Source organism: Streptomyces sp. NPDC091371, assembly GCF_040684275.1.
Taxonomy (GTDB): Bacteria; Actinomycetota; Actinomycetes; order Streptomycetales; family Streptomycetaceae; genus Streptomyces.
Genome location: NZ_JBFBFP010000016.1, coordinates 112480 through 155754, shown reverse-complemented (window position 1 = coordinate 155754; position 43275 = coordinate 112480). Strand labels below are relative to the sequence as shown.

43 protein-coding genes, 3 tRNA genes and 1 pseudogene (1 of these 47 only partly in view) are annotated in these 43275 nt (G+C 72.4%); 32 read left to right on the top strand and 15 right to left on the bottom strand.

What is annotated here, in order from left to right:
* Together AB0O21_RS19815 and AB0O21_RS19810 are read right to left on the bottom strand one after the other, a co-directional pair.
* Positions 1 to 370: aminopeptidase P N-terminal domain-containing protein (locus AB0O21_RS19815; protein WP_365172427.1), on the bottom strand; the 370-nt coding region annotated here is incomplete at its 3' end.
* Positions 371 to 528: 158 nt separating this feature from the next.
* Positions 529 to 2091 (bottom strand): PP2C family protein-serine/threonine phosphatase, encoded by a 1563-nt coding sequence (locus AB0O21_RS19810; protein ID WP_365172426.1) that lies wholly within the window; start codon positions 2089 to 2091, stop codon positions 529 to 531.
* A 386-nt stretch (positions 2092 to 2477) separates the two neighbouring features.
* Between AB0O21_RS19810 and AB0O21_RS19805 the strand changes: the two genes are divergently transcribed.
* Positions 2478 to 3179: a bifunctional DNA primase/polymerase gene (locus AB0O21_RS19805; protein WP_365172425.1), complete on the top strand. Its 702-nt coding sequence runs from the start codon at positions 2478 to 2480 to the stop codon at positions 3177 to 3179.
* A 450-nt stretch (positions 3180 to 3629) separates the two neighbouring features.
* Entirely contained in the window at positions 3630 to 3932 is a 303-nt protein-coding gene (locus AB0O21_RS19800; protein WP_365172424.1) for a hypothetical protein, read from the top strand.
* Positions 3933 to 4124: 192 nt separating this feature from the next.
* Here AB0O21_RS19800 and AB0O21_RS19795 read toward each other — a convergent pair whose 3' ends face one another.
* The 3 genes and pseudogenes from AB0O21_RS19795 to AB0O21_RS19785 all read right to left on the bottom strand — a co-directional run bounded on the left by AB0O21_RS19795 (position 4125) and on the right by AB0O21_RS19785 (position 6803).
* Positions 4125 to 5099 (bottom strand): DUF5926 family protein, encoded by a 975-nt coding sequence (locus AB0O21_RS19795; RefSeq protein WP_365172423.1) that lies wholly within the window; start codon positions 5097 to 5099, stop codon positions 4125 to 4127.
* Between the two features lie 216 nt (positions 5100 to 5315).
* Positions 5316 to 5917 (bottom strand): annotated as a pseudogene (locus AB0O21_RS19790) (ATP-binding protein).
* An 85-nt stretch (positions 5918 to 6002) separates the two neighbouring features.
* Positions 6003 to 6803, bottom strand: a complete 801-nt coding sequence (locus AB0O21_RS19785; RefSeq protein ID WP_365172422.1) for a glycerophosphodiester phosphodiesterase — start codon at positions 6801 to 6803, stop codon at positions 6003 to 6005.
* A 238-nt stretch (positions 6804 to 7041) separates the two neighbouring features.
* Between AB0O21_RS19785 and AB0O21_RS19780 the strand changes: the two genes are divergently transcribed.
* From AB0O21_RS19780 to AB0O21_RS19755, 6 genes are all read left to right on the top strand, one after another.
* On the top strand, positions 7042 to 8637 hold the full coding sequence (locus AB0O21_RS19780) for a trypsin-like peptidase domain-containing protein (RefSeq protein WP_365172421.1): 1596 nt from the start codon (positions 7042 to 7044) through the stop codon (positions 8635 to 8637).
* Between the two features lie 89 nt (positions 8638 to 8726).
* Positions 8727 to 9632 (top strand): LysR family transcriptional regulator, encoded by a 906-nt coding sequence (locus AB0O21_RS19775; RefSeq protein ID WP_365172420.1) that lies wholly within the window; start codon positions 8727 to 8729, stop codon positions 9630 to 9632.
* 102 nt (positions 9633 to 9734) lie between these two features.
* Positions 9735 to 10283 (top strand): cysteine dioxygenase family protein, encoded by a 549-nt coding sequence (locus AB0O21_RS19770; RefSeq protein WP_365172419.1) that lies wholly within the window; start codon positions 9735 to 9737, stop codon positions 10281 to 10283.
* On the top strand, positions 10283 to 11329 hold the full coding sequence (locus AB0O21_RS19765; protein ID WP_365172418.1) for a putative sulfate exporter family transporter: 1047 nt from the start codon (positions 10283 to 10285) through the stop codon (positions 11327 to 11329). Before AB0O21_RS19770 ends, AB0O21_RS19765 begins: the two co-directional genes overlap by 1 nt.
* Before the next feature lie 197 nt (positions 11330 to 11526).
* Positions 11527 to 12477 carry a peptidase gene (locus AB0O21_RS19760; RefSeq protein WP_365172417.1) on the top strand — a complete coding sequence of 317 codons (951 nt, stop codon included), beginning with the start codon at positions 11527 to 11529 and terminating at the stop codon, positions 12475 to 12477.
* 147 nt (positions 12478 to 12624) lie between these two features.
* Positions 12625 to 12709 (top strand) — tRNA-Ser (locus AB0O21_RS19755).
* Between the two features lie 52 nt (positions 12710 to 12761).
* On the opposite strand, the gene AB0O21_RS19750 is transcribed toward AB0O21_RS19755, so the two are convergent.
* Positions 12762 to 12950, bottom strand: coding sequence for a hypothetical protein (locus AB0O21_RS19750; protein ID WP_365172416.1), 189 nt, complete (start codon positions 12948 to 12950; stop codon positions 12762 to 12764).
* Positions 12951 to 13139: 189 nt separating this feature from the next.
* Between AB0O21_RS19750 and AB0O21_RS19745 the strand changes: the two genes are divergently transcribed.
* The 10 genes from AB0O21_RS19745 (at position 13140) to AB0O21_RS19700 (ending at position 21959) form a co-directional block, all read left to right on the top strand.
* On the top strand, positions 13140 to 13544 hold the full coding sequence (locus tag AB0O21_RS19745; RefSeq protein ID WP_365172415.1) for a DUF6344 domain-containing protein: 405 nt from the start codon (positions 13140 to 13142) through the stop codon (positions 13542 to 13544).
* Between the two features lie 394 nt (positions 13545 to 13938).
* Positions 13939 to 14250, top strand: a complete 312-nt coding sequence (locus AB0O21_RS19740) for a hypothetical protein (protein WP_365172414.1) — start codon at positions 13939 to 13941, stop codon at positions 14248 to 14250.
* A gap of 182 nt (positions 14251 to 14432) precedes the next feature.
* Entirely contained in the window at positions 14433 to 15584 is a 1152-nt protein-coding gene (locus AB0O21_RS19735) for an acyl-CoA dehydrogenase family protein (protein ID WP_365172413.1), read from the top strand.
* A complete protein-coding gene (locus AB0O21_RS19730; protein ID WP_365172412.1) occupies positions 15581 to 16510 on the top strand; it encodes a bifunctional MaoC family dehydratase N-terminal/OB-fold nucleic acid binding domain-containing protein in 930 nt (309 codons plus the stop codon). Before AB0O21_RS19735 ends, AB0O21_RS19730 begins: the two co-directional genes overlap by 4 nt.
* Positions 16510 to 17535, top strand: a complete 1026-nt coding sequence (locus AB0O21_RS19725; RefSeq protein WP_365172411.1) for an acyl-CoA dehydrogenase family protein — start codon at positions 16510 to 16512, stop codon at positions 17533 to 17535. Before AB0O21_RS19730 ends, AB0O21_RS19725 begins: the two co-directional genes overlap by 1 nt.
* 18 nt (positions 17536 to 17553) lie before the next feature.
* Positions 17554 to 17937, top strand: coding sequence for a MaoC family dehydratase (locus AB0O21_RS19720; RefSeq protein ID WP_365172435.1), 384 nt, complete (start codon positions 17554 to 17556; stop codon positions 17935 to 17937).
* A complete protein-coding gene (locus AB0O21_RS19715; RefSeq protein ID WP_365172410.1) occupies positions 17934 to 19100 on the top strand; it encodes a lipid-transfer protein in 1167 nt (388 codons plus the stop codon). The genes AB0O21_RS19720 and AB0O21_RS19715 overlap by 4 nt, the downstream gene beginning before the upstream one ends.
* Before the next feature lie 148 nt (positions 19101 to 19248).
* Positions 19249 to 19782, top strand: coding sequence for a SigE family RNA polymerase sigma factor (locus tag AB0O21_RS19710; RefSeq protein ID WP_365172409.1), 534 nt, complete (start codon positions 19249 to 19251; stop codon positions 19780 to 19782).
* A gap of 107 nt (positions 19783 to 19889) precedes the next feature.
* Positions 19890 to 20234 (top strand): VOC family protein, encoded by a 345-nt coding sequence (locus AB0O21_RS19705; RefSeq protein WP_365172408.1) that lies wholly within the window; start codon positions 19890 to 19892, stop codon positions 20232 to 20234.
* 75 nt (positions 20235 to 20309) lie between these two features.
* Positions 20310 to 21959 (top strand): long-chain fatty acid--CoA ligase, encoded by a 1650-nt coding sequence (locus AB0O21_RS19700; RefSeq protein WP_365172407.1) that lies wholly within the window; start codon positions 20310 to 20312, stop codon positions 21957 to 21959.
* 6 nt (positions 21960 to 21965) lie between these two features.
* Here AB0O21_RS19700 and AB0O21_RS19695 read toward each other — a convergent pair whose 3' ends face one another.
* The 3 genes from AB0O21_RS19695 to AB0O21_RS19685 form a co-directional block, all read right to left on the bottom strand.
* Positions 21966 to 22541, bottom strand: coding sequence for an antibiotic biosynthesis monooxygenase (locus tag AB0O21_RS19695; protein ID WP_365172406.1), 576 nt, complete (start codon positions 22539 to 22541; stop codon positions 21966 to 21968).
* Between the two features lie 13 nt (positions 22542 to 22554).
* Positions 22555 to 25935, bottom strand: coding sequence for a PAS domain-containing protein (locus AB0O21_RS19690; protein WP_365172405.1), 3381 nt, complete (start codon positions 25933 to 25935; stop codon positions 22555 to 22557).
* Positions 25936 to 26054: 119 nt separating this feature from the next.
* Complete coding sequence (locus tag AB0O21_RS19685; RefSeq protein WP_365172404.1) at positions 26055 to 26480, bottom strand: SSI family serine proteinase inhibitor; 426 nt, start codon at positions 26478 to 26480, stop codon at positions 26055 to 26057.
* A gap of 224 nt (positions 26481 to 26704) precedes the next feature.
* On the opposite strand from AB0O21_RS19685, the gene AB0O21_RS19680 reads away from it, so the two are divergent.
* The 4 genes from AB0O21_RS19680 to AB0O21_RS19665 all read left to right on the top strand — a co-directional run bounded on the left by AB0O21_RS19680 (position 26705) and on the right by AB0O21_RS19665 (position 28233).
* A tRNA-Ser gene (locus AB0O21_RS19680) sits at positions 26705 to 26795 on the top strand.
* Between the two features lie 235 nt (positions 26796 to 27030).
* Positions 27031 to 27103, top strand: a tRNA-Arg gene (locus AB0O21_RS19675).
* Between the two features lie 83 nt (positions 27104 to 27186).
* On the top strand, positions 27187 to 27759 hold the full coding sequence (locus tag AB0O21_RS19670) for a hypothetical protein (protein WP_365172403.1): 573 nt from the start codon (positions 27187 to 27189) through the stop codon (positions 27757 to 27759).
* Positions 27760 to 27867: 108 nt separating this feature from the next.
* Positions 27868 to 28233: a PH domain-containing protein gene (locus AB0O21_RS19665; protein ID WP_365172402.1), complete on the top strand. Its 366-nt coding sequence runs from the start codon at positions 27868 to 27870 to the stop codon at positions 28231 to 28233.
* 7 nt (positions 28234 to 28240) lie between these two features.
* Here AB0O21_RS19665 and AB0O21_RS19660 read toward each other — a convergent pair whose 3' ends face one another.
* Entirely contained in the window at positions 28241 to 29152 is a 912-nt protein-coding gene (locus tag AB0O21_RS19660) for an SMP-30/gluconolactonase/LRE family protein (protein ID WP_365172401.1), read from the bottom strand.
* A gap of 109 nt (positions 29153 to 29261) precedes the next feature.
* Here AB0O21_RS19660 and AB0O21_RS19655 point away from each other — a divergent pair, with 109 nt between their 5' ends.
* The 9 genes from AB0O21_RS19655 to AB0O21_RS19615 all read left to right on the top strand — a co-directional run bounded on the left by AB0O21_RS19655 (position 29262) and on the right by AB0O21_RS19615 (position 38532).
* Positions 29262 to 29696, top strand: coding sequence for an Lrp/AsnC family transcriptional regulator (locus AB0O21_RS19655; RefSeq protein WP_365172400.1), 435 nt, complete (start codon positions 29262 to 29264; stop codon positions 29694 to 29696).
* Positions 29693 to 30571 (top strand): DUF2797 domain-containing protein, encoded by an 879-nt coding sequence (locus AB0O21_RS19650; protein ID WP_365172399.1) that lies wholly within the window; start codon positions 29693 to 29695, stop codon positions 30569 to 30571. The genes AB0O21_RS19655 and AB0O21_RS19650 overlap by 4 nt, the downstream gene beginning before the upstream one ends.
* Positions 30572 to 30677: 106 nt before the next feature.
* Positions 30678 to 31016 carry an antibiotic biosynthesis monooxygenase gene (locus AB0O21_RS19645; RefSeq protein WP_365172398.1) on the top strand — a complete coding sequence of 113 codons (339 nt, stop codon included), beginning with the start codon at positions 30678 to 30680 and terminating at the stop codon, positions 31014 to 31016.
* Complete coding sequence (locus AB0O21_RS19640) at positions 31000 to 31881, top strand: amidohydrolase family protein (protein WP_365172397.1); 882 nt, start codon at positions 31000 to 31002, stop codon at positions 31879 to 31881. Before AB0O21_RS19645 ends, AB0O21_RS19640 begins: the two co-directional genes overlap by 17 nt.
* 67 nt (positions 31882 to 31948) lie before the next feature.
* Entirely contained in the window at positions 31949 to 32716 is a 768-nt protein-coding gene (locus AB0O21_RS19635; RefSeq protein WP_365172396.1) for a response regulator transcription factor, read from the top strand.
* On the top strand, positions 32716 to 34254 hold the full coding sequence (locus AB0O21_RS19630; RefSeq protein WP_365172395.1) for a HAMP domain-containing sensor histidine kinase: 1539 nt from the start codon (positions 32716 to 32718) through the stop codon (positions 34252 to 34254). Before AB0O21_RS19635 ends, AB0O21_RS19630 begins: the two co-directional genes overlap by 1 nt.
* A 25-nt stretch (positions 34255 to 34279) precedes the next feature.
* Positions 34280 to 35548, top strand: coding sequence for a bifunctional glycosyltransferase family 2/GtrA family protein (locus tag AB0O21_RS19625; protein WP_365172394.1), 1269 nt, complete (start codon positions 34280 to 34282; stop codon positions 35546 to 35548).
* Entirely contained in the window at positions 35545 to 37770 is a 2226-nt protein-coding gene (locus AB0O21_RS19620; RefSeq protein WP_365172393.1) for a glycosyltransferase family 39 protein, read from the top strand. Before AB0O21_RS19625 ends, AB0O21_RS19620 begins: the two co-directional genes overlap by 4 nt.
* A 168-nt stretch (positions 37771 to 37938) precedes the next feature.
* Positions 37939 to 38532: a TetR/AcrR family transcriptional regulator C-terminal domain-containing protein gene (locus AB0O21_RS19615; protein WP_365172392.1), complete on the top strand. Its 594-nt coding sequence runs from the start codon at positions 37939 to 37941 to the stop codon at positions 38530 to 38532.
* Between the two features lie 10 nt (positions 38533 to 38542).
* On the opposite strand, the gene AB0O21_RS19610 is transcribed toward AB0O21_RS19615, so the two are convergent.
* Positions 38543 to 40156: an MDR family MFS transporter gene (locus AB0O21_RS19610; RefSeq protein ID WP_365172391.1), complete on the bottom strand. Its 1614-nt coding sequence runs from the start codon at positions 40154 to 40156 to the stop codon at positions 38543 to 38545.
* Positions 40157 to 40170: 14 nt separating this feature from the next.
* Positions 40171 to 40590 carry a MarR family transcriptional regulator gene (locus AB0O21_RS19605; protein WP_365172390.1) on the bottom strand — a complete coding sequence of 140 codons (420 nt, stop codon included), beginning with the start codon at positions 40588 to 40590 and terminating at the stop codon, positions 40171 to 40173.
* A gap of 126 nt (positions 40591 to 40716) precedes the next feature.
* On the opposite strand from AB0O21_RS19605, the gene AB0O21_RS19600 reads away from it, so the two are divergent.
* Entirely contained in the window at positions 40717 to 40992 is a 276-nt protein-coding gene (locus AB0O21_RS19600) for a hypothetical protein (protein WP_365172389.1), read from the top strand.
* A gap of 5 nt (positions 40993 to 40997) precedes the next feature.
* On the opposite strand, the gene AB0O21_RS19595 is transcribed toward AB0O21_RS19600, so the two are convergent.
* The 3 genes from AB0O21_RS19595 to AB0O21_RS19585 form a co-directional block, all read right to left on the bottom strand.
* Positions 40998 to 41747: a hypothetical protein gene (locus tag AB0O21_RS19595; RefSeq protein ID WP_365172388.1), complete on the bottom strand. Its 750-nt coding sequence runs from the start codon at positions 41745 to 41747 to the stop codon at positions 40998 to 41000.
* A gap of 50 nt (positions 41748 to 41797) precedes the next feature.
* Positions 41798 to 42640 (bottom strand): RNA polymerase sigma factor SigF, encoded by an 843-nt coding sequence (locus tag AB0O21_RS19590; protein WP_365172387.1) that lies wholly within the window; start codon positions 42638 to 42640, stop codon positions 41798 to 41800.
* A gap of 230 nt (positions 42641 to 42870) precedes the next feature.
* On the bottom strand, positions 42871 to 43275 hold the 3' portion of the coding sequence (locus AB0O21_RS19585; RefSeq protein WP_365172434.1) for an RNA polymerase sigma factor SigF. It continues 399 nt past the right edge of the window; only the last 405 of its 804 coding nucleotides appear in the window; its start codon lies off the right edge, out of view — the gene reads right to left on this strand; it ends in the stop codon at positions 42871 to 42873.

The following is a 43275-nucleotide window of genomic DNA, read 5'->3' as shown; positions in this document are numbered from 1 at the left end:
CGGTGTGCCCGGTCTCCCCGGTGGGCTCCAGGACCAGGACGCCGTTCTCGGTCTGGTCGCCGGTGAGGTACGCGTACTCGGTCGAGGCGCGGAAGGGGTACTCGGTGTCGTTCGAGCGCATCTTCAGGCGGCCCGCGGGGACGACGAGGCGCTCGCCGGGGAAGCGGGCGGACAGCGCGGCGCGGCGGGCGGCGGTGTGCGCGGCCTGGGCGATGGGCTCCAGCCCGTGCAGTTCGGTGTCGGCCCAGCCGGTGCGCATGCTTTCGGCAAGTTCGTCGCTGACGCCCGGGTACAGACCGTTCTTGCGCTGCTTGTGCGTCTTCTTGGGCTGCTCTTCTTCCGGGGTCTCCGGGGTGAGCTCGTCAGCCACGTCTTCTCCTCAGCTACGACAGACACGGACCTGGGTGTGGACCTCGTCCATCGTATGTGTGAGCGGAAGGCCCCCGGAGGCCGTGTGCCATATCGCACAAAAAGCGACAATCGCCGCAATGGCCACAACAGGGGGCATTCGCTACGTCGTGCGCTGAGTCACTCGAACCGGGCGGCGAGCAGGACGACGTCCTCGGGGGCGTCCTCCGGCTCCCCTTCGGGCAGCACGGTCCGCAGGATGTGGTCGCAGATCGCCCCCGGATCCTCCCGGGCGCTGCGGGGTACCCCGGCGGCCGCCGCGTGCAGCCGCGCGTAGGCCCGGTCCATGGGGTCTCCGGTGCGGCGCAGCAGCCCGTCCGTGTACAGCAGCACCGTTTCTCCGGCGGCGGGCTCGATGTCCACGCTCGGCGCCTCCCAGCAGGACAGCATCCCCAGGGGCGCGGAGAGCGAGGTCTCCACGTACTCGGTGCGGCGCTCGCCGATGAGGAGCGGCGGGGCGTGTCCGGCCCCGGCCAGGATGATCTTGGTCCGCTGTCCTTCGCCGCCGGGACCCCCCGCGGGTTCGCAGTACGCGAAGAGCGCGGTGGCCGAGCGCGCGGGCTCCGTCAGCCGCAGCAGCAGTTCCAGGTCGGAGAGGACCGCGACGGGGTCCTCGCCCTCCATGACGGCATACGCGCGCAGCGAGGCGCGCAGCCGGCCCATGGCGGCGACGGCGCTCGGCCCGGAGCCGGTGACGGAGCCGACGGCCAGACCCAGCGCGCCTTCGGGCAGCGGCAGGGCGTCGTACCAGTCGCCTCCGCCGAGCGGCCCGGTGTGGTGGCGGGCCGCGAGCTGGACGCCGGGGATCCGCGGCAGCCGGCTGGGCAGCAGCTCCTCGGCGACGGTGGCCAGGCGGGAGCGGGAGCGCTGGACCTCCAGCATCCTGGCCAGGTGCTCGGCGGCGTGCCGTACGTAGAGCCCGGCGAGGTCGCGCTGGCGGTCGTTCGGCTCGGCCTGCTCGTCGTAGAGCCAGACGGCCGCGCCGAGCCGGCCGGTGGCCTCCGCGGTCAGCGGCAGGGCGTAGCTGGCGGCGTAGCCGAGGCGGGCGGCGACCTCGCGGTGGCGGGGGTCGACGGGGGCGGCGAAACCGCCGGTGCCGGCGGGAGCGTCCGGTTCGGGGAGAACCTCGGAGCCGCCGTGCGCGTCGGGCAGCCCGTCGAGGATGCGCCCGTACGACGTCGCGCTGCGCGGCACGGTCTCGATGTGGCCGAGGTCGGCGTGGCCGAGCCCGAGGCCGATCGTGGTGGTCGGGCCGAGACCGTCGGAGGGCTCCAGGACGACCAGTCCGCGGCGGGCGCCGACGAGGGAGGCTCCGGCGCGCAGGAACTCGTGGAGCGAGGCGTCGAGGCTGCTGGTGCGGGCGAGGCGCTCGGTGAGCTCGTGGAGGGTGGTGAGGTCCGAGACCATGCCCGCGAGCCGGTCCTGGATGAGGCTGCCCGGACCGGCCGCAGGCGCCTGGGTGGCCTGGGCGGGGGTGGTCCGCGCGGGTGTGGGCGCCGCAGTGTGCGGTGAGGCGGTAACTGCTGGATCGATTCCAGCCACTTTCGGCAGATGCGGAGCGCTCATGGCGTCCGCCTTTCCACCTGGTGCGATTCGCCATATAGCATCGCAAACCCCCAGATCGTGCTGCGTCGCCATCAAGGAATCCACATCTACACGCACACACGGATGCATGTCCAGCATTGCCCAGGTGGGAATCCTGGTGTCCGTGAGGCGGCAACTCACTGTCGGGCCAAGGCTAGAACTTGGCCGGAAAAAGCTGGAAGCAGGCGGTTTTTACGATCGACTGGACGGACCCGGCAGGGGGTCCGGGTACGTAACCGGTAGCGCCCGGGGCCAGTTGGAACCGCTCGGCGCGGGTCGCCGTCCTTAGCGGCGGCAGCCGGTCTCGGTGCCGGCGCGGGTCGCGCTCCAGGCCCGCCGGACGTTTGATGGACCCGTAAGACGACTGCACGAACCGTGTGAACCTGCTTCTGGTGGACAGTGACGCGAAACGTGTACGTGTGGTGAGACACCGGTTACGTGGTGTGATGTGGCCCTCGGCGTTCAACGGAAAGGAACGAGCGCTCATGCGCGAGATCCTCGGAAGGCGTCTCCAGCGGCTCCGCGACCGCTTTCAATCCCTGCGCCCCACCCAGGAACGGACCGGCGCCCCGCCGGACCTCCTCGACGCGGCGCTCACCTGCGCCACCGTCCGGCAGTGGCCCGTCCTGCCCGGCGTCGGCCGGTCCGCCGCGGACGGCTCGCGCTGCGCCTGCCCCGACCCCGACTGCGTCGTGCCCGGCGCGCACCCCTTCGACCCCGGGCTGCTCGCGGCCACCACCGACCCGCGGATGGTGGCCTGGTGGTGGACGCGGCGGCCCGCCGCTCCGGTCCTCCTGGCCACCGGGGGGACCGCCCCGTGTGCGGTGAGCCTGCCGGCCGGCGCGGCGGCGCGTGCGCTCGTACGGCTGGACGCGGGGGGCCTGCGGCTGGGGCCGGTCGTGGCCACGCAGACCCGGTGGTCGCTGCTGGTGGCGCCGTATTCACTCGAGCGGCTCGGCGAACTCCTCTACGCCAAGGACCACGTGCCCTCCTCGCTGCGCTTCCACGGCGAGGGCGGCTACTTGCTGCTGCCGCCGTCGGCCGCGTCCAGCGGCGGTCAGGTGCGCTGGGAACGGGAGCCGGGCCCGGACGGAGCGGTCTGGCTGCCCGAAGTCGAGGCGGTCGTGGACGCGCTGGTCGAGGCAAGCAGCGGAGCACCCGGCGGCGGCAGCCGGCTCGCCTACTGATCACTCGTACGGGTGCCAGCGGGACCGGTTTCCAAGGGAATTGGGCGCGGGGATCTCCGGGCCCCATTCCCGCGTCGCTATCTTCGGCGAATGAATCTCCGCCTGATCGGTATCGGCGCCGGTGTGTTGATCATCTTGTCCCTCCCGCTCGCGGGAGCGATCGCCGGGCCGGATTTTGCCGGTCAGGATGACGGAAAGGGCAGCGGCCTGTTCTCGACCCTGGGACTTTCCGACTCCTCGAACGGGTCCCAAGAGGCTCAGGGTTCTGATGGGTCCCGCGGGTCTCGTGGGTCTCGCGGGTTTGAAGGGTCTGAAGGGTCTCCCGGACCAGCCGGATCTCCTACGGGATCTCCGGCCCCGGCGGCCGGGGCCCCCGGGCAGCCCCCCGGCCCGGCCGTCGCACCGCGTACGGATGCGCGGTGCGGCCCCGAACTGTCCTCGCCGCACGGGGTGGAGGCGCAGACCTGCGTCCTGGTGGGCGAGGGCCGGACGTGGGGCCGCAGTTACTACAGGAACACCAGCGGTCGCGCGTTGGACGCCGTGCTGACCGTGATGGGACCGGCGGGCCGCACCGTTCAGATCCGCTGCGAGGTCGGCGCCGACGACGAACCGGGGCTGTGCGAGACGCCGAGGGAGGCCTCGGCGGGGGCTCCGGAGAACTACTCGGCCATTGCGGAATTTGCAGTTCCGGATGACGAAGGAGAGCTGCTGCTGCGGTCCGGGAGCAACTCACCGGCACCGGGTGACGGTTGAGTACCGCCTGAAATGGAAGGGCCCGGTCGCTGGCGACGGGGGATGCACCAGCGACCGGGCTACAAGAACGGTAACAAGAGATCGCCTGTTCGCAAATTCGATCTCCGATATTCAGACACCGATTTGCAGACGATTAGCGGGAGTTGTGACTCCTGTCACCGGGTCCGCGCGGGGCGCGGACCCGGTGGTGCGTCAGCTGAGGGTCACCTGGCGGTTGGTGAGCCCGCCGCGCGCCCGGCGCTCCTCCGTGGTCAGCGGGGCGTCCGTGGCCAGGGCCCCGGCCAGCCGCTCCGCGAACTCCGCCGCGGGCTTCTCCACGTCCTCGGCCGTGACTCCGGTGGGCAGGTCCCAGACCGGGACCATCAGGCCGTGCGCACGGAAGGACCCGACGAGCTTCGTGCCCTCGCCGAGCGAGGAGGCACCGGCCGCGTGCAGTCGCGCGAGGGCGTCGAGCAGCTTCTCCTCGGGGTGCGGCATGACCCAGCGCAGGTGGTTCTTGTCCGGGGTCTCGCACCAGTAGGAGGCGTCCACACCGGTCAGCTTGACGGTGGGAATGGCGGCCGCGTTGGCGCGCTCCAGCGAGGCCGCGATCTCCGGGGAGGCGCTCTGGGCGCTCTCCGATTCCGGAATCCAGAATTCGAAGCCGGTGTGGACAACCGGCTCGAAACCGCCGTCGGCGTCCAGGAGATCCTGAAGTCGCGGACCTTCGGCCGGAACCCGGCGCGCGGGCACCGGAGTCCCCGGTTCCGCCACGAGGGCGCGCTCCAGCGTGTCGGCCAGGTCGCGGCCGAGGTCGCCGCTGGAGGAGTCGTTCTGCAGGCCGAGCAGGACGGAGCCGTCCTCGCGGCGCAGGGCCGGCCAGGCCATGGGCAGTACGGTCACCAGCGTGACGGAGGGAACTCCCTCGGGCAGGCCGCCCTTGAGGGTGAGCGGAACGGTGGCCGCGGGCACGAGCTCGCGCAGCGCCACCCAGTCGCACTCGCCCGGCAGGCCCTCGAACGGGCGCCGCACGTGCTCGGTGACGGCGTGCGCGGCGGCTGCGCCGTGGCAGGCCTTGTAGCGGCGCCCGGATCCGCAGGGGCAGGGCTCGCGGGCGCCCACCACGGGGATTTCGCCGTTGTTGAGCTGCGGCTTTGCAGTCTTGGCTGCGGGGCGCTTCTTGGCCATCGTGGGTGTCTCCCGGTTGCGGCGGTACGGCGTCGTGTCTGGGCGCGAGCCTAGCCGTTCGTACCGCCGGAACCGGTGGGGTGCGGCCGGGAGCACGGTCGGCGTGCGCTCCCGGACGGCCGCTTTTCTCTTCTTCCCGCGTGGTCCAGTTGTCGTTGAGCGGTGTTCTGTTGTTCGTCTGTTCGGCACGTCTGATGCCGTGTGTCGCCCTCGCCCTCAGGGATCGAGATCGTCGAAGGCGGTGCTGAAGTCGATCGCCGGGGGCGCAACGCGCGTAGCGAAATCCTCGTGCCGGGGCCCACAGGCAACGATCACCCACACGGTGACCTCACCCGCCGCTCCGTCCCGGACACCCCAGTCCTGTGCCAAGGCGCTGATGATGTTCAGCCCCCGGCCGCCGCGCGCGGTGACCGAGGGCGTGGCCGGAACAGGGCGAGTGGGCCCGCCCCCGTCCGTGACCTCGACCGTCAGTCGCCCCGCATTGTCGAAGCGCCATGCGGCGCGTATCTCCCCGTCCCCGACTTCCCGTGCGCCCAGCGGCCTGCCGTGTCGGCAAGCGTTGCTCAGCAGTTCGGAAAGGATCAGTACGGCATCGTCCACGACCGATTCGGACACCCCGCTGATACGCAATTGCTCGCGCATCCGGTGTCTCGCCTCGCCCACACCCGCAGGACCATGGCGTACATCCATGCACGACGACGTGGGCACTTCTTGTGCCACCACCAACGCCACCCCCGGAACCTCCTTAGCCCCACGCATGGTCTGGATGCCCCAATGGCCTGGACCGGAAACCGCCGGAGCGGAGCCCTCTGACGCATTCGTGCCGCACCAATGCGGAGCGGATGCGCCGGTGCACACCCTGTTACGGGCGAGGTGGGCGTGGCGGGTGGGCAAATGGGGACGTCAGCGGCCCAGTTGGGACAGAACCTGACGGGGTCTGTTCGTGATGATCGCTTCTACACCCAGATCAGCGCAGAGCTGAACGTCTTCCGGATCGTTCACGGTCCATACGTGTACGGAGTGCCCCGCGTTCTGCAGCTTGCGGACGAAGCCGGGGTGGTTGCGCACGATCCGCATCCCCGGACCGGCGATGCCGACGCCGGCGGGCAGCCGCCCGTCCCGCATGCGGGGCGAGATGAACTGCATCAGGTACACGGTCGGGATCGTCGGGGCGGCCGCCCGCACCCGGTGCAGCGAGCGCGCCGAGAAGCTCATGACGCGGACCGGATGCGGCCCCTCGACGGGCGGGGCGTCCAGGCCGAAGCGCTTGAGCAGGAACAGGAGGCGCTCCTCGACCTGTCCGGCCCAGCGGGTCGGGTGCTTCGTCTCGATGGCGAGCGGGACGGGCCGGCCGGCGTCGGAGACCAGTTCCAGGAGCCGCTCCAGGGTGAGGACGGAGGTGCGCTCGGGGTCCGCGTCCCAGTCGGGGGACTCCTCGCGGTCCTTCCACGAGCCGAAGTCGAGGGCCGCGAGGTCGGCGAGCTCCAGGGCGGAGACCGCGCCGCGGCCGTTGGACGTGCGGTTGACCCGGCGGTCGTGCACCAGGACCAGATGGCCGTCGGCGGTCAGTCGGACGTCGCATTCGAGAGCGTCCGCGCCGTCCTCGATCGCCTTGCGGTAGGCGGCGAGGGTGTGCTCGGGGGCGTCCTCCGATGCACCGCGGTGGGCGACGACCTGGATGGGGTGCGGCGTTGCGTGGGTCACCGGGTCATGGTGCCACCGACGGGGTCCCCGACGTCGAGGCCGAGTCCTGCGGATGCGCCCGAAATGCCGGATATAAAGAATGGGGGCAGACGCACAGGTCCGGCTTACAGTGCTCTGACGGGTGATGGGAAAGGCTTTGCCCAGGAACTTGTGTGGCGAGTCGAACGTTCAGTCGGACCGACTGTCAGAGACATTCGCCAGAGATTTCTGAAGCCGTGTGTGACGAGGAGAGAGCGCTGTGAGCACCGAGAACGAGGGCACCGCGGCCCCGACGCCCCCCGCGGCCCCGTCCGCACCCCCTGCTCAGGCCTCCGAGACGCAGGCGGCCGCTCCCGCGCCTGCGCCGCAGCCGGCCGACGCACCCCCGGCACCCCCGGCACCCCCGGCCCCTGCTCCCGAGACCTCTGCCGCGCCGGCGGCACCGGCGGCCCCCGCGCCCGCGCCCGCCGCCGAGCCGGTCACCCAGCAGCTCCCGCCCACCCCGGCGCCGGGCACCGAGCACACCCAGCAGCTCCCGCCCACCCCGGCGCCCGCCGCTCCGGCGCACCCCGCCCCGGCCTACGGCCAGGCCCCCGCTCCGGCCGCCCACGGCGGCGAGGGCTGGCCGCCCCCGCCGCCCGCCGTACCCGCGTACGGCGCGGCCGGCGGCCAGGGAGGCCACGGCGGCGGTGTCTGGGGCGCCCCCCTGACCGCCGACGGCATGCCGCCCGCCAAGCCGAAGGGCAAGGGCGGCCTGGTCGCGGGCGTGCTCGTCGCGGCCCTCCTCGCCGGCGGCATCGGCGGCGGCGTCGGCTACTGGGCCGCCGAGCGCAGCAACAACGGCACGGGCTCGACCACGATCAGCGCCGGCAACACCCCCAAGGACCTCAAGCGCGACGCCGGCTCGATCGCGGGCCTGGCCTCCGCCGCGCTGCCCAGCGTCGTCACCATCGAGGCCTCGGCCGGGGACGGCGAGGGCGGGACCGGCACCGGCTTCGTCTACGACCAGCAGGGCCACATCCTCACGAACAACCACGTGGTGGCCTCCGCGGCCAACGGCGGCAAGCTCTCCGCGACCTTCTCCGACGGCAAGAAGTACGAGGCCGAGGTGGTGGGCCGGGCCCAGGGCTACGACGTCGCCGTCCTGAAGCTGAAGAACCCGCCGGCCGGCCTCAAGCCGCTGCCGCTCGGCGACTCCGAGAAGGTCGCCGTCGGCGACCCGACCATCGCCATCGGCGCCCCGTTCGGCCTGTCCAACACGGTCACCACCGGCATCGTCAGCGCCAAGAACCGCCCCGTCGCCTCCGGTGACGGCTCCGGCGGCAAGAACTCGTACATGAGCGCCCTCCAGACGGACGCCTCGATCAACCCGGGCAACTCCGGCGGCCCGCTGCTCGACGGGCGCGGCGCCGTCATCGGCATCAACTCCGCCATCCAGTCGGCCGGCAACGGCGGCTTCGGCGGCGGCCAGGCCGGTTCCATCGGCCTCGGCTTCGCCATCCCGATCAACCAGGCGAAGAACGTCGCCGAGTCCCTGATCAAGACGGGCAAGCCGGTCTACCCGGTGATCTCGGTCTCCGTGGACCTCCAGTCCAAGGCCGAGGGCGCCAAGATCTCCGAGCAGGGTGCCGCCGCCAACGACCTGGTGGACCCGAACGGCCCGGCCGGCAAGGCGGGCCTCAAGCCCGGTGACATCATCACGGAGTTCGGCGGCAAGCCGGTCGACAGCGGCCCGACCCTGATCAGCCTGATCTGGACGTACAAGCCCGGTGACACGGTGAAGCTCACCTACCTGCGCGGCGGCAAGCCGACCACGGTGGACATCACCCTGGGCTCGAGGATCGGCGACAAGTAGGACACCGGCCGCGGCAGTGGCCTGATGGTGAGGGGCCGTAGGCGCGATACCACCTACGGCCCCTCCCAACGTCCGCTTATGCTTCGCTGGTGTTCGATTCTCGGCACATACGGACGTTCCACGAGGTGGTCGCCTCCGGGTCCTACTCGGCGGCCGCCCGCGCGCTGGGCTACACCCAGCCCGCCATCACCCAGCAGATGAAGGCGCTCGAACGCGCCGTCGGAACCCCGCTGTTCACCCGCGTGGGCCGGAAGATGCAGCTCACCGAGGCCGGGGAGTCCCTCGCCCGGCACGCCGAGGCCATCCTCGGCAGCCTCTCCGCCGCCGAGGCCCAGCTGAAGGCGTACGCGCGGCTGCGCACCGGGCGGGTGCGGCTCTGCGGCTTCCCCAGTGCCAACGTCACCCTCGTCCCGGAGGCCCTGAGCGGCCTGGCCAAGGAGCATCCCGGCGTACAGGTGGAGCTGCTGGAGGGGGAGCCCCCGGAATCCCTGCGCCGGCTGGAGCGCGGGGAGTGCGACATCACCCTGGCCTTCACGTATCCCGGGCTGCACGAGGAGATCCCGGAGGAGGTCACCGAGGTCAGGCTGCTGGAGGACCAGCTGACCGTGCTGCTCCCGACCGGACACCCGCTGGCCCGGCGCAGGGCCGTGCACCTGGCCGATCTCGCCGAGGAGCGGTGGATCGCAGGCTGCCCGCGCTGCCGGGCGAACCTGCTGCACGAGTGCGCGGAGCTGGGCTTCGTGCCCGACATCCGCTTCGCCACCGACGACAACCTGGTGGTGCAGAGCCTGGTCGCCCAGGGCCTGGGCGTGGCCATGATGCCCGCGCTGGTCCTGCCGTCCCTCTCGCTCAGCAAGGTCTGCGGCCGGGCCCTGGAGCCCGCCGCGCGCCGCCACATCTCGGCCTACGTGTACCGCGACCACCTGCGCGTCCCCGCGACGGCCGTGGTCCTCGACGTGCTCAGGCGGGTGGCGGCGAACCGGGTCGGCTGCTGACGGGCCGACGCCGGCAACGACACCCAACCCATAAGCAGTACTTGGGATTTCGGGTCGGAACTGTCGTTGGACGTGATGGATCGGCGGCAGGACGCTGCGGCTATGACCACCACCACGCCGGCCCGCACCACCACGAGGATGGCCGCCCTCGTAGTTGAGATCCGCACGGTCGTGGAGCGGGGGCTGGCCCCGGACCTGACCGCGTACCTGGTCGGCGAGCGGGTCGCCCCGCACCTGGGTGCACCCGACCTCCTGACGCCCGCGCAGTGCGAGGGCGATCCGGAGCGGTACCGGCAGCACATCCTGCACGCCGAGTCCGACGGCAGCTTCTCGGTGGTGGCGCTGGTGTGGCTGCCCGGCCAGGAGACGTGCATCCACGACCACGTCTCGTGGTGCGTGGCCGGCGTGCACCAGGGCGAGGAGAGCGAACGCCGCTTCCGGCTGGCCCCCGGCGCGGGTCCGGCCCGGCTGGTCCCCACCGAGGACGTGGTCAACGCGCAGGGCGAGGTCTGCGGGTTCGCCCCGCCCGGCGACATCCACAAGGTGCGCAACTCCTGCCACACGAAGGCGATATCCCTGCACGTGTACGGCGCCGACGTATCCCGGCTGGGCACCAGCATCCGCCGCGTCTACACGCTCCCGGTCGACTGATGGCCCTCCTCCACCGCCCGCAGGGCGTCGCGGTCCGGCATGTTTCACGTGAAACATCCACCTCCTGGCCCGGGTTGGCGATGGCCGCGGCCGGGGCGCTGGCGGCATGGTGCGTGCACCGCGTCCTGCCCGCCGTGCCCATGCTGACCGCGTCCGTGGTGCTGGGCATCGCGGTGGCGCACCTCCCCGGCCTGCGGACCTTCGCCCGCGGAACCGCCCGCCCGGGTCTCTCCCTGGCCGGCCGGCGGCTGATGCGGATCGGCATCGTCCTGCTGGGGCTCGGCCTGGGGCTGGACCAGGTGCTGCGGCTGGGCTGGGGAACCGTGGCGATGGTGGCCGCAGTGGTCGCGGCCACCTTCCTCGGCACCCTCTGGCTCGGCCGGCGTCTCGGACTGCCCGGTGACCAGCCGCTGTTGATCGCCACCGGATACTCGATCTGCGGGGCCTCGGCGATCGGCGCGGTGAGCGAGGTGTCGGGGAGCGACGAGGAGGACGTGGCGGCCTCGGTGGCCCTGGTCACCCTCTGCGGAACCCTCGCCATCGCGGTACTCCCGCTCCTCCAGGGCCCGTTGGGGCTCTCCGACCCAGCCTTCGGGCGATGGGTCGGCGCGAGCGTCCACGACGTCGGCCAGGTGGTGGCCACGGCGCAGACCGCGGGCCCGGGTGCGCTCGGCGAGGCCGTGCTGGTCAAGCTCATGCGGGTGGCGCTGCTGGCGCCGCTGGTGGCGGCCGTGGCCTTCTCCGTACGGGCCCGGCGGCGCGGGGTGCGCACGGCCTCGGGGCGCCGGCCGGCGCCGGTGCCGCTGTTCGTGGCCGGCTTCCTGGCGGCGGCCGCGCTGCGCGCGACGGGCGCGCTGCCCGACGTAGCACTGGACTGGGCGCACACCGCGCAGGAAGCGCTGCTCGCGGCGGCCCTGTTCGGTCTGGGGAGCGCCGTGCACCTGCCGACGCTGGCCCGGACCGGCGGGCGGGCCGCGGTGCTGGGGCTCGGGGCGTGGGTGGTGGTCGCGGGGGTCTCGTACGCGGGCGTGCTGCTCACGGTCTGACGGTCGCCCGGCAACGGGAGGGAGTTGGCCATTTCTGGCCGGAACCGACCGAACGTTCCGACTGCCCGCTGACATTGCGACCCGCCCGTGCCACTCTCCTCCCGGCAACTCGAACAACCGATCCGCACCGACCGATCTTCACCCCCACCCTGCCCCGGCGGCCACCCCGCTCTCGGGCACGGCAGAAGGAGTCATGCGTGAATCGTCATCGAACGGCCTTGTCCGCCCTGCTCTCGGCGGGCGCCCTGCTCGCGGGCGTCCTGACGGCGGCCACCCCCTCGATCGCCGCGGACACCCCCACGTCCTTCCGACAGCAGCACGCCCAGGGCTTCTGGACTGCCGAACGGATGCGCGCCGCCACCCCGCTCGACGTCACGGCTCTCCCCGGCGCGGCCCGCACCCCGGTCGCCGCTTCGGCCGCGCCCACGAGCATCGCCCCGACGGCCGCCTCCGCCTCCCCCACGGCGTTCCCGCAGGCGGGCGGCGCGTGGACGGGCGGCGGCGCGGTCGTGAAGACCTCCGGCCGGGTCTTCTTCACCATGGGGGACCGGACCGCCTCCTGCTCCGGTGACTCGATCACCAGCGCCAACGGCAGCACGGTCATCACGGCCGGCCACTGCGTGAAGTACCAGGGCGCCTGGCACACCAACTGGGTCTTCGTCCCCGCGTACAACAACGGCAGCGCGCCCTACGGCCAGTGGTCGGCCACCAAGACCTTCGCCACCGACCAGTGGGCCGCGAGCGAGGACATGAACATGGACGTCGGGTTCGCGGTCGTCGCCCCGCTGAACGGCCAGAAGCTCAGCCAGGTCGTCGGCGCCCAGGGCATCCTCTTCAACGGCGGCTACAACAAGAAGATGTACTCCTTCGGCTTCCCCGCCGCCTCCCCGTACGACGGCACCAAGCTGGTCTACTGCAGCGGCAACAGCGGCAAGGACTTCCTGCTCACCAAGGACCACAGCCTGGCCTGCAACATGACCGGCGGCTCCAGCGGCGGCCCCTGGTTCCAGGACTTCAACGAGGCCACGGGCCTGGGCACCCAGGTCTCGGTGAACAGCTTCGGCTACACCTTCCTGCCGAACCGCATGTACGGCCCGTACTTCGGCAACGAGGCGAAGGCGGCCTACGACAAGGCCCAGACCGCCTGACGGCCTGGGTGGGGTACCGGAGCGGCATCCCGGTACCCCACGCGCCTTCCCGTGCCCCCCTCCTGCCGCACCCCCCACCAGAGCCCCCGCACACCCGCGCCAGCCGGTACTCTGGACCCCGCTCCGCCGTTGACCGGCGGGGCGGAGGGTGGGTTGCCCGAGCGGCCTAAGGGAACGGTCTTGAAAACCGTCGTGGCGCGAGTCACCGTGGGTTCAAATCCCACACCCACCGCAGACGAACGGCCCCTGACCAGGAGACACGGTCAGGGGCCGTTCGGTGGTGGTCAGCGCTTCTGCGCCCTGTACCGCTTGAGAAGAGCGGTGATCTTCGCGGGGTCGGCGGAGCCGTTCAGTTCGACCAGCAGATCATCGGGGCAGAGCTCGTAGTGATCGCCCCACCATCGCCGCCCCTTGTTGTCCCAGATGCGGTATCCCCCGGGTACACCTCTCGCCACGTATCGCCTTCTGCTCATGCTGCTCCCCCTCGTGCCGCGATGGCCTTCCGTTCCGAGGATGTCCCGTTCCCAAGCGGCGATTGGACCTTACGGGTGGTGTTTGTCGGAAGATCGGCGCGGGTCGTGGGGGCCGTGCGGTTGCGTCCGCATCATGACGAATGTATGCAGATCCGCCCGTCGGAACATCGCGAAATGAGGGACCCCGTCATGGCTCAGCGCAGCGTCATCACGTCGATCTGGACCTCCGTCCTCGCCGCCCTGGTGGCTCTCCTCGCCTCCCTCGGGCTCGTCGGCAAGGCCGCCCCGGCCCTCTCCGCCGCTGCCGCTCCCGCCGCCCCGGCCACCGCGGCCGGCGCCGTGCGCCGGGTGGGTGTCCAGGCCCGGCGGAGCTGGCGGGCGATGATGCGGGGCGGTTCCCTCCCGCCGACCATCAAGCAGCGGATCCGCGCCGAGGCGCACGGCAAGTCCCCGTCCGTCCGCCGGTCCACTACTGCCGCTGCCATGGGTGCCGCTTTTGCTGTCGCACGCGCTGCCGCGTTCGCACCCGCTGCCGTACCCGCTGCCGCACCTGTCGCCCCCGCCGCCCGGGACGGGCTCGCGCTCGCGGCGTAGCGCGGTACCGCGCAGTCGCCCCGGCGGACGCCGGGGGCGCGCAGGGGGCGTGAAACTTGATATCGCAGGGCCGCAGGCCCGGGAGACGGTGGGGTTCCCGGACGGCGCGGCCCTTTTTGGCATGTCCGGACTCGGGTTTTTGGCTGAACGGTTCAGCGCTTGCGCGGCAAGGGTTTCAGCGGGTTCCAGGGTGCTGACCTGGGGCGTACGGGGCGCGAATTTGGTTTATCCGGGGTTGGTCATGCTTGCGGGGGAATCGCAGACTCCGGGGTGGTTCGCCGGGGATTCGGTGGGCAACTCTGGTCTCGCGACGTCGTCACCACACGGAACGACCGAGGCGGTCGGCCAACTGCCTTGGGGTAAAGCCCACTTCGGTTTTCTGGAGGATTCACACATGGCAAGCATCCGTACCGCCCGCGTCATCGCCGCCGTCGCCGCCCTCCCCCTCGCCGTCGCCCTCTTCGGCGGGGTGGCCTCGGCCGACAACGGCTCCTTCGCGAACGACGGATCGAATGCGAGCGTCGCCAGCATCATCGGCAGCGGCGTGGCCGGCGACAACAACGGCAACTCCTCCACCTCGCAGCAGGTGGCCACCGGCGCCGGAGCGTCCAACCAGAACAACACCGCGCAGGTCAACGGCTCGGCCTTCACCGCGATCCACCAGTCCAACTCGAACGTCGAGGTCAACTTCTACCCCTGGTGGTAGCCGCGGCCTGAGCCGCTGCGAATCCTGAGGGCGCCCGTGCGACCGGACCGGCTGGGGTCCGGTAGCGCGGGCGCCCTCGCGCGTGCCGCCGCCCGCGAGCTCCCCTCCCGACCTTGACACCGACGGTGGATCTGACGGACAGTCAGATCCACTCGATGTTGTGATGCCGGGAGGCCAGCGCCGTGCACCTCGCCCCGACCGAAGGCCAGTTGCGGCTCCGCGCCGAACTGCGGGAGTACTTCCAGGACCTGCTGCCGGACGGGGTCCCGGACGACCCGGCCCGCCAGCGCGCACTGCTGCGCCGCATCGGCGCCGACGACCTGCTCGGCCTCGGCTGGCCCGTCGAGTACGGAGGCCAGGGCCGCGGCCCCGACGAACAGTTCGTCTTCTTCGACGAGGCCTACCGGGCCGGCGCCCCCGTGTCCATGGTCACGCTCAACACCGTCGGCCCGACCCTGATGAAGTACGGGACCCAGGAGCAGAAGGACTACTTCCTGCCCCGGATCCTCAAGGGCGAGATCGTCTTCGCCATCGGCTACTCCGAGCCGGAAGCCGGCACCGACCTCGCCTCGCTGCGCACCAAGGCCGTCCGCGACGGCGACGACTGGGTGATCGACGGGCAGAAGATCTTCACCTCCAACGCCCAGAACGCGGACTGGATCTGGCTCGCCTGCCGCACCGATCCCGAGGCCCCCAAACACAAGGGCATCTCGATCATCCTCGTGCCCACCGACGACCCCGGCTTCTCCTGGACCCCCATCGAGACCGTCGGCGGGCTCACCACCACCTCGACGTACTACGACTCCATCCGCGTGCCCGCCGGCAACCTCGTCGGCCCCGAGCACGGCGGCTGGGGCCTGATCACCAACCAGCTCAACCACGAGCGCGTGGCCCTCGCCGCCATCGGCATGCAGGCCGAGGACTTCTACGAGAGCGCGCTCGGCCACGCCCGCACCCCCGACCCGGTCACCGGCGAGAGGCCCGCCGACCAGCCCTGGGTGCAGTCCCGGCTCGCCGAGGCACACGCACGACTGGCCGCCGTACGCCTCCTGAACTGGCGGCTCGTCCAGGACGTCGGAGCGGGCACCCTGGCCCCCGGCGACGCCAGCGGCGTGAAGTTCCTCGGCACCGAGTCCACCGTCGAGGTGTACCGGATGTGCCAGGAAGTGGTGGGCGAGGAAGCGCTCGTACGGGGCCCCGGGGCCTTCGCCGGCGGCGAGCTGGAGCGGATGAACCGGGCCGCGCAGATCAACACCTTCGGCGGCGGGGTCAGCGAGGTCCAGCGGGAGATCGTCGCCATGATGCGGCTCGGCATGAAGGGGAGGAAGCGATGACGGCGCAGGCGGACGGCACGGACGGGGAGGCAGCCCGGTTCCACACGCTGCTGGCGGCCTTCGAAGGGCAGCCGGCCGCCACCGCGGGCCGGGGCAAGGACCCGGTCAACGAGCCGATGATCCGCCACTGGTGCGAGGCGATGGGCGATGCCAACCCGGCCTACACCGGCCCGGACGCCATCGCTCCGCCCACCATGCTCCAGGCCTGGACGATGGGCGGGCTCTCCGGCCACGCGGACCGCTCCTCCTCCTACGACGACCTCTTCGCCCTCCTCGACGGCGCCGGCTTCACCTCCGTCGTCGCCACCGACTGCGAGCAGGAGTACCTGCGGCCGCTGCGCCCCGGAGACACCATCGGTTTCGACGCCGTCATCGAGTCCGTGTCCCCGCGCAAGACGACCAAGCTGGGCACCGGCCACTTCGTGACCACCCGCATGGACGTCCGCGCCGACGGGGAGCTCGCGGGCACCCACCGGTTCCGGATCCTCAAGTACGCGCCCGCCGCCAGGCCGGCGAAGAAGGCCCCGGCGCAGCGCCCCCGACCGGTGGTCAACCGCGACAACCAGGGGTTCTGGGACGGGGTCCGCGAGCACCGGCTCCTCATCCAGCGCTGCACCTCCTGCGCGGCCCTCCGCTTCCCCTGGCTGCCCGGCTGCAACGCCTGCGCGAGCCCGGACTGGGACACCGTGGAGGCCTCCGGCTCCGGCACGGTCTTCTCGTACGTCGTCATGCACCACCCGCCCTTCCCGGCCTTCGACCCTCCCTACGCGGTCGCGCTCGTCGAGCTCGCCGAGGGCGTCCGGATGATCAGCAACATCACCGGCGTCCCGTACGACAAGGTGCGCATCGGCATGCCCGTCCAGCTGGAGTTCCTGCGCGTCGACGACGGCCTCGAACTCCCCGTCTTCCGCGGGAGTGAAGGCTGATGGACTTCCACCCCACCGAGGAGCAGGCCGCCGCGGCCGGCCTCGCCGCCCGGATATTCGGCGACCTCGCCACCCACGAACGCCTCGGAGCCGCCGGCACCGGCAGCGACGCCGAGCTCTGGAAGGCCCTTACCGCGGCCGGAATGACCGCCGCCGTCGAGGAGATCGGCCTGCTCGGGCTGGTCCTGCTCCTGGAGGAGCAGGGCCGCACCACCGCGCAGGTCCCGTACGCCGCCACCTGCGCGTACGGGATCCTCCCGGTGGCCGCGCACGGCAGCGCCGAACAGCGCGCCCGCCTGCTGCCCGCCCTCGGCACCGGCGAGGCGGTCGCCACCGGGGCCTTCCCGGCGCGCGGCCGGATCACCGCCGAGGCCGGCCGGCTCACCGGAACCGCCCCCGCCGTGCCCTGGCTGCGCGACGCCACCCACGTCCTGGTCCCCGACGCGGACCGGGCCCTGTGGCTCGTACGGACCGACGCGCCCGGCGTGCGCACCTCCCCGGTGGAGACCACCGCCCCCTGGGCCGCGGGCCGGCTGACGCTGACCGGCGCCGAGGGCGAACGACTCGGGGACGAGGGCGCCTACGAAGCCACGCTCGCCGCCGCCCGGACCGCCTTCGCCGGACTCCAGGCGGGCGTCTGCGCGGGCTCGCTCGCCAGGGCGGTGGAGTACACCTCCACCCGCGAGCAGTTCGGCCGGCCGCTCTCCACGAACCAGGCGGTCCTGCTGCGCGCGGCCGACGCCTACATGGACACCGAGGCGATCCGGGTCACCGCGTACGAGGCGGCCTGGCGCATCGACCAGGGCCTGCCGGTGCGCGAACACGCGCTGACGGCGGCCTGGTGGGCCTCGGAGGCGGGCAAGCGCGTCGTGCACGCGGGCCAGCACCTGCACGGCGGCATGGGCGCCGACCTGGACCACCCCGTCCACCGGCACTTCCTCTGGGGGCGCCAGCTGGACGCGTACCTGGGCTGCGGCAGCGAGCTGCTGGCCGAACTGGGCGCCGTGCTGGCGCAGGAGGGCTGAGCCATGGGAACCGTCGCCATGAGAGTCGGCGAGGAACTGCCGCCGCTGGAGGTCCCGGTCACCCGCACCCTGATCGTCTCGGGGGCGATCGCCTCCCGCGACTACCAGGACGTGCACCACGACGCGGCGCTCGCCCGGGAGAAGGGGTCTCCGGACATCTTCATGAACATCCTGACCACGAACGGCCTGGTCGGGCGGTACGTCACAGACCACCTCGGGCCGCACGCCGTCCTGCGCAAGGTGGCCATCCGCCTCGGCGCCCCGAACTACCCGGGCGACACGATGACCCTCACCGGCACCGTCACCGCCGTCTCGGAGAACACCGTCGAGATCCGCGTCTTCGGTGCCAACGGCATCGGGCAGCACGTGTCGGGGACCGTCATCGCGGAGGTGCCGGCATGAGCGTCCGCACCCGCGACGGGCTCGGCGGCCGGGCCGCCATCGCCGGCATCGGCGCGACCGAGTTCTCCAAGGACTCCGGGCGCAGCGAGCTCAAGCTCGCCGTCGAGGCCGTGCACACCGCCCTCGAGGACGCCGGGCTCACCCCCGCCGACGTCGACGGCATGGTCACCTTCACCATGGACACCAGCCCCGAGATCACCGTCGCGCAGGCGGCCGGCATCGGGGAGCTGTCCTTCTTCTCCCGCATCCACTACGGCGGCGGTGCGGCCTGCGCCACCGTGCAGCAGGCCGCCCTCGCCGTCGCCACCGGGGTCGCGGAGGTCGTGGTCTGCTACCGCGCCTTCAACGAGCGCTCCGGACGCCGCTTCGGCTCCGGCGTCCAGCAGCGCGAGCCCTCGGCGGAGGGCGCGGCGCTCGGCTGGTCCCTGCCCTGGGGACTGCTGACCCCCGCCTCCTGGGTGGCCATGACCGCGCAGCGCTACCTGCACGCCTACAACCTCACCCCCGAGGCCTTCGGGCACGTCGCGGTCACCGACCGCCGGCACGCCGCGAACAACCCCGCCGCGTATTTCCACGGCAAGCCCATCACCCTCGCCGACCACGCCGCGTCCCGCTGGATCGTGGAGCCGCTGCGGCTGCTGGACTGCTGCCAGGAGACCGACGGCGGCCAGGCCATCGTCGTCACCACACCCGAGCGGGCCCGGGACCTGCGGCACGCGCCCGCCGTGATCACCGCGGCCGCGCAGGGCGCGGGGCGCCGCCAGGAGGGCATGACCTCCTTCTACCGGGACGACCTCACCGGGCTGCCGGAGATGGACGTGGTCGCGCGCCAGCTGTGGCGCACCAGCGGGCTGCGGCCCTCGGACATCGACGTCGGCATCCTCTACGACCACTTCACCCCCTTCGTACTGATGCAGCTGGAGGAGTTCGGCTTCTGCGGGCCGGGCGAGGCCGCCGACTTCGTGGCCGCGGACGCGCTGCCGATCAACACCCACGGGGGCCAGCTCGGGGAGGCGTACCTGCACGGCATGAACGGCATCGCCGAGGCCGTCCGCCAGCTGCGCGGCACCTCCGTCAACCAGGTCGCGGGGGCGGAGCACGTACTCGTCACGGCCGGGACCGGGGTGCCGACCTCCGGGCTGATCCTCGGAGCGGACGGCTGAGCGAGTTCAGGGGCATTTCGTGCCGGTTGGGGCCCGCCTCCTCCACCTTCAGGAGGTGGGGCTCTCCCCACTCCTACAACCTGAGACGGACCCGCCTTCGGCACTTGCGGCCGATCCCGGGAGGGGCGGGCGCTCCTAGCGTGGACACATGACCACGCCTGTGTGCACGCTCGCCTCGAACCCGACGCCGTACCCGTCGTTCTCGGCGTACGTCCGGACCCGCGGCACGGTCCTGATGCGCACGGCGCGCTCCCTCACCGCCAACCCGTGCGACGCCGAGGACCTGCTCCAGACGGCCCTGGCCAAGACGTACATGGCCTGGGACCGCATCGAGGACCACCGCGCGCTGGACGGCTACGTCCGGCGGGCCCTGGTCAACACCCGCACCTCCCAGTGGCGCAAGCGCAAGGTGGACGAGTTCTGCTGCGACGAGCTCCCGGAGACCGAGGAGGCCCCGGCCGCCGACCCCGCGGAGGCGCAGGCCCTGCGCGACGCGATGTGGCGCGCGGTGACGCGACTGCCCGACCGGCAGCGGGCCATGGTGGTGCTGCGCTACTACGAGGACCTGAGCGAGGTGCAGACCGCCGAGCTGCTGGGGGTCTCCGTCGGCACGGTCAAGAGCGCCGTCTCCCGCGCGCTGGTCAAGCTCCGCGAGGACCCGGAACTCACGCCGGTCCGCTGACCGCGGCGCGCCGCTCTCCGCGATGGCGATGTTTCACGTGAAACATCGGGGCGCGCGGGGCCGGCGGTCTTCCCCGCGTACGGACAACCCACCCATCAGGAGCGTCATTGAACATCGACCTCGCCGTGATCTACACCGAGCGTCTCGAGGCCTGCCGCGACTTCTACGGGGGCCTCGGCCTCACCCTGGTTCCAGAGCAGCACGGCAGCGGGCCGGCGCACTACGCGGCGACCCTGGCCGACGGCGGTGTGCTGGAGCTGTACCCGGCCGGCAAGCGCCCGGCGACGGGCTACCTGCGCCTCGGCCTCACCGCGTCCGGACCGGTCGGCGAGCTGCCTCCGGGCCGCCATACCCTGACCGACCCGGACGGCCGGACCGTCGTCCTGACCGCCCCGGGCGGGCCCACCGGGCACGACCCGTCGCCGGCCCCGAAGAAAGCTACCGAGACGTAGTGACATACCGCATGGTACGTGCGCAGAATTCTCCCACCGTCGCGACGAGTGACAGCGCCCACCGGGAGGACGCCCGTGCTCAGCACCATGCAAGATGTGCCGCTCATCATCAGCCGGATCCTGGAGCATGGCCGGAGGATCCACGGCAAGTCGACCGTGACGACGTGGACCGGCGAGGCGGAGCCGCACCGCCGGACGTTCGCCGACATCGGCGATCGCGCAGCACAGCTCGCCAACGCCCTGCACGACGACCTGGGCGTCGAGCCCGGAGACGTCGTGGCGACACTGATGTGGAACAACGCCGAGCACGTCGAGGCGTACTTCGCGCTCCCCTCCATGGGCGCGGTCCTGCACACCCTCAACCTGAGGCTCCCGCCCGAGCAGCTGGTCTTCATCGTCAACCACGCGGCCGACCGCGTCGTGCTGGCCAACGGCACCCTGCTGCCCCTCCTCGCGCCGCTGCTGCCGCACCTGCCGACCGTCGAGCACGTCGTCGTCTCCGGCATCGGGGACCGCTCCGTGCTCGACGGCCTGAACGTCCGCGTGCACGACTACGAGGAGCTCATCGCGGGCCGCTCGACCAGCTACGACTGGCCCGAGCTGGACGAGCGCCGGGCGGCGGCGATGTGCTACACCTCCGGCACCACCGGGGACCCCAAGGGCGTCGTCTACTCGCACCGCTCGATCTACCTGCACTCCATGCAGGTCAACATGGCCGAGTCGATGGGGCTGAACGACCGGGACACCACCCTGGTCGTGGTCCCGCAGTTCCACGTGAACGCCTGGGGCCTGCCGCACGCCACCTTCATGACCGGCATCAACATGCTGATGCCGGACCGCTTCCTCCAGCCCGCCCCGCTCGCCGAGATGATCGAGCGGGAGAAGCCCAGCCACGCGGCGGCCGTCCCCACCATCTGGCAGGGCCTGCTCGCCGAGGTCACCGCCAACCCGCGGGACCTGACCTCGATGAAGCAGGTCACCATCGGCGGCTCGGCCTGTCCGCCCGCCCTGATGGAGGCCTACGACAGGCTCGGTGTCCGCCTCTGCCACGCGTGGGGCATGACCGAGACCTCCCCGCTCGGCACGATGGCGCACCCCCCGGCCGCCCTGAGCGCCGAGGAGCAGTGGCCGTACCGGCTCACCCAGGGCCGTTTCCCGGCCGGCGTCGAGGCCCGCCTGGTCGGACCCGGCGGTGACCGGCTGCCCTGGGACGGCGAGTCGGCGGGCGAGCTGGAGGTGCGCGGCAACTGGATCGCCGGCTCCTACTACGGGGGCGCGACCGGTGAGTCCTTCCGTCCCGAGGACAAGTTCGCCGCGGACGGCTGGCTCAAGACCGGGGACGTCGGCGTCATCAGCCCCGACGGCTTCCTCACCCTCACCGACCGGGCCAAGGACGTCATCAAGTCCGGCGGCGAGTGGATCTCCAGCGTGGAGCTGGAGAACGCCCTGATGGCACACCCCGAGGTGGCGGAGGCCGCCGTGGTCGCCGTTCCCGACGACAAGTGGGGCGAGCGCCCGCTGGCCACCGTCGTGCTCAAGGCGGGCGCGAGCGTGGACTACGCGGGGCTGCGCGAGTTCCTGAGCCAGTCGATCGCCAAGTGGCAGCTGCCGGAGCGCTGGACGGTCATCGCCGAGGTGCCGAAGACCAGCGTCGGCAAGTTCGACAAGAAGGTGATCCGCAGGCAGTACGCGGACGGCGAGCTGGAAGTCACCACGCTCGACTGACCCGCGTCACCCCTTGGTGAGCCACGGCCGCAGCAGCTTGCTGACGGTGGGCATGGCCACGTACGTCATCAGGGTGCTGAACACGACGGCGAAGGCGGCCGTGCGCAGCACGAAGTGCAGATCGACCAGGTACGGCCCGAGCACCGCGTTGCCGAGGAGCGAGATCGGGAAGATGGCCAGCCCCGAGCTGATCGCCATCTTCCACCGCGGCGGCGCGGGCCGGGTCGTACCCGGCTTGGCGAACCAGGTCTCCATGCCGTGCAGTTCCCGGCGGGCTATCTCCGTGTGGTGGTGGCCGAGGCAGTTGGAGAACCACTGGGCCCGCTCGGGCGAGTCCTGCCAGCGCTGGAACGCCGCCTGGTTGCGGAAGCGGTGGACCAGGAACCACGGCCCGCCCTCGGTCGCAGGGCGGAACAGCCCGTACCCGAGGTGGTCGGGGAAGCTCGCGGCCGTTTCCAGGATGCCGTGGGCCCAGGCCTCGAAGGTCTCCTCGTGCCCGGGCTCCACCTGCCGGGCGATGAGCAGGTTCACCTCCCCGTTGTCGGCGGGGACGCTGTGCTCGGTCGTGTCGATGATGGCCATCGTGCCAGGATGACTAGTTGGTGCCGATCTTGGCCAGTAGGTCCACGATGCGACCCTGGACGTCCGTCGTGGTGGCCCGCTCGGCGAGGAAGAGCACGCTCTCCCCGGAAGCCAGCTTCGGGAGCTCCGCCGGATCGATGCCGGTCGCCGTGTAGACGACCAGCGGGGTGTGGTTCAACTGCCCGTTGGCGCGCAGCCAGTCCACGATCCCGGCCCGGCGGCGGCGTACCTGCATCAGGTCCATGACGACCAGGTTGGGGCGCATCCGCGTCGCCATTTCCACCGCGTCGGTGTCGGCGCCGGCCCGGGCGACCTGGAGGCCGCGCCGCTCCAGGGCGGCGGTGAGGGCCGTCGCGATCTCGTCGCGCTCCTCGATCAGCAGGACCCGGGAGGGGTGCTGCTCGCTGTCCCGCGGCGCCAGCGCCTTGAGCAGGACGGCCGGATCGGCGCCGTACGCGGCCTCGCGCGTGGCGTGCCCCAGCCCGGCCGTGACCAGCACGGGCACCTCGGCGGCCACCGCCGCCTGGCGCAGGGACTGCAGGGCGGTGCGGGTGATCGGCCCGGTCAGCGGGTCCACGAACAGCGCGGCGGGGAACGCGGCGATCTGCGCGTCCACCTCCTCGCGGGAGTGCACGATCACCGGGCGGTAGCCGCGGTCGCTGAGCGCCTGCTGCGTCTGCACGTCCGGCGCGGGCCACACCAGGAGGCGGCGCGGGTTGTCCAGGGGCTCCGGGGGGAGCTCGTCGTCCACCGGTACGGGCACGGGCCGGTTGACCACCTCGACGGCCCCGCCCGGGCCGTCCAGCGGCTCGGGACCCTCGTCGGCGCCCGCCTCGGGGGCTCCTATGGCGAAGGCCCGCCCCTGCGGCGCCGGCTCGGCGAGCCGGCGCCGGCGCCCGGAACCCGAGCCGCCGCCGGCAGGGTCGACGGAGATGCCCTGGCCGAGGGTGCCGAGGGCGCGCACGTCCACCGCCTGCGCGGTCTCCACGGGGGTGTCCTGCGGTTGCCGCGCCCCGGGGAGCGCGACCTGGCCCGACTCGTCGTCCTCGGGAGCGGTCCGGGCCGCCGGAACCGGCCACGCGGGGGCGCCGGTGGCCAGCGCACGCCGCCGTCCGGTCGGGGGTACGGGTTCCTCCGCGCCCGCGGCGGCCTGCGCGGCCGGGGCTTCGGCCTCGCCGGAGGGCGCGCCCAGCACCCGGCGCCCGCGCCGCCCGCCCGGGGCCTCCGCGTCGGCCTCGGCGGGCGCGACGGCCGGACCGGCCATCGCGGGGGCCGGCGTGGGGCCGGCGGGCAGCGCGAAGCCGCCCTCGGGAGCGATGGGCCGGGCGGGAGCGGGCGTCGGCCCGAGCCCGGTCGCGGGCACGGGCCCGCCGGGCTGCGCCGGAGCCAGCGCACGCCGCCGCCCGGCGGGGTGCTCGGTCACGGGAACGGCGGGCAGCGCGGGCAGCCCGGTCCCCTGCGGCGGCACGGCCTGCCCGGGGGCACCGGGGGCACCGGGAGCGCCGGGAGCAAGGGGGGCACCCGGGCCACGCTGGGCCCCCGTGCCGCCGGGGCCGCCCCGGCCCTCCAGCGCGGCCGGGCCGCCGGTGGTGTCGGCCTCGCCGCTGCCGTCGCCGGCCCGGCCGCGCCTGCGGCCGGTGCCCAGTCCCGCCGGGTTGACCGGGGACTGCGCGAGCTCCGGAACCGCTGCGGGGGCGGGGGCGGCGGCCTCTCCCGCGCGCCGCCGCCCGGACGGCAGCGCCAGCGCGCCCCCGCCCTGGTCGCCCCGTGCGTCCGCCGCCGGGCCGCCCGCTGCCTCGTCTTCCAGGAAGGCGTCCACGCCGCGTCGGCCCCGGCGCCCGCCGGAGACCTTCCCGGGGGCCGCGTCCCCGGCCGCCCCGGCGCCGTCCGCGGCAGGTCCGGCCGCGGGCGCCTCGGCCGGCTCCGGCAGGGTCACCGTCCCGGCTCCCGCGCCCAGCGGCAGCTCCAGCACGTACGCCCCGCCGGGCGCGCCCGGCACCTCCACGGTCTGGAGCACGCCTCCGTGCGCGGCGACGATGCCCCGCACGATCGGCTCGTGGACGGGGTTCCCGCCCTCGTACGGCCCGCGCACCTCGATCCGTACGACATCACCGCGCTGCGCGGCGGCCACCACGATCGTCGAGTCGCTGTACCCGCTGCCCTGGCGGGTCTTGCCGGTGGCGTCCACCCCGGCGACGTCCGCGACCAGGTGGGCGAGCGCGGTCGCGACCCGCTCGGCGTCAACCTCGGCCTCGATGGTCGGAGCGTGGACGGCGAACTGTGCGCGGCCCGGCCCGATCAGCTCGACCGCGCCGTCGACGCCGGCCGTGACGACGCCGTTGATCAGCACCTTCTTCTTGCGGAGCTTGTCGCCGCCGGAATCCAGCCGCTGGAAGCCGAGCACGTTGTCCACGAGCGTGGTCATCCGCGAGTACCCGGCGGCCAGGTGGTGCAGCAGCTGGTTCGCCTCGGGCCAGAGCTGTCCCGCATCGTCGGCGGCGAGCGTGGCCAGCTCCCCGCGGAGCTCGTCCAGCGGGCCGCGCAGGGAATCCCCGAGGACGGCCAGCAGCTGCGCGTGGCGCGCGGCGAGGGCGTCGTAGGGCCGCCGGTCGGTGAAGGTCATGACGGCGCCGACGAGCTGCTCCCCGTCCCGTACGGGCGACGTCGTCAGGTCGACGGCGACCGGCTGGCCGGCCTTGTTCCACAGCACCTGCCCGCGCACGCGGTGCTTGCGGCCGCTGCGCAGGGTGTCGGCGAGCGGGGACTCGTCGAAGGGGAACGGCGTGCCGTCGGCGCGCGAGTGCTGGACCAGGCCGTGCAGTTCGCGGTTGCCGAGGTCGGTGGCCCGGTAGCCGAGGATCTGGGCGGCGGCCGGATTGACCAGCACCACCCGCCCGTCGGTGTCGGTGCCGACGACGCCCTCGGCGGCCGCGCGCAGGATCATCTCGGTCTGCCGCTGGGAGCGGGCCAGCTCCGCCTCGGTGTCCACGGTCTGGGAGAGGTCCCGTACGACGAGCATCAGCAGCTCGTCCCCGGTGTAGCCGGGCTGCGGCTCGCGGTAGGCGTCGCGGCCGTCGAGATGGGCCGCGGTGACCTCGACGGGGAACTCGCTCCCGTCGGTACGGCGCGCGATCATCCGTTTCGGTGCGGCCCGGCCGCCGTCGTCCTCACCGGGCCGGCGCATGGAGCCGGGGATCAGTTTGGAGTCGAACTCGGGCAGGAGGTCGAGCACACCCCGGCCGACGAGCCCGGTTCCGGGGCTCTCCATCACCTCGAGGGCGATCGAATTGGCGTTGACGACCGTGCCGTTGGCGTTGACGAGCAACAGCGCGTCGGGAAGAGCGTCGAGTATTGCTGCGAGGCGAGCAGCGCCTCGGGATGGCCTGCTGCTCACGACGAGCTTCCTCCCTGACCACAACTACCGGCATGTCACGGGAGGAGTCTAAGGCCACAGCCCCGCGGCGGGATGGCCGAAGTCTGGTGCATATCGCTCGCCCCGCGCATCCTCCCAGGTCAGGAACGCCCACTCGGAAGCAGAGGTTCCAACTCGTCCCAACGGCTGATTTCGCAGCCGTCCGTCCGCCGGAAGGTCGCGTCCACTTTGTGCCCCTGCCAGGTCCCGGTGATCCGGGCCGTGGCCGGGCCCCCGTACTTCATGGTGCAGATCTGCCGCTTGGAGACCGGGGCGAAGGGATCCCTGCCCTCGGCGGCGAGCTTGCCGAGCTTCGCGCAGGCCTGCTCCCTCCAGGGGTGGTCACCGCCGACGGGGTCGCATTCGAGCAGGTACTCCCGGTCCAGCCGGCGGTTGCCGGTGTCGGCCATGGCGATGGTGAGGCGGTCGGGGCCGGCCAGCAGCCGCCCTAGGGGCAGCGGCGGCAGTGGTCCGGCGGCCGAGGCGGCCAGGGCGGAGGTGACGGCGAAGGCGGCGAGACGCAGCATGGGGCACTCCAGGTCGTCCGTACGTCGTACGCCTGACCAACGACCGGGGCGCGCCTACGTTGCGTGCGGACACCTCGTTCCGACGCCTCGTTCCGACGCCTCGTGCCGCGTGCTCTTAAGCCTTTGCCCTTCGGCCGCCCGTCCTAGTACCGTGGGAGCGGATTGGTGAGGGGCCCTGCGCCTGTGTCATCATCTGCACGCACCCTCGTACGCGGGGGTGTGCTGGAGGCGTCGCCTAGTCCGGTCTATGGCGCCGCACTGCTAATGCGGTTTGGGGCTTACACCCCATCGAGGGTTCAAATCCCTCCGCCTCCGCACCTCATCGAAGCCCCGGTCCTGACGGACCGGGGCTTCGATGCGTTCCGGCCCGATCCCATCCGCTGCTCCGGCCCGCCCCGCCCCACCGTCGCACCGCCACATCCGGACGATCTCCATCCAGCCCGTTTCCGCAGGTCAGAGGTGGTTTGGCTAATGGATTTCGCGTCCCGGCGAGGTCCATGTATTGTTGTTCTCGCAAGGCCAACGGGGCGAAAAACCCCGGGAAGCCCAAGCACTCGTAGCTTAACGGATAGAGCATCTGACTACGGATCAGAAGGTTGCAGGTTCGAATCCTGCCGAGTGCACAGCAGGCCAGAGGCCCCGGACGGAAGTCCGGGGCCTCTGTCGTATGTCCGCGGGTGACGTGCCCGGGCTCGGGGGGGCGAGGGTGAACGACGTTGGTGGGCGGTCCGGGTGGCAGCCGCAGCCGTGGCCGCTGGATGAGCGGGAGTGGCAGAAGCCGCCGATGTCGGGCTCGACCAAGCGCGGGATCGGCTGCGGGATCGGGGTTCTCGCCATGGTTCTGGCGCCGGTGGCATTGGTGGGCATGGTCTTGGCCGGCCGCGCCACGGCCCCGGGGCCACCGGAGGGGGAGCCGCTCGTGCTCGCCAAGGAACTGGTGGCGGGGAGCTGGAGCGACGCGGCGGGCGGCACGCTGGAGCTGGGGGCCGACGGCAGGTTCTGGGCTGCGGCTGTCTGCGGTGACTTCTCGGACCCCACCGCGAGCGGGCCGGGCGGCTCCTTCTCCTCCCGGGACCTGACGTGGACGGGGGCGGGATCGTGGAGCGTGTACGACTCATCCGCCGGGCGAAAGGGCGTGACCGAGGTGACCGTCAGGCTCGACCCCGGCAAGACGCGGGGCCAGTACGAAGCCCGGGGAAGCGCGGAGGCTCCCGTCTTGTGGGCGTACGTCGGTGATCCCGACGACGGCAGGGTCTGCGTGCTGAAGAAGCGGCACTGAGGGGTCCGTGCGGCCGGCCGGACGGATGGCTCTGGAGGGGGATGCGGGTTACGGGGTGCGCCGGGTACGGTCTTGTTGATCATTCAAAGCTCGAATTGGGGGGTCCTCATGGGACTGTTCGGAAACGCGCACGCGGTCGACCCGGCGTCGGCGCAGCAGGAGTTCGCGCGGCTGCTGGGGCAGGGGGAGCAGGTGCACGCCGCCTACCTGCTGGTTCGGGACACGATCCTGTTCACCGATCGGCGGCTGGTGCTCGTCGACAAGCAGGGCATCACGGGTAAGAAGGTGGAGTACCACTCCATCCCCTACCGGAGCATCACGCACTTCGCGGTGGAGACGGCCGGCACCTTCGATCTCGACGCCGAGCTGAAGATCTGGATATCCGGCAGCCCGGCGCCGGTCGAGAAGACGTTCACCAAGGGCGTCGACATCTACGAGGTCCAGGCGATCCTGACGCAGTTCGTCGCCCGGTAACCAGCCCTTACAGGACCCGCGGGAGGCCGGTCACGGACATCACCATCGAGTAGAGCGAGGTGGTGGCCGTGATGAAGACGCGGTTCCTCTTGGGACCTCCGAAGGTGAGGTTCGAGACCGGCTCTGGGACGCGGACGCGCCCGATCAGGGTGCCGTCGGCGGCGTAGCAGCGGATGCCGTCTTCCATCGCCGCCGCCCAGAGCCGGCCCTCGTCGTCGAAGCGGATGTTGTCGACCCGCGGGCAGGCGGCGAAGATCCGGTCGTCGGTCAGGGTGCCGTCGGCGGCGACCTTGAAGGCCCGGATGTGGCCGGCCCGGGTGTCGGCGGCGTAGAGCTCGCTCTCGTCCGGGGAGAAGACGAGGCCGTTGGGGCCGAGGAAGCCGTCGGCGACGAGGCGGACGGACCCGGTCACGGGGTCCGCGCGGTAGAGGTTGCAGGCGCCGATCTCGCTCGGTGCCCGGTGGCCCTCGTAGTCATTGGTGATGCCGAAGTCCGGGTCGGAGAACCAGACGGACCCGTCCGAGCGGACGACCGAGTCGTTGGGGCTGTTGAGCCGCTTGCCCTCGTAGCGGTCGGCGATGACGGTGAGGCTGCCGTCCGGTTCGGTGCGGGTGACGCGGCGGTTGCCCTGCTCGCAGGTGATCAGGCGCCCCTCGCGGTCGAGGGTGTTGCCGTTCGAGTGGCCGGCCGGGGAGCGGAAGACGGAGACGGCGCCGGTGGCCTCGTCCCAGCGCAGCATCCGGTCGTTCGGGATGTCGCTCCACACCAGCTGCCGCCAGGCCGGCAGGTACAGCGGGCCTTCGGCCCAGCGGCAGTCGTCGTAGAGCCGCTCCAGTCGCGCGTCGCCGTTGGCGCAGCGGCCGGTCTGGAAGCGGTCGTCCAGGATCTCGTACAAGGTGAGGTCGGCTATGGCAGACACTATTCCCCCTGAAAAGAGTGTTGCCGAATTCTGTTCGGCGCGATGTCGAGATTGCAGGATCCGGTACCGTCTTCGCAAGGGCTGACGGAGCCCACGAGGAGAAGATCGCGTGGACGACATCGACCGGGCGCTCGTCCTGCGCCTGCAGCAGGACGCGGGGCAGTCGTACGCCGCTCTCGGCACGGCGGTCGGGCTGTCGGCGGGGGCGACGCACGAGCGGGTGCGCAAACTGCGCGAGCGCGGGGTGATCCGGCGGACCACCATCGACGTCGACCCGGCCGCGGTGGGCAGCGGGGTGCTCGCCTACGTGATGGTCGACTCCACCGCGTGGATGGGTGAGTCCGCCCCGGACTTCGCCGCGATCCCCGAGATCCAGGAGGCGCACATCATCGCGGGCAGCGCCTCGGTCCTGGTCAAGGTGCGCACGGCGTCGACCGAGGGGTTGCAGGACGTGCTGCGGCGTCTCTACGGCATCGAGGGGGTCAGCGGTACGCACGCCACCGTGGTCCTGGAGACCTTCTTCGAGCGGCCGCTCCCGCTGTGACCTGGTGGTGCACCGGGATCCGGTGGAGCAACGGCCGGCCGGCCATCGGGTGGTACGGGGAGGGGCGCGGCGAGCGGGTGAGCGGGCTCGTCTACGGGCAGCGGCTGGCCTTCGCCGCACGCGGAGACCGGCACTGCCTCGGGGTGCGGCGGGCCGCGAAGCGGACGGCCTGCCCGACCGCCGCCACCGTGCCCGGGCGGTCGGGGAGCGCGCAGTGCCCCGAGTGCGCGCGCCTCGACCGGTCGTTCTCCGTGGCGGCCGACACCAATGCGGCCGACCCGCGTACCTACCGGGTCTACCTGGCCTGGTTCGGGCCCGGTCTGGTCAAGGTGGGCATCACCGCCGAGGAGCGGGGATCGGCCCGGCTGCTGGAGCAGGGGGCGGTGACCTGGGCCTGGCTGGGACGGGGGCCGCTGATGGCGGCCCGGCGCACCGAGGAGCTGCTGAGGGCGGCGCTCGGGGTGCCCGACCGGATCGCGTACGCGCGGAAGCGGGGGGTTCGGGCGCATCTGCCTCCGGCGCCCGAGCGGGCGTTGGAGGTCGCCGAGTTGCACCGCCGGGCGGTGGCGCTGGCGGGGTGGCCGGATTCGCTGGAGCGGGTGGAGTGCGAAGTCGCGGACCACGCCGGGGTGTTCGGGCTGGACGAGTGGACCGGGCTGCCCGCGCCGGATCGGGTCGTTACGGCGATGGTGCCCGGCGGGGCGGTCGTGGGGAGGCTGGTGGGCGCTGCCGGGCCCGATCTGCACCTCGCGGACGGGCTCGTGGTGGACACCCGGCTGCTGGCCGGCTGGGAGCTCGTCGCCCCGGAGGCCGGGGCAGGGGGCGTGGTGCCCGTGGCGGAGATTCCGGCCGGCGGGCAGGGCGGGTTGTTCTGAGGGTCCTGCCGGGGCGCGGGCGGCTTGGTCAAAACTTGGATCCCTTTGGGCTGGCGGGGGCGATTGCGGTGGACATGCCGGGGGAGCTCCGCCGAGGGTGGTGGACATGAGCATTCAGCCGGTACCGGCCTTCGAACCTCCTTACGTCATGGCCGTCTTCAGCAATGTCCGCACCGACGACGACAGCGGATACCCGGAGACCCTCGCCCGGATGACCGAGATCGTCCGGGCCAATCCGGGCTTCCTCGGCTACGAGTCCGCGCGTACGCCGGGAGGGCTCGGGATCACCGTGGCGTACTTCCGGGACCACGAGTCGCTGGCCGTCTGGCGCCAGGACCTGGAGCATCAGGCGGCCATGAAGCAGGGCCGCGCCGACTGGTACGAGAGCTACACCCTGCACGTCGCGACCGTCGAGCGGAGCCACGGCTTTGACCGCGACGCCTGAGGCGGTCCGGGCGTTCCGGGAGCGCCTCGGGCTGCCCGGACTGGTCGACGTCCACACCCACTTCATGCCCGAGCGGGTCCTGGACAAGGTGTGGGACTACTTCGACGCGGTCGGCCCGCTGACCGGCGTCGAGTGGCCCATCACCTACCGGCACGAGGAGGAGCAGCGGGTCGCGCTGCTGCGGGAGTTCGGGGTCCGCGCCTTCACGGCCATGCTGTACCCGCACAAGCCGGCGATGGCCGCCTGGCTCAACTCCTGGGCCGCCGATTTCGCCGCCCGGACCCCCGACTGCCTGCACACCGCGACCTTCTTCCCGGAGGAGGGCGTGGCCTCCTACGTCCGTCAGGCCGTCGAAGCCGGGGCGCGGGTCTTCAAGGCGCACCTCCAGGTCGGCGGATACGACCCGAACGACGACCGGCTGGAGCCGGTGTGGGGGCTGCTGGCCGAGGCCGGGATCCCGATCGTGGTCCACTGCGGCTCGGGGCCCGTCCCCGGCAAGCACACCGGACCCGAGCCGGTCGCCCGGCTGCTGGCCCGGCACCCGAGGCTGCCGCTGATCGTCGCGCACATGGGCATGCCCGAGTACGCCGACTTCCTCGACCTCGCCGACCGGTACGCCGAGGTGCGCCTGGACACCACCATGGCCTTCACGGACTTCTCGGAGCGGCTGCACGCCTTCCCGGCCGGTGACCTGGGCCGGCTGGCGGACCTCGGCGACCGGATCCTGCTCGGCACCGACTTCCCGAACATCCCCTACCCCTACGAGCACCAGCTCCTCGCGCTCGAACGGCTCGGGCTGGGCGACGACTGGCTGCGGGCGGTGTGCCACGACAATGCCGCCCGGCTGTTCCGCCTCGACCCCTGATCCGTTTCTCAGGAGATTCACAGGAAGGGACAAGGGCGCTCTCAGAGGCCCGGGACAACGTGGTCACATGACTGCGACGACCACCTCCCACGCGTCCATGTCCACCGGCAACGCGACGGCCCTGGTGCGGCCCGACGGCGGGCCCTGCCGGGTCCTCGTCGTCGACGACGAGGCCTCGCTCTCGGAGCTGCTGTCGATGGCCCTGCGCTACGAGGGCTGCGAGGTCCGCAGCGCCGGCGACGGGGCGGGGGCGGTGCGGGCGGCGAAGGAGTTCCGCCCCGACGTGGTGGTCCTCGACATCATGCTCCCCGACATGGACGGGCTCGCCGTCCTCGGCCGGCTGCGCCGGGAGATCCCCCAGCTCCCCGTGCTGTTCCTGACCGCCAAGGACTCCGTCGAGGACCGCATCGCCGGTCTCACGGCGGGCGGCGACGACTACGTCACCAAGCCCTTCAGCCTGGAGGAGGTCGTGGCCCGGCTGCGCGGGCTCGTCCGGCGCTCCGGCGCGGCGCAGGCGGCGCGCGGCGGCTCCGTCCTGACCGTCGGTGACCTGCGGCTCGACGAGGACAGCCACGAAGTGGTGCGGGACGGGCGGGACATCCACCTGACCGCCACCGAGTTCGAGCTGCTGCGCTACCTGATGCGCAACCCGCGCCGGGTGCTGAGCAAGGCGCAGATCCTGGACCGCGTGTGGTCGTACGACTTCGGCGGCCAGGCCAACGTGGTCGAGCTGTACATCTCCTACCTGCGCCGGAAGCTGGAGAGCGGGCCGGGGCTCGCGCCGATGATCCACACCCGGCGGGGTGCCGGTTACCTGATCAAGCCGGCCGAGTAGTGGCCGTCCGTCCGAAGAAGCGGCCGCGCCGTCGGCGGCCCTGGTCGCTGCGGACCCGGCTGGTCGTCTCCGCCGTGGTGCTGATCGCCGTGGTGGGCACGGCCATCGGGACGGTCACCACCCTCGCGCTGCGTTCGTACCTGGTCGGCAAGGTCGACCAGCAGCTGCGGATCTCCGTCGACATGGCCACGCGTCCCGGGCCGGCGAACGCGATCAGGGACGGGAGGTCCGTGGTCAGCGGCCCCGGTACCCCGCTGGGCGCCGTCGGCTTCCGCGTCGACTCCGACGGCAAGGTGTTCGACGCCGACCGGAGCGTGCGCCGCGAAGACCCCCAGCTGGAGTACCACCAGCACCTCACCGAGGCCCAGATCGCCGCCCTCCGCAAGGCCGTCCCCACGGCCGGCCAGGGTCGCGCCGAACCGGTGGACCTGAGCCTGCCGGGGCTCGGGGCCTACCGGGTGCTGGCCGCGCCCGACGGGAGCGCCGTCCTCGGCTTCCCGCTCGCCGAGGTCGACTCCACTGTGCGCACCCTGATCGGGGTGGAGGTCTGCGTCACGCTGGCCGGGCTGATCGCCGCGTCCCTCGCCGGGCAGGTCCTGGTCGGAGTCGCCCTGCGCCCGCTGCGCCGGGTCGCCGCCACCGCCACCCGGGTCTCCGAACTCCCGCTGCACAGCGGCGAACCCGCCCTGCACGAGCGGGTCCCCGACGCCGATCCCCGCACCGAGGTGGGCCAGGTCGGCGCGGCCCTCAACCGGATGCTGGGGCACGTCTCCTCCGCCCTCACGGCACGGCAGCAGAGTGAGATGCGGGTCCGGCAGTTCGTCGCCGACGCCAGTCACGAGCTGCGCACCCCTCTCGCCTCCATCCGCGGCTACGCCGAACTGACCCGCCGGGGCCGGGAGGAGCCCGGCCCCGACACCCGGCACGCGCTCGGCCGGATCGAGTCGGAGGCCACCCGGATGACCGGCCTGGTCGAGGACCTGCTGCTGCTGGCCCGGCTCGACGCCGGCCGCCCGCTCGACGCCGGGGACACCGCCACCGACCTGGCACCGCTCGTGGTCGACGCCGTCAGCGACGCCCGTGCGGCCGGGCCCGAGCACCACTGGCGGCTGAGCCTGCCGGAGGAGCCGGCGCCCGTACGGGGCGACCCGGCACGGATCCAGCAGGTGCTGGTCAACCTGCTCGCCAACGCCCGTACGCACACCCCGCCCGGTACCACCGTGACCGCCCATGTTTCACGTGAAACATCCCAGGCCGCGGTCAGGCTGCGGATCGAGGACGACGGGCCCGGTATCCCGCCCGCCCTGCTCCCCCACGTCTTCGAGCGCTTCGCCCGAGGCGACGCCTCGCGCTCGCGCGTGGCCGGCTCCACCGGGCTCGGCCTCGCCATCGTCCAGGCCGTCGTCAGCGCGCACGGCGGGCGGGTCGACGTACGGAGCGAGCCCGGACGGACCTGCTTCGAGGTCCTGCTGCCGCAGGCCCCCGAGGAAGCGGCCCCGGACTCACAGTCGGGGCACAGGCTCAGCACACTGCGGTGACAGGGCGCCCGGCGAGTGTCGGACCATGCGAACCGACACCTCTCCCGGGGCCCTGCCGGCACGGGCGCCCCTCGCGCCCGTGCCCGGCCGGCCCGTCCTCGACGTGGTGATCCCGGTCTTCAACGAGGAGAAGGACCTCGGCCCCTGCGTACGCAGGCTGCACGAGCACCTGACCCGTACCTTTCCCTACCCGTTCCGGATCACGATCGCCGACAACGCGAGCACCGACCGCACCCCCGAGGTCGCGGCGGCGCTGGCGGGAGGCCTGGACGGCGTACGGAGCACCCGGCTGGAGGAGAAGGGCCGGGGCAGGGCCCTGCGCACCGTCTGGTCCGGCTCCGACGCGCCCGTGCTCGCGTACATGGACGTGGACCTCTCCACGGACCTCAACGCGCTGCTGCCGCTGGTCGCCCCGCTGATCTCCGGCCACTCCGACCTCGCCATCGGCACCCGCCTCGCCCGCTCCTCGCGGGTGGTGCGCGGAGCGAAGCGGGAGTTCGTCTCCCGGGCCTACAACCTCCTCCTGCGCTCCTCCCTCGCCGCCCGCTTCAGCGACGCCCAGTGCGGCTTCAAGGCCATCCGCGGGGAGGTCGCCGAGCGGCTCCTGCCGCTCGTCGAGGACTCGGGCTGGTTCTTCGACACCGAGATGCTCGTGCTCGCCGAGCGGGCCGGGCTGCGGATCCACGAGGTCCCGGTGGACTGGGTCGACGACCCCGACTCCACCGTCCACATCGTCAAGACCGCCACCGAGGACCTCAAGGGCGTGTGGCGGGTCGGCCGGGCCCTGGCCGTCGGCGCGCTCCCGCTGGACCGGCTCGCCCGCCCCTTCGGCGACGACCCGCGCGACCGCGCGGCCCTGCCCGGGGTGGACGGCGGGCTGGCCCGCCAGCTCCTCGGATTCTGCGCCGTGGGCGCCCTGTCCACCCTGTTCTACCTGCTGCTGTACTCCGCCCTGCGGGCCGGAACCGGCCCGCAGCTCGCCAACGGCGCCGCGCTGCTGCTCTCCGCCGTCGCGAACACCGCGGCCAACCGCCGGCTGACCTTCGGCGTGCGCGGCCGGGACGGGGCCGTGCGCCACCAGGCCCAGGGCCTGGTGGTGTTCGCCATCGGTCTCGCGCTGACCAGCGGCTCCCTCGCCGCCCTCGGAGCGGCCACGGCCGATCCCGCGCACAGCACCGAACTGGCCGTGCTGATCACCGCCAACCTCGCCGCCACCGTGCTGCGGTTCCTCCTCTTCCGCGCCTGGGTCTTCCCCGAACGGCGCGACGCCCCTGTGAAGGACGACATCCGATGACCACCGCGGCACCTCCGATCTTCCCGGTCCCCGAGGCCCGGTCCCGTACCGGCCGGCACTCCGTCGCCCGGCCCCGCTGGGAACGGCCCGCGTTCGCGGGGCTCCTGGTCGCCACCGCCGCGCTGCTGCTGTGGGACCTGGGCTCCTCCGGTTACGCCAACTCGTTCTACTCCGCCGCCGTACAGGCGGGCAGCGAGAGCTGGAAGGCCTTCTTCTTCGGGTCCTCCGACGCCGGCAACTCGATCACCGTCGACAAGCCCCCGGCCGCGCTCTGGCCGATGATGCTGTCCGTCCGGCTGTTCGGGCTCGGCTCCTGGCAGATCCTCGTCCCGCAGGCCCTGATGGGCGTCGGCACGACGGCCGTGCTGTACGCCGCCGTACGCCGCCAGTTCGGGCCCGGGGCGGCCCTGATCAGCGGTGCCGCCTTCGCGCTCACGCCCGTCGCCGCGCTGATGTTCCGCTTCAACAACCCCGACGCGCTGCTGACCCTGCTGCTGACCGTCACCGTGTACTGCGTGCTGCGCGCCCTCGACGGGGCCCGCACCAAGTGGCTCGTGTGGGCGGGGGTCGCGGTGGGCTTCGCCTTCCTGACGAAGACCCTGCAGGCCTTCGTCATCCTGCCGCCGCTCGCCCTGCTGTACGCGGTCTGCGCGCCCACCCCGCTGCGCAGGCGGCTGGGCCAGCTGCTGCTTTCCGGGCTCGCGATGGTGGCGGCCGGCGGCTGGTGGGTGGCGATCGTGGAGCTGTGGCCCGCGTCCTCCCGCCCGTACATCGGCGGTTCGCAGAACAACTCCTTCCTCGAACTGACCCTCGGCTACAACGGCCTGGGCCGGATCAACGGCAACGAGACCGGCAGCGTCGGCGGCGGTACGCGAACGGGCGGCGCAGGTGGCGCCGGTGGTGCCGGGGCCTACGGGCTGCCCGAGGGCGGACCGGGCATGCGGGCCGGAGGCGGCGGCTGGGGCGAGACCGGCATCGACCGGCTGTTCGCGGGCAACATCGGCGGCCAGATCTCCTGGCTGCTGCCGGCGGCCCTGGTGCTGCTCGTGGCCGGACTGGTGGTCACCTGGCGGGCCCGCCGGGCCACCGATTCGCTGGACGGCATGGCCCGGGCGGCGTTCCTGGCCTGGGGCGGCGCGCTGCTGATCACCGCGGTGGTGTTCAGCTTCATGCAGGGCATCTTCCACGAGTACTACACCGTGGCGCTGGCACCGTTCGTGGCCGCACTGGTCGGCATGGGCGTGGCCGTGCTCTGGGAGGAACGCGGCGGCCGGGCCGCCGTGTTCACCCTGTCCGGGGTGCTGGTGCTGACGGCGGTCTGGTCGTGGGTGCTGCTGGGCCGGGCCAGTGGATACCTGCCGTGGCTGCGCTGGGCGGTCCTGGTGGCCGGGGTGCTCGTGGCGGCCGCGCTGCCGTTCGCCTCGCTGCTGGGGCGCCGGGGCGTGCAGGTGCTGGCCGCGGTGGGCCTGGGCGCGGCGCTGGCCGGGCCGTTCGCGTACTGCATGACCACCGTGAGCACCGGGCACACCGGGTCGATCGTGACCGCGGGGCCCGCGGTGGCGGGCGGCCGCGGAGGGCCGGGCGGGATGATGGGCGGCCCGATGGGCGCCGGTGAGCTGCTCCAGGGCGGCCCGGGAGGCCAGGGCGGCCAGGGCGGCCAGGCGGGCCAGGGCGGCCGGCAGGGCGGCACTCCGCCGGGCGGGATGCCGCAGGGCCAGGGCCAGGGGCAGGGTCAGGGCGGGATGCCGCAGGGCCAGGGCCAGGGTGGTACGGACGGGCGTCGCCTCGAGCGTTTCGTCGGTGGCCAGGGCGGTGCCGGCGGCCTGCTGAACGGCGCGCAGGTCGGCACCGAGGCCAAGGCGGCCCTGCGGGCCGACGCCGACAAGTACACCTGGGCGGCGGCCGCGGTCGGCTCGCAGAACGCGGCGAGCTACCAGCTGGCCTCGGGCGAGCCCGTGATGGCGCTCGGCGGCTTCAACGGCAGCGACCCCTCGCCGACCCTGGAGCAGTTCAAGAAGTACGTGCAGGAAGGGAAGGTCCACTACTTCATCGCACAGGGCGGCACGACCGGGGCCACCGAGGGCGGGGTCCGCATGGGAGGCGGCCCGGGGGGCGGCACCAGCACGGCCATCGACACCTGGGTCAGGGCCACCTTCAAGGCCACCACGGTCGGCGGCGCCACCTTCTACGACCTGACGGCCCCGGTGTCCGGTACCTCCTGATCGGCCTCACCTCCACGACGCCGCCGACGTCGTGGAGGCGGGCCCGGCCCGGCCCCGGCGCACACCCGGCCCCGGCCGGGCCCTCGGGTGCCGTCCCGATCCACAGGACACCCCCTAGCATCAAAGGGCGGACCGGGCATTCCGGGCTGTCGTGAGGAGGGTGCCTCCATGGTGACCGCGGCCGATTCCGGTGAGCGTCGGGAGAGCGTCTGGCTGGCCGCTGCACCCGCAAGACGCCGCAGCGAGGCACCCTCCGGGCTGGACCGGGAGCGGATCACCGCCGCCACCGTGCGGCTGCTCGACGCCGAGGGGCTGGCCCGGTTCTCGATGCGGCGGCTCGCCGCCGGGCTCGGGGTCACCGCGATGTCCCTGTACTGGTACGTGGACACCAAGCACGACCTGCTCGAACTCGCCCTGGACAGCGCCCTGGGCGAACTCGTTCCCCCGGCGGACCCCGGCTGGCCGGGGCGGCTGCGGGAGCTGGCACGCGGCTACCGGAGGGTCCTGGCGGACCACCCGTGGGTGGCTCCGCTCACCGCCGCCTACCCGAACATCGGGCCGCACGCCCGGGCCTTCGACGCCGACCTCCAGCGCCTGCTGGACGCGACCGGTCTGGCGGACGCCGCCCGGACCGGCGCCCACCTGGCCGTCTCGCAGTTCCTGCACGGCTGCGGGGGCACGGCTCGGCGGGCGCCCGAGGACGACTTCTGCCTCGCGCTCGACGTCCTGATCGCGGGCATCGAGGCGAAGGCCCGCGGTTAGCGCCCGCTGGTCAGGCCCGTACGGCCGGAGCCGGCTCCTCCGAAGCCGAAGCCGAAGCCGAAGCCGACGCCGGGGCCTGGGAGGAGGGCTTCGACTTCAGCGCGACCTCCTTGATGAACAGCACCAGGACGAGGGCGAGGAGGGCGGTGGGGGCGGCGTAGAGGAAGACGTCGCCGACGCCGTGCCCGTAGGAGGACTCGACGACCTCGCGGATCGGCGCGGGCAGCTTGTCGAGGTCGGGGATGCCGCCCCCGGCGGTGCCGCCGTGGCCCATGGCCGCCGCCGCCTTCGGTCCCAGCGCGGCGATCCCGTCCTGGACGTAGTGCGTGACCCGGTTGGCCATCACCGCGCCCAGCGCCGAGACGCCCATGGCACCGCCGAGCGAGCGGAAGAAGGTCACGACCGAGCTGGCCGCGCCCAGGTCCCCGGCGGCCACCTGGTTCTGGGTGGCGAGCACCAGGTTCTGCATCATCATGCCGAGGCCGAGGCCGGTCAGCGCCATGTAGATCGCGATGTGCCCGTACGGGGTGTCGTAGCGCAGGGTGCCGAGCAGTCCCAGGCCGGCCGTCAGCAGGACGCCGCCGGAGACGAGCCAGGCCTTCCACTTGCCGGTCTTGGTGATCACCTGACCGGAAAGGGTGGAGGAGACGAAGAGGCCGCCGATCATCGGAATGGTGAGGATTCCGGACATCGTGGGGGACTCGTCGCGGGCCAACTGGAAGAACTGGCTGAAGAACACGGTCCCCGAGAACATCGCGATGCCCACGAAGAGGGAGGCCGCCGAGGCGAGGGTGATGGTCTTGTTGCGGAACAGCCGCAGCGGGATGATCGGGTCGCTCGCGCGGGACTCGACGTAGACGAAGAGCAGGCCGAGCAGGATCGCGCCGCCGGTCATCGCCAGGGTGGTCCACGAGAGCCACGCGTACGAGTCGCCGGCCTGCGTGACCCAGATCAGCAGCAGCGAGACGGCGCCGCTGATCAGGAAGGCGCCCAGCCAGTCGACCTTGACGTCGCGGCGGACCACCGGGAGGTGCAGCGTCCGCTGGAGCACGATCAGCGCGATGACCGCGAAGGGCACGCCGACGTAGAAGCACCAGCGCCAGCCCAGCCAGTCGGTGTCGGTGATGACCCCGCCCAGCAGCGGGCCGCCGACGGTGGCGACGGCGAAGACCGCGCCGAGGTAGCCGCTGTAGCGGCCGCGCTCGCGCGGGGAGATCATCGCGGCCATCACGATCTGGGCGAGGGCGGAGAGGCCGCCGACGCCGATGCCCTGGACCACGCGGCAGGCGATGAGCATGCCGGTGTTCTGGGACATGCCCGCGACGACGGAGCCGAGGACGTAGATCACCAGGGATATCTGGACCAGCAGCTTCTTGCTGAAGAGGTCCGAGAGCTTGCCCCACAGCGGGGTGGCCGCGGTCATCGACAGCAGGGCCGCGGTGACCACCCACGTGTACGAGGACTGGGTGCCGCCGAGGTCGCTGATGATCTGGGGCAGGGCGTTGGAGACGATGGTCGAGGACAGGATCGCCACGAACATGCCGAGCATCAGCCCGGACAGCGCCTTCATGATCTGCGGGTGGGTCATGGACGGGCCGTCTGCCGGCTGCTCCGTCGTGGCCATGTCTTTCCTTCGGTCTAGAAGCTCGACCGGAGTCGGGCCAGCAGGGTGTTGAGTACGTCGATGTCCTCGGCGGACCAGTCGCAGAGGGCTCTTTCCAGCGCGGCCGTGTACCGGGCTCCGAGCTCGGCGAGCAGCGCGCGCCCGGCCGGGGTGAGCCGCAGGATCCGGCAGCGCCCGTCCCCCGGGTCCGTCTCGCGCTCGATCCAGCCGCGTTCGGCGACGTGCGCGACGTGCCGGCTGGTGACCGAGATGTCGACGGCCATCAGCTCGGACAGCCGGCTCAGCCGCATCTCGCCGTGCCGGTCGAGGACGGTGAGGACGGCGGCGGAGCCCGGCGGGCAGTCCGGGGGCAGTGCGCGCGCGAGGTCGCGCTTGACCGCGCCGATCCCGGTGAGCCGGCGGGCCAGCTCCTCGTACCGAGTGGTGGTGGTCATCGGACTCCCTCCCGCGGCCTCATCTTGTTGCTTCAAGCAACCATAGAAGCGGATGGTTGCTACAGGCAAATGAATCTGCGGGACGGGGCGGTAAAGGAATCGGAAAACCCGCTAGGGTCCTGACCCATGGCTGCGAACCAGGACTCGAACCAGTACTCGAACCAGTACTCGAACCCGAACCACAACTCGCCGGCTCCGGAGGGTGCCTACGACCCCGCCGGCAGCACTCAGATGTTCCGCGCGTTCGTCGAGGAGGCCGCTCCGGCTCGGCAGGCGGGGCCTGCCCGTCAGCAGCGCCGGGAGGCCGAGCAGGCCGGCTCCTCGAACCGGACCGCGAAGCTGGCCCTCGTCGTCGCGCTCGTGCTCGCGATCGGCGCGGCGGCCTGGTTCGTCCTGAGCTGACGGTCTCAGCTCCAGATGGCCGTGACGTTCCGGGTCTCCACGTGCATGCCCAGCGGCACCCGCCAGGCCTCCACGCACACGGTGTAGGTCTGCGTCACCGAGGCGCCGCCTGCGAGGGGCGCGGGCAGGGGCTGGGTCGTGGTGATCGTGGCCCAGTCGACGCCGAGGGCGCCGATGATGTGCGTCGCGAAGCTGACGGTGCCCGAACGGGCCGCCGTGGTCCCGGTGTTGGTGAACGTGACGGTGACCCGCTCGCACCAGCGGTCGCCCGCGGCCGCCCTCGTCGGCGTGGAGAGCGTCAGCTTGGCGGGGGTCGTCGCGGGCGGCGGGGTCGTCGTGCCGGGCTTCGGCGGTGTGCCCGAGGGGGCGGCCGGCCCGGACGGGGCGCCGGGGGCGGTGGTGGCGGAACCCGGCCCTGGGGTGGCGCCGGGGGTGTTTCCGGAGCCGCCGGGGGCGGGAGGTGTCGCTCCGCCCGGGGCGGAGCCGCCGGGGGCTTGGGGCTCCGGCGGGCTGGTCGACGTACTGGCGGACACGGAGGCGCCGCCCGCCGCGGACGGGCCGGCGAGCTGCTGGAACTCCACACCGCCCTGTGGCGCCACGTTCTCCCCGGCTCCCCGTTCGGGGCCCGGGGCGGCGGCGCCCACGGCGACGTAGCCGTCCCGCGCCGGGCCCCCGCAGCCGGTGAGGGCGGCGACGGCCGTGCAGCACAGGGCGAGGAGGGCGGCCGGGGCGGCCGTACGGGATCCCGTTCGCATCGCGCCAGTTTTCCTGACGCTCCGTCAATTGGGAACCCCGTACGGCAGGGTCACTCCCCGATGAGGCCCACGCGCAGCTGCGCGAGCGTGCGGGTCAGCAGGCGGGAGACGTGCATCTGGGAGATGCCGACCTCTTCGCCGATCTGCGACTGCGTCATGTTCGCGAAGAAGCGCAGCATGATGATCTGCCGTTCCCGGGGCGGGAGTTTGGCGAGCAGCGGCTTCAGCGACTCGCGGTACTCGACGCCTTCGAGCGCGGTGTCCTCGTATCCGAGGCGGTCCGCGAGCGAGCCCTCGCCGCCCTCGTCCTCGGGCGAGGGCGAGTCGAGCGAGGAGGCGGTGTACGCGTTGCCGACGGCGAGGCCGTCGACGACGTCCTCCTCCGAGACCCCGAGCACGGCGGCGAGCTCCGGCACGGTCGGCGACCGGTCCAGCTTCTGCGCGAGCTCGTCGCTGGCCTTGGTCAGGGCGAGGCGCAGTTCCTGGAGCCGGCGCGGGACGCGCACGGACCAGGAGGTGTCCCTAAAGAATCGTTTGATCTCGCCCACGACGGTCGGCATGGCGAACGTCGGGAACTCCACGCCGCGTTCGCAGTCGAAGCGGTCGATCGCCTTGATCAGGCCGATGGTGCCGACCTGGACGATGTCCTCCATCGGCTCGTTGCGGCTGCGGAAGCGGGCGGCCGCGTACCGCACGAGCGGCAGGTTCAGCTCGATCAGGGTGTCGCGTACGTACGTCCGTTCGGGGCTGTCCAGGTCCAGGGTGGCAAGTCGCTGGAAGAGGGAGCGGGAGAGAGTGCGGGTGTCGATGGCTTCCGAGCGGTTGGACACTGCCGGTGGCGTCACGCTCTTGACGAGCGTGAGCACCTTGGAGCTGCCCTGGTCTACGGACATGCCACCCCCTTGAGGTCGCGGACGGTCGCGTACTGCGCGCCCGTCGGAGGAACGCAGCCTCCACCTGAATACCGGAGGCGGAGCTGCGGCAAACGCGGTTCCAGCAGAATGTCACATGTCGGCAACGCGCTGTAGCGTCATGTCGACATATGTCTCCAGCGACAGAACAGGTCAGAAGGGGAACAGCCTGTTCTGTCGGGAAAACGGTGGATGATCTCCACTCGTTCCGGTTACGCCTCGATCCTGTTTGCGGATCTCAGTCGGGCGAAGCTGCGGGCGAGCAGCCGGGAGACGTGCATCTGGGACACGCCCAGTTCGGCGCTGATCTGGGACTGCGTCAGGTTGTTGTAGTAGCGCAGGAGCAGGATCCGCTGCTCGCGCTCGGGCAGTTGTACGAGGAGATGGCGTACGAGGTCGCGGTGCTCGACGCCGGCCAGCTCGGGGTCCTCGTACCCGAGGCGGTCGAGCAGCCCGGGCATCCCGTCGCCCTCCTGGGCGGCCTCCAGCGAGGTCGCGTGGTAACTGCGGCCGGCCTCGATGCAGGACAGCACCTCGTCCTCGGTGATGCGCAGCCGCTCGGCGATCTCGGGGGTGGTCGGGGTGCGGCCGTGGAGGGTGGTGAGGTCCTCGGTGGC

What these genes read in the sequence shown, in the direction of transcription:
- AB0O21_RS19645 (WP_365172398.1), top strand. Translation starts at nt 30,678, where the DNA reads ATGAGCATTCAGCCGGTACCGGCCTTCGAACCTCCTTACGTCATGGCC.
- AB0O21_RS19810 (WP_365172426.1), bottom strand. Translation starts at nt 2,091, where the DNA reads ATGCTGGACATGCATCCGTGTGTGCGTGTAGATGTGGATTCCTTGATG.
- AB0O21_RS19600 (WP_365172389.1), top strand. Translation starts at nt 40,717, where the DNA reads ATGGCTGCGAACCAGGACTCGAACCAGTACTCGAACCAGTACTCGAAC.
- AB0O21_RS19750 (WP_365172416.1), bottom strand. Translation starts at nt 12,950, where the DNA reads ATGAGCAGAAGGCGATACGTGGCGAGAGGTGTACCCGGGGGATACCGC.
- AB0O21_RS19715 (WP_365172410.1), top strand. Translation starts at nt 17,934, where the DNA reads ATGAGCGTCCGCACCCGCGACGGGCTCGGCGGCCGGGCCGCCATCGCC.
- AB0O21_RS19740 (WP_365172414.1), top strand. Translation starts at nt 13,939, where the DNA reads ATGGCAAGCATCCGTACCGCCCGCGTCATCGCCGCCGTCGCCGCCCTC.
- AB0O21_RS19725 (WP_365172411.1), top strand. Translation starts at nt 16,510, where the DNA reads ATGGACTTCCACCCCACCGAGGAGCAGGCCGCCGCGGCCGGCCTCGCC.
- AB0O21_RS19720 (WP_365172435.1), top strand. Translation starts at nt 17,554, where the DNA reads ATGAGAGTCGGCGAGGAACTGCCGCCGCTGGAGGTCCCGGTCACCCGC.
- AB0O21_RS19795 (WP_365172423.1), bottom strand. Translation starts at nt 5,099, where the DNA reads ATGGCCAAGAAGCGCCCCGCAGCCAAGACTGCAAAGCCGCAGCTCAAC.
- AB0O21_RS19730 (WP_365172412.1), top strand. Translation starts at nt 15,581, where the DNA reads ATGACGGCGCAGGCGGACGGCACGGACGGGGAGGCAGCCCGGTTCCAC.
- AB0O21_RS19770 (WP_365172419.1), top strand. Translation starts at nt 9,735, where the DNA reads ATGACCACCACCACGCCGGCCCGCACCACCACGAGGATGGCCGCCCTC.
- AB0O21_RS19615 (WP_365172392.1), top strand. Translation starts at nt 37,939, where the DNA reads ATGGTGACCGCGGCCGATTCCGGTGAGCGTCGGGAGAGCGTCTGGCTG.
- AB0O21_RS19620 (WP_365172393.1), top strand. Translation starts at nt 35,545, where the DNA reads ATGACCACCGCGGCACCTCCGATCTTCCCGGTCCCCGAGGCCCGGTCC.
- AB0O21_RS19605 (WP_365172390.1), bottom strand. Translation starts at nt 40,590, where the DNA reads ATGACCACCACCACTCGGTACGAGGAGCTGGCCCGCCGGCTCACCGGG.
- AB0O21_RS19610 (WP_365172391.1), bottom strand. Translation starts at nt 40,156, where the DNA reads ATGGCCACGACGGAGCAGCCGGCAGACGGCCCGTCCATGACCCACCCG.
- AB0O21_RS19805 (WP_365172425.1), top strand. Translation starts at nt 2,478, where the DNA reads ATGCGCGAGATCCTCGGAAGGCGTCTCCAGCGGCTCCGCGACCGCTTT.
- AB0O21_RS19745 (WP_365172415.1), top strand. Translation starts at nt 13,140, where the DNA reads ATGGCTCAGCGCAGCGTCATCACGTCGATCTGGACCTCCGTCCTCGCC.
- AB0O21_RS19590 (WP_365172387.1), bottom strand. Translation starts at nt 42,640, where the DNA reads ATGTCCGTAGACCAGGGCAGCTCCAAGGTGCTCACGCTCGTCAAGAGC.
- AB0O21_RS19765 (WP_365172418.1), top strand. Translation starts at nt 10,283, where the DNA reads ATGGCCCTCCTCCACCGCCCGCAGGGCGTCGCGGTCCGGCATGTTTCA.
- AB0O21_RS19625 (WP_365172394.1), top strand. Translation starts at nt 34,280, where the DNA reads ATGCGAACCGACACCTCTCCCGGGGCCCTGCCGGCACGGGCGCCCCTC.
- AB0O21_RS19635 (WP_365172396.1), top strand. Translation starts at nt 31,949, where the DNA reads ATGACTGCGACGACCACCTCCCACGCGTCCATGTCCACCGGCAACGCG.
- AB0O21_RS19695 (WP_365172406.1), bottom strand. Translation starts at nt 22,541, where the DNA reads ATGGCCATCATCGACACGACCGAGCACAGCGTCCCCGCCGACAACGGG.
- AB0O21_RS19665 (WP_365172402.1), top strand. Translation starts at nt 27,868, where the DNA reads ATGGGACTGTTCGGAAACGCGCACGCGGTCGACCCGGCGTCGGCGCAG.
- AB0O21_RS19710 (WP_365172409.1), top strand. Translation starts at nt 19,249, where the DNA reads ATGACCACGCCTGTGTGCACGCTCGCCTCGAACCCGACGCCGTACCCG.
- AB0O21_RS19595 (WP_365172388.1), bottom strand. Translation starts at nt 41,747, where the DNA reads ATGCGAACGGGATCCCGTACGGCCGCCCCGGCCGCCCTCCTCGCCCTG.
- AB0O21_RS19685 (WP_365172404.1), bottom strand. Translation starts at nt 26,480, where the DNA reads ATGCTGCGTCTCGCCGCCTTCGCCGTCACCTCCGCCCTGGCCGCCTCG.